This is a genomic window from Microbacterium shaanxiense (assembly GCF_054779995.1).
Map to the genome: position 1 here is coordinate 794,868 of NZ_BAAGXE010000001.1, position 55,772 is coordinate 850,639.

The 55,772-nt window shown below is 68.0% G+C and carries 54 protein-coding genes and 2 tRNA genes (2 of these 56 cut by a window edge); 35 read left to right on the forward strand and 21 right to left on the reverse strand.

All coding sequences use genetic code 11. The annotated features are described in order from the left end of the window. The 10 genes from ACYVG2_RS03700 to ACYVG2_RS03745 form a co-directional block, all read left to right on the forward strand. Window positions 1-373: the 3' end of a fumarylacetoacetate hydrolase family protein gene (locus ACYVG2_RS03700; protein WP_460779725.1), read on the forward strand. 404 nt of this gene lie to the left of the window's left edge; only the last 373 of its 777 coding nucleotides appear in the window; its start codon lies beyond the left edge, outside the window; the stop codon is at window positions 371-373. Next, window positions 370-1,626, forward strand: coding sequence for an MFS transporter (locus tag ACYVG2_RS03705; RefSeq protein WP_460779726.1), 1,257 nt, complete (start codon window positions 370-372; stop codon window positions 1,624-1,626). The genes ACYVG2_RS03700 and ACYVG2_RS03705 overlap by 4 nt, the downstream gene beginning before the upstream one ends. Then, on the forward strand, window positions 1,623-2,393 hold the full coding sequence (locus tag ACYVG2_RS03710; RefSeq protein WP_460779727.1) for a class I SAM-dependent methyltransferase: 771 nt from the start codon (window positions 1,623-1,625) through the stop codon (window positions 2,391-2,393). The genes ACYVG2_RS03705 and ACYVG2_RS03710 overlap by 4 nt, the downstream gene beginning before the upstream one ends. 32 nt (window positions 2,394-2,425) lie before the next feature. Further along, window positions 2,426-3,931: a glutamate--tRNA ligase gene (gltX, locus tag ACYVG2_RS03715; protein ID WP_460779728.1), complete on the forward strand. Its 1,506-nt coding sequence runs from the start codon at window positions 2,426-2,428 to the stop codon at window positions 3,929-3,931. A 127-nt stretch (window positions 3,932-4,058) separates the two neighbouring features. After that, window positions 4,059-4,133, forward strand: a tRNA-Gln gene (locus ACYVG2_RS03720). A gap of 74 nt (window positions 4,134-4,207) precedes the next feature. Beyond that, window positions 4,208-5,188 carry a DNA topoisomerase IB gene (locus tag ACYVG2_RS03725; protein ID WP_460779729.1) on the forward strand — a complete coding sequence of 327 codons (981 nt, stop codon included), beginning with the start codon at window positions 4,208-4,210 and terminating at the stop codon, window positions 5,186-5,188. An 80-nt stretch (window positions 5,189-5,268) separates the two neighbouring features. After that, the gene (locus ACYVG2_RS03730) at window positions 5,269-7,620 is read left to right on the forward strand and encodes an FtsX-like permease family protein (RefSeq protein ID WP_460779730.1); all 2,352 of its coding nucleotides are present in this window, start codon (window positions 5,269-5,271) and stop codon (window positions 7,618-7,620) included. Next, complete coding sequence (locus tag ACYVG2_RS03735) at window positions 7,617-10,295, forward strand: ABC transporter permease (RefSeq protein WP_460779731.1); 2,679 nt, start codon at window positions 7,617-7,619, stop codon at window positions 10,293-10,295. Before ACYVG2_RS03730 ends, ACYVG2_RS03735 begins: the two co-directional genes overlap by 4 nt. Before the next feature lie 17 nt (window positions 10,296-10,312). After that, entirely contained in the window at window positions 10,313-11,290 is a 978-nt protein-coding gene (locus ACYVG2_RS03740) for an ABC transporter ATP-binding protein (RefSeq protein ID WP_460779732.1), read from the forward strand. Then, complete coding sequence (locus ACYVG2_RS03745) at window positions 11,287-11,967, forward strand: ABC transporter ATP-binding protein (protein WP_460779733.1); 681 nt, start codon at window positions 11,287-11,289, stop codon at window positions 11,965-11,967. Before ACYVG2_RS03740 ends, ACYVG2_RS03745 begins: the two co-directional genes overlap by 4 nt. Before the next feature lie 11 nt (window positions 11,968-11,978). On the opposite strand, the gene ACYVG2_RS03750 is transcribed toward ACYVG2_RS03745, so the two are convergent. Together ACYVG2_RS03750 and ACYVG2_RS03755 are read right to left on the reverse strand one after the other, a co-directional pair. After that, entirely contained in the window at window positions 11,979-12,674 is a 696-nt protein-coding gene (locus tag ACYVG2_RS03750; protein WP_460779734.1) for a M23 family metallopeptidase, read from the reverse strand. Window positions 12,675-13,114: 440 nt separating this feature from the next. After that, a complete protein-coding gene (locus tag ACYVG2_RS03755; protein WP_033104556.1) occupies window positions 13,115-13,318 on the reverse strand; it encodes a cold-shock protein in 204 nt (67 codons plus the stop codon). A 291-nt stretch (window positions 13,319-13,609) separates the two neighbouring features. Between ACYVG2_RS03755 and pepN the strand changes: the two genes are divergently transcribed. Further along, window positions 13,610-16,105: an aminopeptidase N gene (pepN, locus tag ACYVG2_RS03760; protein WP_460779735.1), complete on the forward strand. Its 2,496-nt coding sequence runs from the start codon at window positions 13,610-13,612 to the stop codon at window positions 16,103-16,105. Here pepN and ACYVG2_RS03765 read toward each other — a convergent pair. Next, window positions 16,087-16,623: a GNAT family N-acetyltransferase gene (locus ACYVG2_RS03765; RefSeq protein WP_460779736.1), complete on the reverse strand. Its 537-nt coding sequence runs from the start codon at window positions 16,621-16,623 to the stop codon at window positions 16,087-16,089. The two genes, pepN and ACYVG2_RS03765, sit on opposite strands and share 19 nt — an antisense overlap. Then, entirely contained in the window at window positions 16,623-17,261 is a 639-nt protein-coding gene (locus ACYVG2_RS03770; RefSeq protein ID WP_460779737.1) for an MBL fold metallo-hydrolase, read from the reverse strand. Before ACYVG2_RS03770 ends, ACYVG2_RS03765 begins: the two co-directional genes overlap by 1 nt. Window positions 17,262-17,414: 153 nt before the next feature. On the opposite strand from ACYVG2_RS03770, the gene ACYVG2_RS03775 reads away from it, so the two are divergent. After that, window positions 17,415-17,487 (forward strand) — tRNA-Glu (locus ACYVG2_RS03775). A 65-nt stretch (window positions 17,488-17,552) separates the two neighbouring features. On the opposite strand, the gene ACYVG2_RS03780 is transcribed toward ACYVG2_RS03775, so the two are convergent. Then, complete coding sequence (locus ACYVG2_RS03780; protein WP_460779738.1) at window positions 17,553-18,572, reverse strand: aldo/keto reductase; 1,020 nt, start codon at window positions 18,570-18,572, stop codon at window positions 17,553-17,555. A gap of 116 nt (window positions 18,573-18,688) precedes the next feature. Between ACYVG2_RS03780 and ACYVG2_RS03785 the strand changes: the two genes are divergently transcribed. Then, window positions 18,689-19,276 carry a TetR/AcrR family transcriptional regulator gene (locus tag ACYVG2_RS03785; protein WP_460779739.1) on the forward strand — a complete coding sequence of 196 codons (588 nt, stop codon included), beginning with the start codon at window positions 18,689-18,691 and terminating at the stop codon, window positions 19,274-19,276. A gap of 8 nt (window positions 19,277-19,284) precedes the next feature. On the opposite strand, the gene ACYVG2_RS03790 is transcribed toward ACYVG2_RS03785, so the two are convergent. From ACYVG2_RS03790 to ACYVG2_RS03810, 5 genes are all read right to left on the reverse strand, one after another. Then, window positions 19,285-20,517 (reverse strand): MFS transporter, encoded by a 1,233-nt coding sequence (locus ACYVG2_RS03790; protein ID WP_460779740.1) that lies wholly within the window; start codon window positions 20,515-20,517, stop codon window positions 19,285-19,287. Further along, complete coding sequence (locus ACYVG2_RS03795; RefSeq protein ID WP_460779741.1) at window positions 20,514-21,068, reverse strand: helix-turn-helix domain-containing protein; 555 nt, start codon at window positions 21,066-21,068, stop codon at window positions 20,514-20,516. Before ACYVG2_RS03795 ends, ACYVG2_RS03790 begins: the two co-directional genes overlap by 4 nt. A gap of 59 nt (window positions 21,069-21,127) precedes the next feature. Next, window positions 21,128-22,192: a DUF4349 domain-containing protein gene (locus tag ACYVG2_RS03800; RefSeq protein WP_460779743.1), complete on the reverse strand. Its 1,065-nt coding sequence runs from the start codon at window positions 22,190-22,192 to the stop codon at window positions 21,128-21,130. Beyond that, the gene (locus ACYVG2_RS03805) at window positions 22,189-22,767 is read right to left on the reverse strand and encodes an RNA polymerase sigma factor (protein ID WP_460779744.1); all 579 of its coding nucleotides are present in this window, start codon (window positions 22,765-22,767) and stop codon (window positions 22,189-22,191) included. The genes ACYVG2_RS03800 and ACYVG2_RS03805 overlap by 4 nt, the downstream gene beginning before the upstream one ends. A gap of 79 nt (window positions 22,768-22,846) precedes the next feature. Further along, entirely contained in the window at window positions 22,847-23,500 is a 654-nt protein-coding gene (locus tag ACYVG2_RS03810) for a TIGR00645 family protein (RefSeq protein WP_460779745.1), read from the reverse strand. Window positions 23,501-23,682: 182 nt separating this feature from the next. On the opposite strand from ACYVG2_RS03810, the gene ACYVG2_RS03815 reads away from it, so the two are divergent. From ACYVG2_RS03815 to ACYVG2_RS03845, 7 genes are all read left to right on the forward strand, one after another. Continuing rightward, window positions 23,683-24,672, forward strand: a complete 990-nt coding sequence (locus ACYVG2_RS03815) for a TerC/Alx family metal homeostasis membrane protein (RefSeq protein WP_460779746.1) — start codon at window positions 23,683-23,685, stop codon at window positions 24,670-24,672. Window positions 24,673-24,846: 174 nt separating this feature from the next. Continuing rightward, the gene (gene leuC / locus ACYVG2_RS03820) at window positions 24,847-26,304 is read left to right on the forward strand and encodes a 3-isopropylmalate dehydratase large subunit (protein WP_460779747.1); all 1,458 of its coding nucleotides are present in this window, start codon (window positions 24,847-24,849) and stop codon (window positions 26,302-26,304) included. 2 nt (window positions 26,305-26,306) lie between these two features. Then, window positions 26,307-26,903, forward strand: a complete 597-nt coding sequence (gene leuD / locus ACYVG2_RS03825) for a 3-isopropylmalate dehydratase small subunit (RefSeq protein ID WP_460779748.1) — start codon at window positions 26,307-26,309, stop codon at window positions 26,901-26,903. Window positions 26,904-26,982: 79 nt separating this feature from the next. Next, window positions 26,983-28,350, forward strand: a complete 1,368-nt coding sequence (gene murA / locus ACYVG2_RS03830) for a UDP-N-acetylglucosamine 1-carboxyvinyltransferase (protein ID WP_460779749.1) — start codon at window positions 26,983-26,985, stop codon at window positions 28,348-28,350. Window positions 28,351-28,355: 5 nt separating this feature from the next. Then, window positions 28,356-29,111, forward strand: coding sequence for a lysophospholipid acyltransferase family protein (locus tag ACYVG2_RS03835; RefSeq protein ID WP_460779751.1), 756 nt, complete (start codon window positions 28,356-28,358; stop codon window positions 29,109-29,111). Continuing rightward, window positions 29,101-30,234 carry an NAD(P)H-dependent glycerol-3-phosphate dehydrogenase gene (locus tag ACYVG2_RS03840; protein WP_460779752.1) on the forward strand — a complete coding sequence of 378 codons (1,134 nt, stop codon included), beginning with the start codon at window positions 29,101-29,103 and terminating at the stop codon, window positions 30,232-30,234. The genes ACYVG2_RS03835 and ACYVG2_RS03840 overlap by 11 nt, the downstream gene beginning before the upstream one ends. Continuing rightward, complete coding sequence (locus ACYVG2_RS03845; RefSeq protein WP_460779753.1) at window positions 30,140-31,228, forward strand: D-alanine--D-alanine ligase family protein; 1,089 nt, start codon at window positions 30,140-30,142, stop codon at window positions 31,226-31,228. Before ACYVG2_RS03840 ends, ACYVG2_RS03845 begins: the two co-directional genes overlap by 95 nt. A gap of 3 nt (window positions 31,229-31,231) precedes the next feature. Here ACYVG2_RS03845 and ACYVG2_RS03850 read toward each other — a convergent pair whose 3' ends face one another. Further along, window positions 31,232-31,750, reverse strand: coding sequence for a DUF3515 family protein (locus ACYVG2_RS03850; RefSeq protein WP_460779755.1), 519 nt, complete (start codon window positions 31,748-31,750; stop codon window positions 31,232-31,234). A 23-nt stretch (window positions 31,751-31,773) separates the two neighbouring features. Here ACYVG2_RS03850 and thiL point away from each other — a divergent pair, with 23 nt between their 5' ends. Beyond that, the gene (gene thiL / locus ACYVG2_RS03855; RefSeq protein ID WP_460779756.1) at window positions 31,774-32,769 is read left to right on the forward strand and encodes a thiamine-phosphate kinase; all 996 of its coding nucleotides are present in this window, start codon (window positions 31,774-31,776) and stop codon (window positions 32,767-32,769) included. Here the strand turns inward: thiL and rsmD are convergent. Continuing rightward, a complete protein-coding gene (gene rsmD / locus ACYVG2_RS03860; protein WP_460779757.1) occupies window positions 32,739-33,317 on the reverse strand; it encodes a 16S rRNA (guanine(966)-N(2))-methyltransferase RsmD in 579 nt (192 codons plus the stop codon). The two genes, thiL and rsmD, sit on opposite strands and share 31 nt — an antisense overlap. A 44-nt stretch (window positions 33,318-33,361) precedes the next feature. On the opposite strand from rsmD, the gene ACYVG2_RS03865 reads away from it, so the two are divergent. The 6 genes from ACYVG2_RS03865 (at window position 33,362) to mutM (ending at window position 38,451) form a co-directional block, all read left to right on the forward strand. Next, complete coding sequence (locus ACYVG2_RS03865) at window positions 33,362-35,542, forward strand: ATP-dependent DNA helicase RecG (protein WP_460779758.1); 2,181 nt, start codon at window positions 33,362-33,364, stop codon at window positions 35,540-35,542. Between the two features lie 27 nt (window positions 35,543-35,569). Then, window positions 35,570-36,067, forward strand: a complete 498-nt coding sequence (gene coaD, locus ACYVG2_RS03870; protein ID WP_448965439.1) for a pantetheine-phosphate adenylyltransferase — start codon at window positions 35,570-35,572, stop codon at window positions 36,065-36,067. Window positions 36,068-36,175: 108 nt separating this feature from the next. After that, complete coding sequence (locus ACYVG2_RS03875; RefSeq protein ID WP_448966142.1) at window positions 36,176-36,673, forward strand: YceD family protein; 498 nt, start codon at window positions 36,176-36,178, stop codon at window positions 36,671-36,673. Window positions 36,674-36,675: 2 nt separating this feature from the next. Further along, window positions 36,676-36,885 carry a 50S ribosomal protein L32 gene (gene rpmF / locus ACYVG2_RS03880; protein WP_033104540.1) on the forward strand — a complete coding sequence of 70 codons (210 nt, stop codon included), beginning with the start codon at window positions 36,676-36,678 and terminating at the stop codon, window positions 36,883-36,885. Between the two features lie 17 nt (window positions 36,886-36,902). Then, on the forward strand, window positions 36,903-37,595 hold the full coding sequence (gene rnc, locus ACYVG2_RS03885; RefSeq protein WP_448965440.1) for a ribonuclease III: 693 nt from the start codon (window positions 36,903-36,905) through the stop codon (window positions 37,593-37,595). After that, on the forward strand, window positions 37,588-38,451 hold the full coding sequence (gene mutM, locus ACYVG2_RS03890) for a bifunctional DNA-formamidopyrimidine glycosylase/DNA-(apurinic or apyrimidinic site) lyase (protein WP_460779759.1): 864 nt from the start codon (window positions 37,588-37,590) through the stop codon (window positions 38,449-38,451). Before rnc ends, mutM begins: the two co-directional genes overlap by 8 nt. Here the strand turns inward: mutM and ACYVG2_RS03895 are convergent. Beyond that, entirely contained in the window at window positions 38,402-39,247 is an 846-nt protein-coding gene (locus ACYVG2_RS03895; RefSeq protein ID WP_460779760.1) for a tyrosine-protein phosphatase, read from the reverse strand. The two genes, mutM and ACYVG2_RS03895, sit on opposite strands and share 50 nt — an antisense overlap. An 80-nt stretch (window positions 39,248-39,327) precedes the next feature. On the opposite strand from ACYVG2_RS03895, the gene ACYVG2_RS03900 reads away from it, so the two are divergent. After that, window positions 39,328-39,942, forward strand: coding sequence for an HAD family hydrolase (locus ACYVG2_RS03900; RefSeq protein WP_460779761.1), 615 nt, complete (start codon window positions 39,328-39,330; stop codon window positions 39,940-39,942). Window positions 39,943-39,954: 12 nt separating this feature from the next. On the opposite strand, the gene ACYVG2_RS03905 is transcribed toward ACYVG2_RS03900, so the two are convergent. The 5 genes from ACYVG2_RS03905 to ACYVG2_RS03925 all read right to left on the reverse strand — a co-directional run bounded on the left by ACYVG2_RS03905 (window position 39,955) and on the right by ACYVG2_RS03925 (window position 44,537). Continuing rightward, a complete protein-coding gene (locus tag ACYVG2_RS03905) occupies window positions 39,955-41,274 on the reverse strand; it encodes a permease (RefSeq protein ID WP_460779762.1) in 1,320 nt (439 codons plus the stop codon). Beyond that, window positions 41,271-41,966, reverse strand: coding sequence for an ABC transporter ATP-binding protein (locus tag ACYVG2_RS03910; RefSeq protein ID WP_460779763.1), 696 nt, complete (start codon window positions 41,964-41,966; stop codon window positions 41,271-41,273). The genes ACYVG2_RS03905 and ACYVG2_RS03910 overlap by 4 nt, the downstream gene beginning before the upstream one ends. Window positions 41,967-42,066: 100 nt before the next feature. Continuing rightward, entirely contained in the window at window positions 42,067-43,143 is a 1,077-nt protein-coding gene (locus tag ACYVG2_RS03915) for a GNAT family N-acetyltransferase (RefSeq protein ID WP_460779764.1), read from the reverse strand. Next, complete coding sequence (locus tag ACYVG2_RS03920; RefSeq protein WP_460779765.1) at window positions 43,140-44,225, reverse strand: GNAT family N-acetyltransferase; 1,086 nt, start codon at window positions 44,223-44,225, stop codon at window positions 43,140-43,142. The genes ACYVG2_RS03915 and ACYVG2_RS03920 overlap by 4 nt, the downstream gene beginning before the upstream one ends. Window positions 44,226-44,252: 27 nt before the next feature. Continuing rightward, entirely contained in the window at window positions 44,253-44,537 is a 285-nt protein-coding gene (locus ACYVG2_RS03925) for a hypothetical protein (RefSeq protein ID WP_460779766.1), read from the reverse strand. A gap of 512 nt (window positions 44,538-45,049) precedes the next feature. Between ACYVG2_RS03925 and smc the strand changes: the two genes are divergently transcribed. Then, the gene (gene smc / locus ACYVG2_RS03930; RefSeq protein ID WP_460779767.1) at window positions 45,050-48,601 is read left to right on the forward strand and encodes a chromosome segregation protein SMC; all 3,552 of its coding nucleotides are present in this window, start codon (window positions 45,050-45,052) and stop codon (window positions 48,599-48,601) included. A gap of 92 nt (window positions 48,602-48,693) precedes the next feature. On the opposite strand, the gene ACYVG2_RS03935 is transcribed toward smc, so the two are convergent. Then, window positions 48,694-49,191 (reverse strand): hypothetical protein, encoded by a 498-nt coding sequence (locus ACYVG2_RS03935; RefSeq protein ID WP_460779768.1) that lies wholly within the window; start codon window positions 49,189-49,191, stop codon window positions 48,694-48,696. 121 nt (window positions 49,192-49,312) lie between these two features. On the opposite strand from ACYVG2_RS03935, the gene ftsY reads away from it, so the two are divergent. Continuing rightward, window positions 49,313-50,188, forward strand: a complete 876-nt coding sequence (gene ftsY / locus ACYVG2_RS03940) for a signal recognition particle-docking protein FtsY (RefSeq protein WP_460779769.1) — start codon at window positions 49,313-49,315, stop codon at window positions 50,186-50,188. 21 nt (window positions 50,189-50,209) lie between these two features. Next, complete coding sequence (locus ACYVG2_RS03945) at window positions 50,210-50,710, forward strand: DUF2004 domain-containing protein (RefSeq protein ID WP_448965452.1); 501 nt, start codon at window positions 50,210-50,212, stop codon at window positions 50,708-50,710. Between the two features lie 26 nt (window positions 50,711-50,736). Here the strand turns inward: ACYVG2_RS03945 and lipA are convergent, their stop codons facing one another. Further along, window positions 50,737-51,729, reverse strand: coding sequence for a lipoyl synthase (gene lipA, locus ACYVG2_RS03950; RefSeq protein ID WP_460779770.1), 993 nt, complete (start codon window positions 51,727-51,729; stop codon window positions 50,737-50,739). Then, window positions 51,726-52,364 carry a lipoyl(octanoyl) transferase LipB gene (gene lipB / locus ACYVG2_RS03955; RefSeq protein ID WP_448965454.1) on the reverse strand — a complete coding sequence of 213 codons (639 nt, stop codon included), beginning with the start codon at window positions 52,362-52,364 and terminating at the stop codon, window positions 51,726-51,728. Before lipB ends, lipA begins: the two co-directional genes overlap by 4 nt. A 95-nt stretch (window positions 52,365-52,459) precedes the next feature. Here lipB and ACYVG2_RS03960 point away from each other — a divergent pair, with 95 nt between their 5' ends. From ACYVG2_RS03960 to ffh, 4 genes are all read left to right on the forward strand, one after another. After that, entirely contained in the window at window positions 52,460-53,047 is a 588-nt protein-coding gene (locus tag ACYVG2_RS03960) for a TetR/AcrR family transcriptional regulator (RefSeq protein ID WP_460779771.1), read from the forward strand. A 65-nt stretch (window positions 53,048-53,112) separates the two neighbouring features. After that, window positions 53,113-53,712 (forward strand): hypothetical protein, encoded by a 600-nt coding sequence (locus tag ACYVG2_RS03965; protein WP_460779773.1) that lies wholly within the window; start codon window positions 53,113-53,115, stop codon window positions 53,710-53,712. Continuing rightward, on the forward strand, window positions 53,709-54,215 hold the full coding sequence (locus ACYVG2_RS03970; RefSeq protein WP_460779774.1) for an RNA polymerase sigma factor: 507 nt from the start codon (window positions 53,709-53,711) through the stop codon (window positions 54,213-54,215). Before ACYVG2_RS03965 ends, ACYVG2_RS03970 begins: the two co-directional genes overlap by 4 nt. Before the next feature lie 13 nt (window positions 54,216-54,228). Beyond that, window positions 54,229-55,772, forward strand: partial view of a signal recognition particle protein gene (gene ffh, locus ACYVG2_RS03975; protein ID WP_460779776.1) — the 5' portion only. Its footprint extends 7 nt past the window's final position; 1,544 of the gene's 1,551 nt are visible here — the first part of the coding sequence; the start codon lies at window positions 54,229-54,231; its stop codon lies beyond the right edge, outside the window.

The window sequence follows — 55,772 nt, forward strand, 5'->3', positions numbered from 1 at the left end:
CACCGTCGCCAACGACGTCACTGCGCGCGACCTGCAGAAGAAGGACGGCCAGTGGACGCGCGGCAAGGGCTTCGACACCTTCTGCCCTCTGGGGCCCGTCATCGAGACGGACTTCGACGAGACGGACGCCACGATCGAGACGCGGGTCAACGGCGAGGTGCGCCAGCACGCACCGCTCAGCGACATGATCCATTCGGTTGCGGCGATCATCGAGTACGCGTCCGCCGTGTTCACCCTGCTGCCCGGTGACGTGATCCTCACGGGCACGCCGGCCGGCGTCGGCCCGTTCGAGGCAGGCGACACGGTCGAGGTCGAGGTCTCCGGTCTCGGCATCCTTCGCAATTCGGTGCGCGACGCCCTACCCGTGGCATGACGACGCTGCCGGCTCTCGACCAGGCGGCGATCCAGCGGCGGACAGTCCTCGTCCTGTCGCTCGGACAGGTGCTCGGAGGCATCGCGTTCGGCGCGACGGTCTCACTCGGAGCGCTGCTCGCGGCCGATCTCTCCGGCGACGATGCGCTGTCGGGCCTGGCGACGGCCTCTGTCACGCTCGGCGCCGCACTGTGCGCCATCCCGTTGGCCCGACTCGCGAGTCGTGTCGGACGCCGGCGGGCGCTGACGCTCGGGAACCTGTTCGCACTGGTCGGCATCGGCGTCGTCATCCTGGCAGCCGCGATGCGGGTCTTCCCGCTGCTGCTCGTCGGCATCCTGATGATCGGCGCCGGCAACGCGGGCAATCTGCAGTCCCGCTTCGCGGCGACCGACCTCGCCTCGCCGAAGCACCGCGGACGCGACCTGTCGGTCGTGGTGTGGGCCACGACGATCGGCGGCGTCTCCGGTCCGCTGCTGCTGGGCCCAGGAGAGATCGTCGGCCAGGCCATCGGCATGCCGCCGCAGACCGGATCCTACCTCTTCTCTCTGGTCGCCCAGACGGCGGCGTTCGTCCTCTATGTCGTCGCTCTGAGGCCCGATCCGCTTCTGACCGCGCAGCGGCTCGCGAAGGATGCCGCGGCATCCCTCTCAGCACCCGTCGTCGTGCCGGATCGACCGACGGTCGCGCGCTATGCGATCTTCGCGATCGCCGGGTCGCATGTCGTGATGGCCTCGGTGATGGCGATGACGCCGATCCATCTGTCCCATATGGCGCACGGTATGCACGCAGGTCATGCGTCGAGCGCGGACATCTCACTGCTGGTCGGCTTCACGATCGCCATGCACGTCGCCGGTATGTACGGACTGTCACCGGTCTTCGGCATCCTCGCCGACAGGTGGGGTCGGCTGCGTGTCGTGCTGCTCGGACAGGCGATGCTCGCCGGAGCGCTCGCGTTCGCCGTCCTCGTGAACGATCAGGCGTGGGGCGTGATGGTCGCGCTCATCCTGCTCGGCCTCGGCTGGAGCGCCGCCACCGTCGCCGGGGCGGCGCTGCTCACCGAGGCGAGTGCGCCGGAACTGCGCACCCGACGTCAGGGGCGCAGCGATTCGCTCATGAGCCTGTCGGCCGCCGCCGGTGCGGTGCTTGCCGGCGTTGTGCTCTCGAACTTCCAGTACTCGGGACTGGGGATCGCGGCATCCGTGCTGGTCCTCGCGATCGTCGTGCTCGCGCCACTGGGGCGGGCCAGGGCGTGAAGTCATGGGCGGGCGTCGGCGAGGCCTACGCCGCCTCCTACGCCGCGCTGTGCGAGGGGACTCACGACGAGATCGTGCGCGGGCTCGGACCGGCGAGAGGCCGTCGGCTGGTGGATGTCGGAGCCGGCACCGGAACACTCGCGGCACGACTGATGGATGCCGGCTGGTCGGTCACGGGCTGCGAACCGGAGTCGTCTATGCGGGCCGTCGCCGCACGCGATCATCCACGCGTGCCGATGGTCGACGGTGCGCTGCCCGGCCTGCCGTTCGATGACGCAGTGCACGATGCCGTGACGGCGAACTTCGTGCTCAACCACGTGCCGGATCCGCGTGCTGCGGCGCGCGAGCTCCGGCGGATCGCGGCGCCGGATGCCGTGCTGGTCGCCACGATCTGGATCGTCTCGCCGTCGTGGTTCTGGCAGAGCGTCAGCGACCGCGCCGGTTTCGTGGCACCCGCCGGCGGACGACTCTCGCCTGACAAGGACTTCGAGCGGACCTCGGAAGGACTCGGACGGATGCTCGCGGACGGCGGGTGGCGTGGGGTCGAGGTGAGCGAGCACAGCTGGACCTGGCACGCGGAGACCGAAGCGCTCTGGCGCTCGGCGGTGGGCGGTGTCGCCTCCGCCGGCGCGTTGTACCTCTCGCTCGATGCGGCCGAACGAACGCGGTTCGCGCGGGCGTTCGACCAGCTGTGCGCGGAGCATTCGAACGGCTCGCGGGTCGCGCTCGAGCACACTGCGGCCGTCGCTGTCGGCGGCGTGGGGTGAGCCGGCATCCGCACGCGTAGGATTGAGAGGCTATGGCTACCCCGCATCCTCTCACCACGACCGCTTCAGGCGCCGACGTCCGCGTCCGCTTCTGCCCTTCGCCGACCGGCCTTCCGCACGTGGGGATGGTGCGCACCGCTCTGTACAACTGGGCATACGCGCGACACAACGGCGGCAAGCTCGTCTTCCGCATCGAGGACACCGATGCCGCGCGCGACAGCGAGGAGAGCTTCCAGCAACTCGTCGACGCGCTGACCTGGCTGAAGATCGACTGGGATGAGGGCGTGCAGGTCGGCGGACCCCACGAGCCGTACCGTCAGTCGCAGCGTCACGACATCTACCGCGGCGTGATCGACAAGCTGCTCGCCTCCGGCGCACTGTACGAGAGCTTCTCGAACGCCGAGGAGATCGACGCCCGCAACGAGGCGAACGGGCGCGCGAAGCAGCTCGGCTACGACAACTTCGACCGCGACCTCACCGACGAGCAGAAGGCCGCCTTCCGCGAGGAGGGCCGGCTGCCAGCCCTGCGCCTGCGGGTGCCGGAGGAGGACCTGACCTATGTCGATCTGATCCGCGGCGAGGTGACCTTCCCCGCGGGGTCGTTCCCCGATTTCGTGGTCGTGCGGCCGAACGGCGTCCCGCTCTACACGTTCGTGAACCCCGTCGATGATGCGTTGATGGGCATCACGCACGTGCTGCGCGGTGAAGACCTGATGCCGTCGACGGCGCGTCAGCTGGCGCTGTACGCCGCGCTCATCGAGGCGGGCGTCACCACCTTCGTCCCGCGTTTCGCTCACATGCCGCTGGTGCTGGGTGAGACCGGCAACAAGAAGCTCTCCAAGCGCGACCCGCAGGCAGACCTGTTCCTGCATCGCGAGCGCGGCTTCATCCATGAGGGACTGCTCAACTACCTCGCGCTGCTCGGCTGGTCGATCGGGCCCGACCGCGACATCTTCTCGCTGGACGAGTTCATCGCCGCGTTCGACATCGAGAACGTCAACCCGAACCCCGCGCGCTTCGACCAGAAGAAGGCCGAGTCGATCAACGGCGACCACATCCGGATGCTGGAGGTCAAGGACTTCGCCGAACGCACCATCCCGTACCTGGCCGCTGCAGGGCTCTTCGACGAGCCGACGCACGAGCAGCTGGTCCTCGCGTTCCGAGCAGCACCGCTGGTGCACGAGCGCGTGCAGCTTCTCGGAGAAGTGCCCGGCATGCTCGGCTTCCTCTTCACCGAAGAGATCTCGTACGACGCGGACGCGCTCAAGGGCCTCCCCGCCAACGCGGTGGACGTGCTCGAGGCGTGCGTCACGGCGCTGGAGCCGGTGACGGAGTTCACGCCCGAGAAGATCCAGGAGGCTCTCGCGACCGCGCTGGTCGAGAACCTCGAACTCAAGCCCCGGGTGGCCTACGGGCCGCCGCGCGTCGCGATCACCGGACGCCGCATCTCGCCGCCGCTGTTCGAGTCGATGGAGCTGATCGGCAAGGACGTCACGCTGCAGCGCCTCGGTGCATTGATCTCACTTCTCCGCTCCTAGGCGCGACCGGCGTGTCGTGCCCTGAGTCGCACGACGCGCCCGGAGGTTCGCTGAGCCGGGGGCGTTTTGGCGGCGACGTTCGGATCGGGTAGAGTAGTACCTCGGTGCGAGGCTCAGGTTTCGCCCTTGGGGTATGGTGTAATTGGCAACACAGCGGTTTCTGGTACCGCCATTCTTGGTTCGAGTCCAGGTACCCCAGCCACAGAAGAACCCCCGCTCAGGCGGGGGTTTTCTTGGTTAAGGCCAGGCGTCGCAGCATCCGACGGGGAGGATCTCATGTCACGACTGCCCATCACCCGTGAGACCGACGGCGATCGCTTCGTGTACCGCGACGGCGGGCGTCGGATCACGCGCGAGCGCGAGATCGCGAGACTGGATTCCCTGGCGATCCCGCCGGCCTGGACGGATGTGGAGATCTCGCGCTCCTCGTCCTCCAAGGTGCTGGCACGTGGAGTCGATGCGGCAGGTCGCCGTCAAGCCCTCTACAGCCCCGCGTACCGTCGGCGGCAGGAGAAGAAGAAGTACGCGCGCGTGCTGCAGTTCGCCGAACGACTGCCACGTCTGCGGAAGCAGCTGGATCACGACCTGCGCAGGCGCAGACTCAGCGAGGACAAGGTCATCGCCTGCATCGTCAAACTGATCGACCAGGAGTTCTTCCGCGTCGGCAATCCCGAGTACGCCCGGAAGTACGAGCACTACGGGATCACGACGCTCCGGCGCAAGCACACCGACGTCTCCTCGAACTCCGTGACGTTCGACTTCATCGGCAAGAGTGGGAAGCGGCACGTCAAGACGGTCCGCGATCCGCAGCTCGTCAACGTGATCCGCCGGCTCAACGAGATGCCAGGGCACGAGATCTTCCGCTTCCTCGATGAGGACGGAATCATCCACGACATCGACAGCCGGAGGGTGAACGCGTACGTCAAGAGGCACATGGGCCGTGACTTCTCGGCGAAGGACTTCCGCACGTGGGGCGGCACGCTGCTCGCGACCTCCGCCTTGCTCGCGGTCGAGCGTGAACGGGGCGACGCGGGTGAAGACGCCGCGGTGGTGCGTGACGTCGTAGCGCGGGTGGCCGACCGCCTCGGCAACACTCCTGCGGTGACGAAGGACTCGTACATCGACCCGCGCGTCTTCGCTGCATTCGAGGACGGCGTGACGATCCCCGCGGTCCGCCGGGCGATGAGCCGGATGCGGCCCCGCAAGTACCTCACGGTCGAGGAGCAGTGCGTTCTCAAGGTGCTGCGCAAGGGGTAAGCCGCTCTGCGTCGTCGGCATTGCGCCTGTTCGCAGATCGGGCCAGGATGTTCTGCAGTGCGTGCAGTGGATGAGGACCGATGACGTTTGCAGTGAGGCGGGCCGGCGAACACATCGGTCGACTGTCGCTGCTCGCGCTCGTCGCGGCTCTCGTCGTCGGCGGCATCGGTGCGATCGACGCGGTGTCCGAGCGGCTGCTCGCCGCCGGATCGTCCCGGATCCTCGCGGACGCTGAGCCTGCGGCGCGTACTCTTCGTATCGTGGCGCTCCAGGCCGCAGACGGCGCTGCGCAGGATGCCGAGGTCCGCGCAGCGATCCAGGCGACGTTCTTGGACACCGACATCTCCGTCGTCCGTCAGGCCGAGATCGAAGCTGCGGTGACGACGGCGTCCGGAGACGTGCTCGACCTGCGACTGCTCGACGACGCGCGCGTCCCCGAGCTCGGCCGCATCGCGGAAGGGGAGTGGCCCCATGCGCCCGATGAGATCGCGATGCTGAGCGCGGCGGCGGAGCGCTACGACCTCGGCGTGGGCGACACCGTCACCCTGAACAGAGACGGCCGGAGCCTCACGGTCGTGGGTCTGTGGACCGCCGACGACCCCCAGGACCCCGCCTGGCACGGCGAGACGGCCGTGGCATCCGGTGAGACCGACGGTGTGATTGGTCCGGCGATCGTCGCCGACGACGCCCTCGTCCGACTTCCCGGCACGGTGCGGGTCACGTGGGAGATCGAGCCGGATCGGATCGGACTCGATGAGATCCCGAAACTGCAGCGCGCGAGCGCGGCTCTGAGTGGATTGCCCGAAGAGGTGGATCCGCAGCGCGCGCAGAACACGCGCATCCTGGGAAGCCTCGGCGACACGCTGCAGCGGGCATCGACAGCAGTCGTCGCCACGCGCGGTCTGCTCGTCGCGCCGCTGCTCATCATCGCGCTCCTCGGCGTCCTGGTGCTGAGCCTCGCCCTCTCGACCCTCGCACTCGCGCGCGGCGAGGAACTGCGCCTCCTGCGCGCCCGTGGGGCGTCTTCGCGGCGGCTGGCTCTCGGCGCCGCGGCCGAGGCCGCCGCATTCGTGGCCGCGGGGGCGCTCATCGCGCTCGTGTCGCTCGCGGTGACTGTGGGGATCAGCGTGATCGCGCTGCTCACGACTGTCGGAGCGGTGGTGCTCGCGGCTGCCGCCGCGGCGCTGTTCACCGTGCGCAGCGCAGGTGGTGCCGACACCGTGCGGCCGGAATCGGTGCGCGGGGATGCGAACGCGCGCATGCTGCGCACGGCGCTCGTCCCCGTGGGCTCGATCGTGGGCCTGGCCGCGCTGTCCGCCTGGCAGCTGTTCACGAACGGCGCAGTGATCCGTCCCGATGGGGCACCGGATCCGCTCGCCGCGGCCGCTCCGGCACTGTTGATCATCGCCGCGTGCACCGTGGCTCCCGTGACAGCGGGACTGCTCGCCGGACTGGCGGAGCGGCTGCTGCGCCGTACGCGCGGAGCTGTGCCGATCCTGCCGCTCCGTCAGATCGCTCGTCGCATGGGCAGCATCGCGGTGGCGATCCTGTGCCTCGCCCTCGCCGCCGCGTCGTCGGCCCTGGCCGCAGCCGCTCCGACCTCCGCGGGCGCCGCTGAGCACCGCGCGCAGGTCGCGCTCCTCGGCGGAGACGTCCGCATGATCTCGGACGACGGCGTGCACGAGCTCGCCGCCGCTGCTGCGACGTGGGCCGAGGTGACGAAGGCGACAGAACTCGTCCGCATGCCCGTCACCGTCGGGTCCGACACCGCAGTGCTCCTCGCCGGCCCGCCGGCCGCACTGGGGATCGAAGGCGGGCTCGCCTCGGAAGCGCCGGACACGATCGCCGCCGCGGTCACACGAAGCCTGGCAGATCATCTCGGAGCCGAGGAGGGCACCGTGTTCACGGCACGGATCCGCTCGGTCGCCCGTCCTGTCTCGATCGAGATCGGTCGCATCGTCGACGCGGTGCCTGGTGTGGGAAGCGGATTCGGCATTGCGGCCGATCCTGAGGAACTGCACGCCGCGGGCACCGACCTGCGTCCCAACGAACTCTGGCTGCGCAGCAGCACTCCGGTCGACACCGCAGCGCACCTGCTGACGCAGGCGACGCATCCGGCCCGGATCCTCACCGCAGCGCAGGTGAGCGCCGCGCCCGTTGTCTCCATCGCCCCGGCACTGCTGGCGGCGGGTGCGCTCGTCTCCGCCGTCCTGGGGGTGATCGGATTCCTCGCGGCGATGTCGGCCACGGCCCGTGCGCGCCGCGGGGAGTCTCTCGTACTGCGTGCGCTCGGGTTGCGGCCGGCACGTCAGCGCGCTCTGCGGATCGGGGAGACCCTCGGTGTGGCGTTCTACGCCGTGCTCATCGGCACCGTGCTGGGCATCGCCGTGGCGGCAGCTGTTCTGCCCGTCGTTCTGGGAGCCGGGACATGAGCGGCCGCGTCCCCGTGCTGATGCGGGGAGCCTTGACCACGCCGGCTCTGTCGTCGTTCCTCGTGATCGTGATCGCCGCGCTGTCGTACATCGGCGTCGCAGCTCCCGCTTTCCTCGCGGACGGGCGCACCGCGACCATCCAGCGCAGTGTCATGTCGCTGCCGGACCTGAGCCGATGGCTCTCTGCGACCACGCCGGGACTGCCGGCGATCGATCCCGTTTCGGGCGGGGGATCCGGCGTGTGGGGGAGCGCGCTCGAGGTGCTCGCGCAGAAGCGCCAGGATCAGCCCGAGCCATTGCGCGCGCTGCTGGGCGCGCCCCGGATGACCGTGACGGCCGACGCGCAGCCCACGCGCGATGACGACCCCGACCGTGACTCCCCGGTGCCGAACAACAGAGTCGGGCTCGTCTCCGATCCTGGGCTCACGGCGCGCGCCGACCTCGTCGAGGGACGCCTCCCTGAGCTCACGGATCCCGCGGACGGCATCGAGATCGTGCTCACCGAGACGGTCGCCGACCAGCTGGGTTGGCTCCCTGGGACCGAACGCCGTTGGGAGGATACGACGTTGATGCTCACGGGCATCGTCGCACCCGGTGAGCGGGATCAGGGCGACTGGGCGTTCATCAGCGGGTCAGCGCGCCCGCTCGTCGAGGTCGAAGGGGGTGGGGATCGCGTCCTCGTCGCCGCCGGGTTCATGCACGTGGATCAGGCCGCTGCGATGGTGGACCGCGTCCGCGACATGAAGGTCACGGCATGGATGCCGTTCGATACCGACGCGATCGAAGCCGGCGACGCCGAGACCACTGCCGCACAGCTGCGTCAACTGGCGGCGGACCCTGCTGAGATCCCGATGTACGACGAGACCTTCTACAACAACGGGCTCGCGTTCAGCTCGTCGCTTCCGCAGGCGATCGGCGCAGGGGTGGCCCGTGGCGACGCGATGGCCGCAGTCGTGACGGTCTCGGCCGTGGGCCCGATCGCGGTCGCGCTGGTGGTGCTCGCCTTCGTGAGCCGCTTGATCGCCGTCCGTCGCGTCGTCGCCTCCCGGATGCTGCGCGCGCGAGGTGCGTCCACGTCTCGCCTGATCGCGCTGCTGGGCGGCGAGGGAGCCGCGCTGGGTGTGATCGGGGCCGCGATCGGCGCGGGCGCCGCCGGCGCGTGGCCGGGATGGGCGGCGACGTGGGTGCTCCTCGTGCCGTGCACCCTTGCACTCGTGCCCGCGGCCGTGGTGCCGTGGGGCACGCTGACCGATGCCGAGCATCGCGGGCGTCAGGACTTCGGCGAGACGAGTCGCGACAGAGTCGGCAGGGAGGTGCTGCACATCGCGATCGTCGTGGTGACGGCCGTGCTCGCGTCCCTGCTTGCGGTCCGGGCGGCTGGAGGCGTCGATCCGCTCCTTCTCGCGCTCCCGGTGCTTCTCGGCGCATCGGGGAGCATTCTCACGCTGCGCCTTCTGCCGTCGCTGCTGCGGACGGCCGAGCGGCGCGGCAGACGCAGCACCGCGCTCGTGGGCCTTCTGGGGCCTGCGCGTGCGCGTCGCGATCCGATCATGCGCACGGCGCCGGTGCTCGCGGTCGTGATCGGTCTGGGAGTGGCCACGTTCTCCGTCGCATTCGGCGTCACGGTCTCGGACGGCATCGCACGCTCGTCGGCGATCAGCGTAGGGGCCGATGTGCGCATCGACGCCGCGTACATCACTCAGGACGGAGCGGATCGAGTCTCAACTCTCGACGGCGTCGCATCGTCGGCAGCGCTTCGCGGCAGCACGACGGAGGACGCGTCCTCCGGCACGCAGAAGGTGCGGGCGCAGGTCTACACGGTCGACCGTGACGAACTTCTCTCCGTCCAGCACGATCCGACGACGGCGATCGTCCTGCCCGCCGCTCTCGCCGAGCCGGCGGAGGGGGCTGTACCGGTGGTGGTGTCTGAGGGCCTGCGGGAACGTCTGGAATTGGGCGACGGCGAAGAGCAGGTGCTCGAGGTCGGAGGGAAGCAGGTGCGCGTCGTCGGGATCGCTCCGTCGCAGGTGCCTTTCGGCGCCGCAGAGCTGTGGGTGATCGTCGACTCGGCCAACGCCGCGGCCATCGGCGCGCACAGCACCGGCTTCTCGCAGCTCTTCCTCGCCCTCGACCCCGGCGCCGATCCGGAGGACGTGGGAGCGGCGGCCGTGGCGACGCTCGGCGGAGACGCCGCGTTCGAGACACCCCGGCGCATCTCGACCGTCCGCGAGGAGGACCCGGCCCTCGGCCTCGTCCGCATCGCACTGTGGTCGGCGAGCGCCATCGTCGCCGTGCTCCTCGCCGTCGGCGTCACCGCAGCGCTCGTGCTCGGAGCTCCGTCTCGCGCACACATGCTGGCGATCCTCCGGGCGCTCGGTCAGTCGCGCGGCGCCGCTGGGCGCCTGGTCGTATGGGAGGTCGCACCGGCGCTGCTGCTCGCGGTGCCGTTCGGTGTGGGAACGGGTATGGCCATGGCATGGCTCGTGATTCCGCGACTGGACCTCCGCGAGTTCATCGGCGGTGTCGTTCAGCCGCCGGTCGCGCTGGGCGGTGCATGGCAGTTCGTGGTGGTCGGCGGCTTCGTCATCGTCACGGCCGTAGCGGTCGCCGCCGCGACGAAGCTGGGATCACGGTTGGCGGCGGCCACTGCAGCAGGCGACGACAGGACGTTGTGATGGAAAGGGGAGTGGCGATGAGCGATGACGCGCTCGACGGTGTGATCGTCTGCGAGGGGCTCGTGCGGATCTTCACCGCGCAGGGTGTTGAGGTGCAGGCACTGCAAGGCCTGGATCTGCGCATGTCGACGGGGGAGATGGTCGCTCTGGTCGGCGCATCCGGCTCGGGCAAGAGCACTCTGCTCGGCATCCTCGCCGGTCTCGATCGACCGACCGCGGGGTCGGCGCGCGTAGCCGGGCACGACCTCACGACGATGAAGGGTGCTGAGCGTCTGGAGTACCGTCGCCGCAGCGTCGGGTTCGTGTGGCAGCAGTCCGCGCGCAACCTGCTCTCATACCTGACAGCACGGGAGAACATCGCGATGGTGCACGAGGTCGCCGGTCTGGTCCGGCGAGCCGAGCGCGCCTCGACGGGCGACGAGCTGCTGGAGCTGCTGGGAGCGGCCGAAGTCGCTGACAGGCGACCGGCCGACATGTCCGGCGGTCAGAGGCAGCGTGTCGCGATCGCCGTCGCGCTCGCGAACAGGCCCCGGGTGCTCCTCGCCGATGAGCCGACGGGTGAGCTCGACGAATCGACCAGTGCCGAGGTGCTGGCGGCCATGGAGACGGTGAATCGCGAGCGCGGTGTCACGACCCTCATCGTCACGCACGACGCGGGCGTGACGGAGCATGTCGAGCGCACGGTGCGCATCCGCGACGGTCGCACCTCGACCGAGACCCTGCGTCGTACCGGGATGGACGACGCAGGACGGTCGGTGAGGACCGCGCACGAGTACGCTGTGCTCGATCGCGCGGGGCGCATGCAGCTGCCGGCCGACTTCGTCTCGGCGCTCGATCTGCGCGACCGCGTCCGGCTCACGCTCGAGCCCGATCACGTGCGAGTCGCATCCGGGCAGGAGCGCATTGCCCGTTCCGACGGTGAGGTCGGAGACCTGGACGCCGATGCGAGCGATCGCGACGACAGCGAAGAGGATGCAGGAGAGGAGCGATCATGACCGTCGTACTGCGAGCCGAATCGCTCTCCCGCGTGTTCACCAGTCCTGCCGGCGAGGTCAGAGCCGTGCAGGACGCGGATCTGACGGTCGAGGCGGGAGAGCTGGTGGTCGTCGCGGGTCGCTCAGGCGCGGGCAAGACGACGCTGCTCACGATGCTTGGCGGACTGGACCGCCCATCGGCGGGGCGAGTGCTCGTCGACGGCATGGATCTGGCCGATCCGGCGGTCGACTCCTCGGCGCTGCTCGGCTCCCGCATCGCCTCGATCTTCCAGACCGCAGGTCTCATCCCCGTGCTCTCCGCGGCCGAGAACGTCGAGGTCCCGTTGCGCATCCGTCGGGTCGATCCCGTTCAGCGCGACCGAAGGGTCGCTGAGGCGCTGCGCAGCGTCGGTCTCGAGGAGCACGCCGCGCAACGACCGGGGGAGCTCTCCGGCGGTCAGCAGCAGCGGGTCGGCATCGCGCGTGCGCTGGTCATGGCGCCGGGGATCCTGCTGGCCGATGAACCGACCGCTCAACTCGACAGCGAGACGGGCGTGCAGATCATGGAGCTCATCGCGCGCCTCGTGCACGACAGCGGGACCGCCGCCGTCGTCGCCACGCATGACTCAGCGATGCTCCGACGAGCGGATCGCGTGCTCGAACTGCATGACGGCATCCTCAGGGAGCGAGTGCCCTGAGCCGGGGCGCGTCAGCCGACGCGTGCGGTGAGCCAGGGCATCGGATCCACCGGCACGTTCGAGATGTGCACTTCGAAGTGCAAGCAGGAGCCGAACACGTAGCCCGTCGATCCCACGTCGCCGATGTACTGGCCGGCAGTGACGCAGTCGCCGACCTGCACCGCGCGCGTGCCGTAGTTCATGTGCGAGTAGACGGTGCTGACGGCCTCGCCGTCGATGACGCTCTCGATCTGGATCGTCACGCCGTAGCCCTCGAAGCTTTCGGTGGAACGCGAGACGCAACCATCCATCGCGGCATTGATGGGTGCCCCGACGGGCGCAGCGAAGTCCTGTCCCATGTGCGATCGTCCAGGGCGTGATGCGCCGAATCCGTCGGTGAAGGAATAGCTTCCCGCGGCCATCGGCATCACCACATGATCTGCCACGGGGAGCTCGACGGCGCTGCCCAACGGCATCCCGGCGGCCAGCGCAGCGGCGACGGCGCGCGAGCGGGTCTCATCGATCTCGGTCGGCGTCGTCGCGGAGAAGTTGCCTCGTGGTGCGATCTCCGCGCGGATCTCATCCGTGGAGCTGTACGTCTGCGCGTCGCCCGCGATCGCCGCTGCGGTGCCCGCTGCAGTGGTGGCGGCGACAGGCTCGGCGTTCGGGCTGAGGGAGGGCAGGGCGATTCCCGTGATCAATGCGCCGACGGCAAGCACCGACCCCATCGCCTTCGTCTTCGCCCAAGGGCGACGTGCGGGCCGGGGCGCTGGCGTACGCGGCGCAGAGGGCGGGGGCGTGGTCGCGCGCTGGGTGGTCGCGCGCAGCGGTGTGATGGGCTCCCGCGGGGCTTCCTGCTCAGGTGCTGCGGCAGCGGGGGTCGCTCGCTGACGCAGGTCGCGCCGCAGTCGCGGGCGAGAAGCGTGGGGGGTGTCTGGTTCTTCCGAGGCGGAGTCGTGTGCGCGCTCGGGTCGCACTGAAGTCGTGAGGGATCCTTCCGACGCAGATCGGGTTGCTCTGCAGGGGTGGTCCCTTCGGGCGAGACCGTTACCGAGCTGTAATCTACGTGTCGAGCCCCCGGGTCGTCAAATCGACGGCCGGGTCACCGGTGACAGCAGAAGGCCCGACCCCCGCGTGATGCGGGGATCGGGCCTTGGAGCGCTCTGGTTCAGAGAGCGGTGATGTTCGTCGCCTGGGGACCCTTGGGGCCCTGCTCCGTGTCGAACTCGACCTTCTGTGCTTCCTCGAGGTTGCGGTGTCCGCTGCCCTGGATCGCGCTGAAGTGCGCGAAGACATCGGCGGATCCGTCATCGGGAGCAATGAAGCCGTAGCCCTTGTCGGAGTTGAACCATTTGACAGTGCCAGTGGCCATGCTGTGTTTCCTTTGTGTTCGTGGGCCGAGCTTCGACCCGTAATGCCTCGACGATGTTCGGCTCGGCAGCTTGAGGGCTCTCAGTGCGACGGCGAGGTATCGCTGCGTCGCTCGTCTGGGAGCGTGAGGTAGGTGAAGGACGATGATCGAGTGGCCACCGTGCGGGTTGCAGTCGGGCCGAAGAACAGCCGGAGATTCCGGAAGTCAACGTGAAGGTGTCGCTTCAGCCTAGCCCATTCGTGAGACATCGTGTTGACCGGTGTGGAGTTCGCGCATGAAACGATGGACGGCATGACTTCAGCGAACCTCACCAGGCAGGAGACCGCGTCGAGATCGGCGATGGTCACGGTGCACGATCTCCGGGTCGAACTCGATGTGCGAGAAGCTCCGGTTGCGGAGCAGGTCGGGTTCCGGACGATCACCACTGCGCGCTTCGACGCGTCCGCGTCCTCCACCTGGATCGACTTCATCGGTGAGTCAGTGGCTCACGTGACACTCAACGGCGTCGAGATCCCGATCGAGTACGACGGCGCGCGCATCACTCTGAGCGGTCTCGCCCCGACCAACACCGTCGTGATCGAGGCGGTCGGGCTCTACAGTCGATCCGGCGAGGGGCTGCACCGGTTCGTCGACCCCGTCGACGGCCAGACGTACCTCTACACGCAGTACGAGCCGGCCGATTCGCGCCGCGTGATGGCGTGCTTCGAGCAGCCGGACATGAAGGCGTCGTACACGTTCGTCGTGCACGCGCCGACCGGATGGCGCGTGCTGTCCAACCAGAGCGTCGTGAGTGCGCGAGACGCGGACGGGGCGCAGACGGTCGAGTTCGCGCCGACCTTGCCGATCTCCAGCTACATCACGGCGATCGCTGCTGGCCCGTACCACCGTGTCGACGGCGTGTGGACCCGTGGCGAGCAGCGGGTCGAGCTCGGTGTGCTCTGCCGCGCCTCGCTGGCGGCGCATCTGGAGGCGGACGAGATCATCGAGGTCACCCGTCAGGGGCTGGACTTCTTCACCGACGCGTTCGCGTTCGCATATCCGTGGGGCAAGTACGACCAGATCTTCGTTCCCGAGTACAACCTCGGTGCGATGGAGAACCCTGGTCTGGTCACCTTCACCGAGGCGTACATCCCCCGCGGTGCCGCGACCGACGCGCAGCGCGGCGCGCGCGCCAACACGATCCTGCATGAGATGGCGCACATGTGGTTCGGCGACCTCGTCACGATGCGCTGGTGGGACGACCTGTGGCTCAAGGAGTCGTTCGCCGACTACATGGGCTCGCACGCGTCTGCGGCGGCGACCCGATTCACCGACGCGTGGGAGCGGTTCGCGGCCAACCGCAAGGCGTGGGCGTACCAGCAGGATCAGCTTCCGACCACGCACCCGATCGTCGCCGACATCCCGGACCTCGAAGCGGCGAAGCTCAATTTCGACGGCATCACGTACGCGAAGGGCGCCGCCGTGCTCAAGCAGCTCGTGGCATTCGTGGGCGAGGAGGAGTTCTTCGAAGGGGCGCAGCGCTACTTCGCCGCGCACGCGTACGGGAACACGACGCTGGAGGATCTCCTCGTGCAGCTCGAGGACGTGTCCGGGCGAGACGTGCGTGCCTGGTCGAAGGCATGGCTGGAGACGAGCGGGGTCTCCACGCTCTGGCTGGAGAACGAGAGCGTGGGGGAGAGGATGCTGGTGCAGAGCGATCCGCGGCCGCATCGGCTGCGCGTCGGGCTGTACGACCTGACGGAGGACAGGCTCGAGCTGCGTGAGCAGGTGGAACTCGACATCTCGGCCGAGCGCACCCCCGTCTCGTTCGCGGATGCCGACCTCGTCCTCCTGAACGACGCCGACCTGAGCTACGTCAAGGCCCGCCTCGACGACTCGTCGACGGCCGCGGTCAGGACAGCCCTGTCCACTCTGGCGCCGCTGCCGCGCGCGCTGGTCTGGTCATCACTGTGGAATGCGACGCGCGATGGCGAGATGGCGGCTGCGGAGTACCTGGAGATCGTGCGTCGGCATGCGCCGGCAGAGGAGAACACGGGGCTCCTGTCGGGTGTGCTCGCCAATGCCGCCTACACGATCGGTCACTTCGTGCCCGCGTCGGCGCGCGATGCCGAGCGCGACGCATGGCTCGCGGCTGCGCGGACGGCTTTGGATGAGGCAGAGCAGGGCAGCGATGCCCAGCTTGCGTGGGCACGCGCATTCGCGGCGGCTGCGGCATTCACCGCGACCGGTGCCGACCGCGTCCGCATGATCCTCGACGGCGACGGACCCGCGGGGCTGCCGGTCGATCCTGAGCTGCGTTGGTCGCTGATCGCGGCGCTGGCGACGACGGGGAACGCCTCAGAGCAGACGATCGCGCGAGAACTCGCGAACGACGACACCGCTGACGGGCGCACGGCCGCGATGCGAGCACTGGCCTCGAGGCCGACGCCGGACGTCCGCGCCGCGGCATGGGATCGGGCATGGAGCGATCAGAGCCTGAGCAACGACCACCTCGATGCGATCATCGCCGGCGTGCGGGCCGGTGCCCGCCGTGATCTCATCGCACGATTCGACGACGAGTACTTCGCGTGGATAGCCGGCGTCTGGGAGTCGCGCAGCATCGAGATCGCCAGGAGGCTGGTGATCGGGTTGTTCCCCGGGACCGAGACGACGGATGCCGTCGACGCCTGGCTCGCGGCGAACGGCAGTGCGCCTTCGGCGCTGCGCCGGCTCGTGATCGAGCAGCGCGATCATCTCGCCAGGGCGATCAGGGTGCGGGCGCTGCAGCCTCAGAGCGCAGGAGGCTGATCCGGCGCGCTCACGTCCACTCCCATCACCGTTCGCACGATCCAGGGATGCGCGTGGTCATCGGCGACGTGGGTCATACCGAGATGCTCGGCGACTCGGCGCGATGCGATGTTCTCGGGATGGATGATCGCCGTGAGCAGCGTCGGTGCGAATTCGCGCCGCACGAGCTCCAGACACGCGAGCGCGGCCTCTGTCGCGTAGCCGGATCCCTGGTGATCTCGCCGAACGTGATACCCCACCTCCCGTACCGGAGTGCCGTTGTAGGACTGCCAGGTGATTCCGCAGTCGCCGATGAAGTCGCCCGAGTGCGTCTCGATCACCCACAGGCCATGACCGTCCGCGGCGTAGCGCGCGCCCATCCGGTCTATCCATTCGGCGCTCTCAGCGCGCGTCTTGGGCGCCGGATAGAAACGCATCGTCTCCGGATCGCCGAGCATCTGCGCCATGTCGTCCAGGTCTGCGTCGTTCATCTCCCGAAAGCGCAGGCGCGTGGTGGGCGCGGGCAGCAGGCGGCGCATCACAGGTCGAGCGCGTCGCTCGGGTCGAGTTCGAAGAACTCGCCGCCGTGCTGCTCTGTCGCCCACTTGAGGCGCGAGCGGTGCATGTCGCGCCCGATGACGGACAGCGTCATGTCATGCACACCGAACGCACGGCGCGGTCGCACTGCGAGCACGAAGTCCATCGCCTCACCGATCTTCAGCCAGGGGGCGCCGAGGGGCGCTGCCAGCGTGCCGACCTCCACGCCTTCGGGAACCGCGTAGGAGTCGCCCGGATAGTAGAGCTCCTCGTTGATGAGGACACCGACGTTCTGAACGCGCGGCAATGACGCGTGGATGACCTCGTGATCGCCGCCGAAGAAGCGCAGTGCGAAATGACCGGCGCTCACGGCGTCACCTGGTTCGACCACGGTGATCTCGTGATCCGTCGACGCCGCGGCGACCCCAGCCGGGGCGAAGATCGGCGTGCCCGGCGCGTCTCTGAGGATGCGATCGAGGTGGTCGGGGGTCCAGTGGTCCGGATGCTCGTGGGTGATCACGACGGCGACGAGCCCGGAAAGATCCGCGAGCGGGCTCGTGAACGACCCCGGATCCACGATCAGGGTGTCGCCGCTCAGATCGACGCGGAGGGTGGCATGTTCGAACTTCGTGACGCGCATGAGAAGAGTCAACTCCTTCCGCGACCCTGCGGCAAACGGCGATCGCACGATGACGCGCCCGGGATCTGCGCACGGGCGGGCTCGATTTTGCGGAGGGTCAAATCCCATGGCATACTTGAACGGTTGTCGCGGGGCGGAAACGCCCGGCAAGACGGCCCCATCGTATAGCGGCCTAGTACGCTGCCCTCTCACGGCGGTAACGCGGGTTCGAATCCCGCTGGGGTCACACAACACCAGAAAACCCCCGGATCTCCGGGGGTTTTCTTCGTCTACCGCACGAATCCGCCGATGCTACGAAGCGGAGCGGTCCTGCTCGATCCTGCGACGCAGGGCGGCGGAGACGATCGCCGGGGTGTCGTACTCCTGATCCATCCGGCCCACCCCGGTACCGGGGGCGACGATCTCGTCGATCCGATCGAGCACCTCATCCGAGAGTCGCACCTCGGCAGCGGCGAGGAGATCGTCGAGCTGCGCCATCGTGCGCGGGCCGATGAGTGCCGACGTCACACCGGGGTGCGCGATCACGAAGGCGAGCGCCAGGTGCGTGAGCGAGAGTCCGGCGTCCGCCGCGAGCGGGATGAACTGCTCGACGGCGTCGATTCGGCGTTCGTCGCGAAGCGCCGCGAACAGACGGGTGCGGCGCAGGTCGGAGTCCTGGCCGCGCCGGACGCGTCCGGTCAGCATCCCGCTGGCTAGCGGGCTCCAGATCACCGTGCCCATGCCGTAGCGCTGCGCGACGGGGAGCACCTCCCGTTCGATCGACCGATCCAGGAGCGAGTAGTGCGGCTGCTCGGTGCGGAAGCGTTCCAGCCCCCGTCGTTCGGCGACCCATTGGGCTTCGACCATGTCGGAAGCGGGCATGTCGGACGAACCGATCGCACGCACCTTGCCGCTTCGCACCAGATCCGTGAGGGCGGACAGGGTCTCTTCGATGTCCGTCTCCGGATCGGGGCGATGCATCTGGTAGAGATCGAGATGATCCGTGTTCAGTCGGCGGAGGGAGTTCTCCACGGCTGTGGTGATCCAGCGCCGCGAGCCGCCCTGGTGGTTGGGGTCGTCGCCGATCGGGCGGGCGAACTTCGACGCGAGCACGACATCGTCCCTACGCCCCTTCAGTGCCTTGCCGAGCATCTCCTCGGATTCTCCGTAGGCGTCGGCCGTGTCGATGAAGTTGACGCCGGCGTCGAGGGCACGGGCGACCATCCGGTCGACCTCGGTCTGATCGCCGTTGCCGAATGAACTGAACATCATCGCCCCGAGGGCGAAGGGCGAGACGCGGATGCCGGTGCGGCCGAGTGGGCGGTAGCGCATGATTTCTCCTTGAAACGATCGATGGTGGCGAGCGCCGAGCGGTTACACTCGAATAAGCGGAACGCTCGTCCGCAACTATACGGAACTATGTTCCGTTTGTCACGCGAGAGGCCATCATGATGACTACACCGGCACAGGAGGCCGCTGTCCCGAGGCGCAAGCGGGCGGATGCGGTGCGCAACACGGAGACCGTGCTCGAGGCGGCGAAGGCGATGTTCGCCGAGGTCGGTGTAGACGCACCGATGCGCGACATCGCCGCGCGTGCGGGCGTCGGTGTGGGAACGATCTATCGCAACTACCCCCAGCGCTCCGACCTGATCATCGCCGTGTTCCGACGCGAGGTCGACGCGACTGCTGCTGAGGCAGAACGTCTCCTCGGCGAGTATCCACCGCCGGAGGCGCTTCGGATGTGGACCGCGAGTTTCGCGAGGTTCGTCGCGACCAAGCGCGGTTTCGCGAGCGCGTTGCATTCCGGAGACCCCGCGTATCAGCCCTTGCCCGGCTACTTCGTCGGGACGCTGGCCCCGAAGGTGCAGGACATCCTCGACGCCGGTGCCGAAGCGGGCAGCATACGCCCCGATGTGAGTGCTGACGATCTCATCCATGCGCTGAGCCGACTCGCGCACGATCCCCCCGGGGCCGCGGGAATTCAGAGCACCCGCATGACCGACGTGCTGCTGGACGGTCTGCTCGTGAAGCCCTGAGACGGCTCTCAGGCGCGCAGCGTCGACTCCCGCAACTGCCGATTGCGCAGGGGGAAGGCCATCATCACCATGAGTGCGCCCCCGAAGACGACGAACGGCACCCAGGTCGCCGTCGCGGATGCGAGCCCGCCGAACGCAGCCATCGCCAGCGGCATCAGCACGTCGTCGCCGAGCCTCGTGATGGAGCTCATCCGCCCGAGGTACGCCGTGTCGACCGTCGCCGCGAAGGTGGCGCTGAGCAGCACAGAGGCGAAGCCGGCAGTCAGGCCGATCACGAAGCATCCGGCTGCCGCCGTCCACGGCGGGCCCACACCGATCAGGACGATGCCGCCACCCTGCACCACGAGCGCCCAGAATCCGCCGCGCGCCTCATGAGCGGGCCGCCACCTGACGACCGAGATGGCGCCGAGAGCCGCGCCGAGGCCGATGAGCGCTTCGAACAGACCCACGGCCGGCGCGCCCCATCCCTCGTCGTGCGCGCGCAGGGCTATCCCGATCCCGACCGCCGGGCCCACGGCGAGATTGAGTCCTGACAGGGCGATCACCAGCGTCCGTGTCGTGGGGGCGTTGCTCAGATGCGCGAATCCGCGCCGGATGCCGCGCAGCATGGATTCGGGAGCGACCCGATCCAGCGCGAACCGCGGACGCAGGACGATCGCGATGAAGGCGATCACCAGAGAGAACGTCAAGGCGTTCAGGGACGCGCTCCCGCTGAGTCCCGCATACGCGACGAGGAAGCCGCCGATCGCCGAGCCGCCCATCGTGCCGAGCCTCGTCGCAGTCTGCATGACCGCGCTGTACGACGGCAGGTCTGCGGTGCGCACCAGCTGTCGGCCGATGGTCGCCACGGAGGGCTCGTAGAAGGCGTCGCAGATCCCGAAGGCGACGGCGGCGAGCAGCAGCACGAGCACGGACGGCGGATGGGTGAGCACCCACAGCGCCACGACGACCAGGAGGGCGACCCGTAGAGCGTTGAAGACGATCATGACCGTCCTGGCCTTCGCACGGTCGGCCAATGCGCCGCCGAAGAGCAGGATGAGGGCGCGGGGGATCGTTCCGGCGGCGACGATGACTCCTGCGACCGCCGGAGAGGTGATCTGCACCGCCGTCCATGCGAGAGCGATCGTCCAGATCGCATCACCGGCATCCGAGAGAGCCTTGACGGCGATCCAGCTGTGGACCGCGACGTCGCGGGAGAAGCGCGGTGGCTCTCTGAGCAGCGTCGGCTCTGCGGCGCTCATGGCGTCGTCGGGAACCCGTGCGCGAACACGAAGACCGGGCGACGCGCAGCGCCGTCCTCGGTGTCTATGCCGGCGCGCCAGGATTCGAGCGTCTCGCGCAGCGCCTCGGACAGCACGGCGAGCTCGTCCGGCGTCGCCCAGGCGATCGTGTCCGTGCTGAACGCGGCGCGGGACCACTCGGGATCGGGTCTCTGCGACTTGGTGCTGTGCCACTGCTTCAGCCGTCGCAGCTGCGTGGAGATGTTCGTCCGCTCGGCTTCTCGTGCGAGCAGTGCGGCGGAGGGCGAGTCCTCGAAGTCATCGGCCGACCAGGTGAAGCTCCGGCGCGCCTGCTTCCACCAGCTCGTGCGTCTGTCCGCGTCAGGAGCATCGGCGCGCTCGACGACGCCGGCGCGTTCGAGCATGCGCAGGTGATGACTGATGCTGCCCACCTGCTGGTCCAGCGCTCGGGCCAGAGCGGTGACCTGGCTCGCGCCGTAGAGCCCGAGGTGGTCGACGATTCTTCTCCGCACGGGATGGTGTATCGCGGTGATGGCCTGGATCTCTTCCACGCCACCAAGGCTATGAGGGCGCGCTCATCTCGACAAGAGTTCTTGTATACCCCGGAAAATCAAGGATTCTGACGTTCGATGCGAGTGCGGCGGCGGCGGCGGATCAACCAGATCACCGTGACGACGACGCCGGCGATCACCAGCCAGGGGAGCAGGAACCCCGCAGTGATCACGAGCGCGTTCAGCGAGACGATGAGCCCGTTCCATCCCGCGAGGAGTCCAGCGCCGAACCCGTCCGGCTCCGGTGCGGTTGCGGAGTCCTCGGGTGTGAGCTGCACCTGAAGCGACGACATGGCGACCTGGTCCTCGAGAGCGGCCAGTTGCTGCTCGTACGACTCGAGCTGCGCCTGTCGATCGGTCAACGCGACCTCCGCCTCGATGAGCTCGGAGACACTGCCGGACTGCGCCATCAGCTCCGTGAGCCGCGAGACGGATGCGCGGGTGGCTTCGACCCGTGCCCGCAGGTCGACGGCCGTCGAGGTGACGTCCTGCTTGGACAGCGAGGAGGAGACGACTTCACCGGTCTCACCGAGTTCGTCGATGACCGACGTGAGATCTTCCGAGGGCACGCGGATGCTGATCCACCCGTATCCGCCATCGGGCTGTTCCGGCAGACGCACGTCCTCCGAGGTCATCGGTTCGGCGGACACGTCCGTGCTCTCGACGTACCCGCCTCGTGCCTCTGCGAGGGAGGAGATCTCGTCGACCGCTGCGGGGATGTCTTCAACGCGCACCGTCGCCTGCGCTGTCGCGATGATCTCCCGCTCGGCGCTGTCGGCCTCGGCGCCGCCCACGGTCGACGTGACTGCGTCGACGCTCTCCGTGACGGCCATGTCGCCACCCGAGCGATCGGCCAGACCGACGACGCTTCCGCCACCGTCTGCCGTCGACACCCCGACGGTGTTCAGAAGCGGGGGAGTGATGAGCACTCCGGCGATGAAGGCGGCCGCGACGCCGACGGCTGTCAGCCATCCTCGACGTCTGCTCTTCGTGCCGCGCTGCGCTCGTTTCGGGGAACGTTCGTGCGCGATCTCGGCGAAGACCGCCTTCTCGATGCGGTCCACGCTCTCCTGCGAGAGGTCCGGCAGCTCCATCGCGGAGGCCGTGGGTGTCTGATCGTTCATGCGTCTCTCACTTCTTCCTCGACAGCGCTCCGCAGTTGCGTGCGCACCCGTGAGAGACGGTTCCGAACGACTCCGTGGCTGACGCCGAGCTCCTCTGCCGCAGCCTGGTAGGCGTAGCCTTCGCTCGCGCACAACCGGAAGATCTCCTGATCGAGTGGGCTCAGCGTGCCGATCTCGGTCGTGATCCGCTCCGCCAGCGCTGCGGAGATGATCTGCTCCTCGACGCTGACGGTGTCGGCGAGCTCGTCATCCACCGCATCCGTCGTGTGCGCGTGATCACGCCGGCGCTGACGAAGGCGATTGGCCGCCTGGAAGCGGCATATCGTCGCCAGCCACGGCAGGGCGGATTCCCCGACGAGCTGCAGGCCGGGAAGCTTGCGCCACGCGACCACGAAGGTCTCCTGCGTCACGTCCTCGGCGTCGTCCACTGAGCCGAGGATGCCGTGGGCGATCCAGTAGACAGGGCGGACGTGTGTGCGATACAGAGCCCGGAAGGCGCCCTCGTCGCCCGTCGCGGCGCGCGCCACCCTGATCTGATCCTCGGACCGCTGTTCGTCTTCGACTGGCTCGGACATCGTGCTCCGTTCGGTGTCTCTCACCAGAGAAGTGTCAAGAGATGCCCAATCGTCTCAGATCCGTGACGGATCTCGTCGGTCAGGGCTTGTCCGCGTGCGCCGCGGCCAGTGTCTGCTGCGACATGCGGTCGATCCATGCAAGAGCCAGCGCGGAGACGATGAACACCATGTGGATCACGACCTGCCAGAGCACGCCGGTCGGCGTGTAGTTGCCCAGGCCGTCGACTTCGTCCGACCTGATGCCGTCGGCATCCATGTTCCCGACGGCGATGAACGTCTTGAGCAGATGGATGGACGAGATCCCGATGATCGCCATCGCGAGCTTCACCTTCAGGACGTTCGCGTTGACGTGGGAGAGCCATTCGGGCTGGTCAGGGTGCCCGTCGGTGTTGATGCGCGACACGAACGTCTCGTACCCGCCGATGATCACCATGATGAGCAGGTTGGCGATCATCACGACGTCGATGAGCCCGAGCACGCTGAGCATGATCGTCGCCTCGTTGATGTGGGTGATGCCGCCGATCACGTCATCCACGATGAGGTGATAGAGCTCGACCATGAACACGACCACGTAGACGAGCTGCGCGATGATGAGGCCGATGTAGAGGGGTGCCTGCAGCCAGCGGCTGACGAAGATCAAGGAGCCGATCGAACGCGCCCAGGGATTCCTGGGGGCGGTCTCGAGCGGGGCGGTGCCGGGCGCGGTCAGTTCTGACGGGGATGGCGGATTCACGTCGACTATTTCACCACGCCTCGAAAGCTCCGGTAGCATCTATTCAGCGAGAGGGAGTATCCCGAATTTCACGCGATCGTCATCACGAGCACCGACATTGCTGCTCCGGGCGCGTGGCGCACTGAGTGCGGGGGAGAGACTTTCGATCTTTTCCCGACCCTCCCGAAAGGTGCTGAGCACCCTTGAACATCCCTGTCTGGTTCGAGATCACCTCCCTGGTGGTCCTGACCGTCATCCTCATCGCCGATCTGCTTCTCATCCTGAAGCGTCCGCACATCCCCTCGACGAGGGAATCCAGCCTCTGGGTCGCCTTCTACGTGACCCTCGCGCTGATCTTCGCCGCAGTGCTGTTCTTCATCGGCGACGCGAAGACATCTCTGGACTTCCTCACCGGATGGGCGATGGAGTACAGCCTCTCGATCGACAACCTGTTCGTGTTCGTGCTGATCATGACGCAGTTCTCCGTTCCGCGCCGCTATCAGCAGGAGGCGCTGATGGTGGGGATCATCATCGCCCTCGTGCTGCGTGCGGTCTTCATCCTGATCGTCGGCGCCGCCGTCGAGCACCTCAGCCCGATCTTCTACTTGTTCGGTGCCTTCCTCGTCTTCACCGCCATCCGCCAGGCGATGCCGGACAAGCACGAGGAGGACGAGCAGACCGAGAACTTCATCATCCGGATGCTGCGTCGCGGAATCGACATCAGCGACGACTACGACGGATCGAAGATCCGCACCGTCGTGAACGGCAAGAAGATCTGGACGCCGATGCTGATCGTGTTCGTGTCGCTCGGTGTGACCGACCTCATGTTCGCGGTCGACTCGATCCCCGCGATCTTCGGCGTCACCCAGGACCCGTTCATCGTCTTCACGGCGAACCTGTTCGCCCTGATGGGACTGCGCCAGCTCTACTTCCTGCTCGGCGACCTTCTCGAGAAGCTCAAATACCTGCACTACGGCGTCGCGTTCATCCTCGGCTTCATCGGCATCAAGCTCATCCTTCACGCGATGCACGAGAACGAGCTACCGTTCATCAACGGCGGTCATCCGATCGAGTGGGCACCCGACATCAACAACTGGGTGTCGCTCGGTGTCATCTTCGCCTCGATGGCGGTCGCGACCATCGCGAGCCTGATCTCGTCGTCGCGTGAGAAGCGTGCGGCCCTGAGCGAGTGAGCAGCGCCGGCGTCATCGCATGACGCCGGCGCGCGGAGCACCCGTCGCCGCGGTGTAAACTGACCGGCATGCGGCGGGTGTTCCTTCTCCTTAGTGGCCGCGACGAGACCTCGATCTAGGCCTTCTCGTCGCGGAGTCCAGTGTGGCCGACCACCGACTTCTGGAGATTACGACATGACCTCAGCTGCTCCCATCGCGGCGTCGCGTCCGCGCACGCTCGCCGAGAAGGTCTGGGACGACCATCTCGTCGTGAAGGGCGAGAACGGCGAACCGGATCTGATCTACATCGACCTGCACCTGGTGCACGAGGTGACGAGCCCGCAGGCCTTCGACGGACTGCGCACGGAGGGCCGTCCGCTGCGGAGGGTCGATCTGACGATCGCCACCGAGGATCACAACACTCCGACCCTCGAGATCGACAAGCCGATCGCCGATCTCACCAGCCGCACGCAGATCGAAACGCTGCGCCGCAACGCCGAGGAGTTCGGCGTGCGCATCCACTCGCTCGGCGACGCGGAGCAGGGCATCGTGCACGTGGTCGGGCCGCAGCTCGGACTCACCATGCCCGGCGTCACCGTGGTGTGCGGCGACTCGCACACCTCGACGCACGGCGCGTTCGGTGCGATGGCCTTCGGCATCGGCACCAGCGAGGTCGAGCACGTCATGGCGACGCAGACGCTGCCGCTCAAGCCGTTCAAGACCATGGCGATCACGGTCGAGGGAGACCTCAAGCCCGGCGTGAGCGCGAAGGACATCATCCTCGCGGTGATCGCGAAGATCGGCACCGGCGGCGGGCAGGGCTACGTGCTCGAGTTCCGCGGAAGCGCCATCCGCGCCCTCTCCATGGAGGGGCGCATGACAATCTGCAACATGTCGATCGAGGCCGGCGCGCGCGCGGGCATGGTCGCCCCCGATGAGACGACCTTCGCCTACGTCAAGGACAAGCCGCATGCTCCGCAGGGGCAGGACTGGGACGACGCCGTCGCGTACTGGCGCACGCTGCCCACCGACGAGGGCGCTTCCTTCGACGCGGAGGTCCTGATCGATGCGAACGAACTCGAGCCGTTCGTGACCTGGGGCACCAATCCTGGGCAGGGCAGTTCGCTCTCCTCCTCCGTGCCGGACCCCGCCGACATCGCTGACCCCAACGAACGCGTGGCAGCCGAACGCGCCCTGCAGTACATGGACCTGATTCCCGGGACTCCGCTCAAAGACGTGCCGGTCGATGCCGTCTTCATGGGATCGTGCACGAACAGCCGCATCGAGGATCTGCGGGCGTTCGCATCCGTGATCAAGGGGCGCAAGAAGGCCGACGGCGTGCGCGTCATGGTCGTCCCCGGATCCGCACGGGTGCGGCTCGAGGCCGAGGCGGAGGGCATCGACCAGATCGTGAAGGACTTCGGTGCGGAGTGGCGTTTCGCCGGCTGCTCGATGTGCCTGGGCATGAACCCTGATCAGCTGGCCCCGGGCGAGCGCTGCGCATCCACGTCGAACCGCAACTTCGAGGGCCGCCAGGGCAAGGGGGGCCGCACGCACCTGGTCTCACCGCTGGTCGCCGCGGCGACCGCCGTGCGCGGCACGCTGTCGAGCCCGAGCGACCTGGAAACCGCCCACGAGCTGGTTGGAGCCTGACCATGGAGAAGTTCATCACCCATACCGGGATCGCCGCTCCTCTGAAGCGCTCGAACGTCGACACCGACCAGATCATCCCCGCGGTGTTCCTCAAGCGCGTGACGAAGACCGGGTTCGAGGACGCGCTCTTCCACGCCTGGCGCCAGGACCCGGAATTCGTCTTGAACCAGCCGGCGTTCCAGGGCGCCTCCGTGCTCGTGGCCGGACCGGACTTCGGCACGGGATCCAGTCGTGAGCACGCGGTCTGGGCGCTGCGCGACTTCGGCTTCAAGGTCGTGCTGAGCACGCGATTCGGCGACATCTTCCGCGGGAACTCGGGCAAGCAGGGCCTGCTCGCTGCGACCATCTCCGAAGCGGATCTCGACGCCGTCTGGACGGAGATCGACGCGAACCCCGGGGCCGAGATCACAGTCGACCTCGAGGCGCGCACCGCCGCTATCGGCGATCTCCGAGCCGCTATCGAGATCGACGATTACACTAGATGGCGGCTCCTTGAAGGGCTCGATGACATCGGGCTCACGCTGCGCAACGAAGACAAGATCGCGCAGTTCGAGGCCCGCCGCGAGTCGTGGCGGCCACGTACGCTCCCTGTCCGTTGACACCGAGCACATCGTGAGCCTGGAGCATCCGCTCCAGCGGCAGACGCCGCGATCATGACCATGAAGTGAGGCTCCTCGAATGACGACAACCGTGCGCGCTGACCTTCCAGAGGGAGTTCCTGCTTTGACCGGAGACGTGCTGGCTATCCGAGGCGGAAGGCCGCTGCGCGGCCGGGTCGATGTGAAGGGGGCGAAGAACCTCGCCACGAAGGCGATGGTCGCGTCCCTGCTCGGCGAGGACACCAGCATCCTGCGCGATGTGCCGGGGATCAGCGATGTCGCCGTGGTGCGCTCGCTGCTCGAAGTGCACGGCGTACGCGTGAGCGAAGGCGACGAGGTCGGCTCGCTGGTCCTCGACCCGAGCGACGTGGAATCCGCTCACATGGAGGAGATCGACGCGCACGCCGGTGCATCTCGCATCCCGATCCTGTTCTGCGGTCCGCTCCTGCATCGTCTCGGTCAGGCGTTCATCCCCGACCTCGGCGGCTGCCGCATCGGCGACCGCCCGATCGACTTCCACCTCGACGCGCTCCGCAAGTTCGGCGCCGTCGTGGAGAAGCTCCCCAGCGGCATCCGGCTGTCGACCCAGGGCGGCCGCCTGCACGGCGCGAACATCCACCTCCCTTACCCGAGCGTGGGCGCGACCGAGCAGGTGCTGTTGACCGCCGTGCGCGCGGAGGGGACCACCGAGCTGCGCAACGCCGCCATCGAGCCGGAGATCATGGATCTCATCGCGGTGCTGCAGAAGATGGGCGCGATCATCTCGTACGAGCCGAACCGTGTGATCCTCATCGAGGGCGTGGAGAAGCTGCGAGGCTACGACCACCGCTCGATCTTCGATCGCAACGAGGCGGCGTCCTGGGCTTCGGCCGCGCTCGCGACCGACGGCGAGATCTTCGTCGGCGGAGCGAAGCAGCAGGAGATGCTGACCTTCCTCAACGTGTTCCGCAAGGCGGGGGGCTGGTTCGACGTGAAGGAGGACGGCATCCTCTTCCGCCGCGCGGGCGAGCTGCAGCCGGTCGTCGTGGAGACCGACGTGCACCCCGGGTTCATGACCGACTGGCAGCAGCCGCTGGTCGTCGCCCTCACCCAGGCGAAGGGCCGCTCCGTCGTGCACGAGACCGTGTACGAGAACCGGATGGGCTTCACCGACGCACTGGTCAAGATGGGCGCCGACATCGTCGTGCACCCGCACGGCCTTCAGGACGGTCCTCGCCGTGTCCCGCGACGCGAGCTCGAGCAGGCCGCGGTCATCACCGGATCGACGCCGCTGCACGCGGCGGACATCGTCGTGCCGGACCTGCGCGGTGGCTACAGCCACGTGATCGCTGCGCTCACGGCGGAGGGCGAGTCGCAGGTGTCCGGAGTCGACATCCTCAGCCGCGGCTACGAGAAGTTCCTCGCGAAGCTCGACGCCCTCGGCGCCGACTTCGACGTCGTCCGGTGACAGCCATGGGCTCCCGGTCACCCGAGAAGTCCCGCCCGAGTCTGTTCTGGCCGCTCGCGGCGATCGTCGTCCCGGCGGTCGGCTATCTGGCGCGGATCGAGATCCGCGGCAGGGAGAAGCTTCCGGCCACCGGCGCGTTCGTGCTGGCCCCGAACCACTACTCGGAGTTCGATCCGCTCATCGTGGCCGTCGCCGTCTGGCGCCTCGGTCGCGCTCCGCGGTTCATGGCGAAGGAGAGCCTGTTCCGGGTTCCGGTGCTGGGGTGGCTGTTGAGCAAGACCGGGATGGTGCCGGTCGCGAGGGCGACCTCGGCGGCGGCGGCGAAGCAGACGATCGCGCAGTCGCGCGCGCTCGTGGAGAACGAACGAGGCGTCATCGTCTATCCGGAAGGCACGCTCACACGTGACCCGGAACTGTGGCCGATGCGCGGCAAGTCCGGCGCCGTGAGACTCGCCCTCGCCGGTGGCATCCCCCTGATCCCCATGGCGCAGTGGGGAACACAGAACATCATGGGCCGCTATCAGAAGGGTGTGAGCCTCTGGCCGCCGCGAAAGCGCGTACGCGTGCTCATCGGCGACCCCGTCGACATCTCCGATCTGACCGGTCGTGCGGGCGAGCAGGCGGCGCTGAATGAGGCGACCGACCGACTGATGAACGCGATCACCGCTCTGCTCGCCGAACTGCGCGAGGATAACCCGCCTGCGAAGCGCTGGAACCCGTCCGACCACGGGCAGAAGGAGACCGGACGCCTTGACTCGTAAGATTCCCGCTCCGACGGGGCCGCGTGTCACCGTCATCGGTTCCGGCAGCTGGGGCACCACGTTCGGCAAGATCCTCGCCGACGGCGGCGCCCAGGTGACGATGTGGGCCCGCAGGCCGGAGCAGGCCCTCGAGATCGCCGAGGGCAAGCGCAACTCGAAGTACCTCCCCGGCATCAATCTGCCCCGCTCGATCACGGCGACTCACGAACTGTCGACCGCACTCGACGGCGCGGACCAGGTGTACCTCTCAGTCCCGAGTCAGTCGCTGCGTGAGAACCTCAAGGCACTGCGGCCGCTGCTCTCGGATCGCGAGCTGCCCATCATCTCACTGATGAAGGGCGTCGAGCGGTCCAGCGGTCTGCGTATGAGCCAGGTGATCGAGCAGGAACTGCGCTGCGATCCTCTGCACATCGCAGTGGCGTCCGGCCCCAACCTCGCCCTGGAGATCGCGCGGGAGCAGCCGACGGCCGCAGTGATCGCCTCCCGCAGCCAGGAGACGGCGGAGATCGTGGCGCGCGCTGCCAGGAACTCGTACTTCAGGACCTTCGTGAACACGGACGTGATCGGCACGGAGTTCGGTGGAGTACTGAAGAACCTCATCGCCGTCGCGATCGGCATCGTCGACGGTGTCGGCTACGGCGAGAACACGAAGGCCTCGATCATCACCCGCGGCCTGGTCGAGATGACCGATTTCGCGGTCGCGAACGGCGCCCAGTCCGAGACCCTGCAGGGACTCGCCGGGCTCGGCGATCTGATCGCCACCTGCCAGTCGCCGCTCAGCCGCAACAACACGGCCGGGCGGCTGCTGGGCCAGGGGTACAGCTATCAGGACGTCGTGAAACAGATGAACCAGACCGCGGAGGGGCTCGCCTCGGTGGCGCCGATCCTGCAGCTGGCTCGCGAATCCGATGTGCACATGCCCATCGTCGAGCAGGTGAAGATGGTGCTGGACGGGACGATGAACCCCCGTGACATCGCGCCGCACCTGACGACGGACGACGACACTCCCCAGGAGGAGAGAAGCAATCATGGACAAGCAGACGGTGGTGGTGCTCTTCGGCGGGCGTTCCAGCGAGCATTCCATCAGTTCCGCGACGGCGGGCGGAGTGCTGCGCGCGATTGATCGCGAGCGCTACGACGTGATCCCGGTCGGGATCACACGTGACGGCGCGTTCGTTCTCGAAGAGGATCGTCCGGACAAGTTCGCGCTGGATGCCGCGCACCTTCCCGAGGTCGCCGACAACGGGACGCGCGTGCTCTGGCCCGAGCCCGGCGGCGACCGCACGCTCCGTGTCACCGGTCCCGGCGGCGACGTCGTGAGCCACGGTGAGATCGACGTCGTGCTGCCTCTGCTGCACGGGCTGCACGGAGAGGACGGTGCGATCCAGGGGTTCTTCGACGTGCTCGACGTGCCATACGCCGGATGCGGGATCCTCGACTCCGCGATCTGCCTCGACAAGCACTTCACGAAGCTCGCTCTGTCGTCCGCCGGCATCGCCGTGTCGCCGGGCCTCACGGTGCGCCGATCGCAGTGGGAGGCCGATCCTGCCCGGCTGCGCCGTGAGATCGACGCTCTGGGACCCGTCGTCTTCGTCAAGCCGGCGAGCGCCGGTTCGAGCGTCGGCGTGTCGCGGGTGGACGAGGGCGAAGGGCTCGATGAGGCGATGCGCATCGCCTTCGCCGAGGACGAGAAAGTGCTCGTCGAATCGAAGATCGACGGCCGTGAGATCGAGGTCGGGGTGCTCGCCGGTCGTGACGGCGGCCCCGCCCGTGCGTCGCTTCCCGGTGAAGTCGTGCTCACCTCCCGCAGCTTCTACGACTTCGAGGGCAAGTACCTCGGTGGCGAAGGCGTCGACATCGTGTGCCCGGCCGATGTCGACGACGACCTGATCGAGCGGCTGCGCGAGGCCGCGCTTCGTGCGTTCGAGGCGGTCGACGGCAGAGGTCTGGCGCGCGTCGACTTCTTCGTGACCCCCGACGGCTCACTCGTCGTCAACGAGCTCAACACGATGCCGGGCTTCACCCCGATCTCGATGTTCCCGAAGTGCTGGGTGGCATCGGGTCTGAGCTACAGCGACCTCATCACCGAGCTCGTCGAGATCGGCCTGCAGCGCTGAGCCTCAGCCCAGATCCAGCAGCTCCTGGGCGTCTTCGTCGAGCTCATCCGGTGCGGTGCATCTGCCGTCGGCAGGGATCGTCGTGATCGCACCGACCAGGGTGCGGGTGCTGATCACGTCGTTCGAGCTCACCGACCCCGTGTCGATGTACAGCTGCACGGCAGGGTCGCGACCGTAGGTCGTCAACCGCAGGTAGGGAGTCTCCGAGGCGTCCACCAGCCAGTCGACGCCTTCGAGGGTCACGCACTGCAGTTCGCTCGTCGGGGCGGGGACCTCGACGCCGCAGCGGAGGATGATCGCAGAGGGCTCGCCGGCGACGCCCCACGCGCCGGTCGACTGGGCGTCCGTCCACCGGCGGTCCATGTCGGCGATGCTCGCGACATTCTGCAATCCGACGGTGACCTCGGCGCAAACGGGGTTGTTCGCGTCGTCGGCGGGTTCGAGGTGCACGGTCGTCGAGCATCCGCCGAGCAGTGCCGTTCCGAGCAGGACGGCAGCGGTGAGGGCAAGACGATGCGACATGATTCCAGGCTACCTTTGACACCATGCCCCACCGTTCAGCCGACGATGACCCGCGCCTGGCAGACGTGTCGGAAGGCACTGTCCTGCAGGCCATCCTCGCCCGCACCGCTCCCGCGTCGCACACCATCCTCGGGCCCGGTGACGATGCCGCCGTGATCGCCGCGCCGTCGGGGTCGGTCGTGGCCACCACCGACACGCTCGTGCACGGCCCTGACTTCCGCCTCGCATGGTCGAGCGGCTACGACCTCGGGTGGAAGGCCGCGGCGGTGAACCTCGCCGACATCGCGGCCATGGGCGCTCGACCCACCGCCCTGCTCGTCGCACTGGCCGTGCCGCGTGATCTTCGGCTGTCGTTCGTCGAGCGGCTCGCCGACGGGTTCCGCGACGCCTGTGAGGCGCTGGCTCCCGGCTGCGCCGTCGTGGGCGGAGATCTGACGGTGTCCGACGTGCTGATGATCGCGGTCACGGCACTCGGCGATCTGGAAGGACGCGACGCCGTCACCAGGGCGGGGGCGCGCCCAGGCGATGTCGTCGCCGTCGCAGGCGAGCTCGGCCACGCCGCGCACGGACTCGCTGTGCTGTTCGGCCGGTTCCGCGACGGTGACACACCCGTCGCGATCGACTCCGCGCGTCTGCAGAGCGGAGAACGCGCCGCCGTGGCGGCGCAGCTGCGCCCCGCTCCGCCGATCGGGCTCGGCGTCATGGCGTCCGTCGCGGGTGCGACGGCAATGATGGACATCTCCGACGGACTCGCGCTGGATGCGGGGCGACTCGCGAAGGCCTCAGAGGTCACGCTGGACCTGTCGCGCGCGGCACTGGGCGAGAACCCGGAATGCGCACTCGCCGGCGGCGAGGATCATGCCTTGCTCGCCACGTTCCCCGCTGACGTCCTCCCGCCGGGGTTCCGGATCATCGGCACGGTGCTCGAGCGGGGCGCGGACGGCGTGCTGTGCGACGGCGCACCTGTGCCGTCGGGCGGTTGGGACCCCTACCGCGACTGGGATTCGGCTGCCGGCTGAGCCCACCAGACGGCGGTGTCGCCGTAGGACTTCTCACGGAACACCTCGAGCCCGGCCGCGCCGACATCGGGTGGTGTCGCCCTGCGTGCGCGTTCGATCACGACGACGGCGTCGGCGGAGAGCAGCGGCGCCAGCGCGATCAGATCGGCGTCCATCGACTGGTCGTCCAGGTCGTACGGAGGGTCGGTGAAGACGAGGTCGTACGGGCCGGTCGCGCGTCTCAGGAAGGCGAGCACCGCGCTCTCGTGCACACGAGCGGTGGTGTCGCCGAGCGCGCGGGCGATCGTGGCGACGTTGCGACGCACCACGGCGGCGGCCGGACGCGATCGCTCCACGAGATCGAGGTCGGCGGCCCCACGGCTGAGTGCCTCGAGTCCGAGTGCGCCTGAACCGGCGTACAGATCCAGGACTCGGGCGTCGTCGATCACGCCCATCGACTCGAGCGCCCCGAAGAGCGACTCGCGCACGCGATCGCTCGTCGGACGCGTTCCGCTGCCCGGGACGTCCAGGCGCAGCCCGCGCGCCAGTCCGGCGATGATCCTCGTCACCCGAACAGCCTATGGCTGTCAGCGGCGTTCTCTAGACTTCAGACATGGTCTTCTCCCTCGACACGAGTCTCGCCGAGGCGATCGGCCCGGCTTCGGCGAAGAAGGTCGAGCGGGCGTTCGGTATGACGACGGTCGGGGAGATGCTGGGGCATTACCCGCGCCGCTATGCGGATCCGGCCGAGCTCACCCCCATCCGTGATCTGCCGGTCGGGGAGACGGTCACGATCGTCGCCGAAGTGCTCTCCTCATCCGCGCGTGCGATGCGCAATCGCAACGGCGCGATGACCGATGTGATCATCGGCGACGAGCACGGCCGGGTGTCGCTGACGTTCTTCGCGAAGAACATCCAGCAGGCGCAGTGGCGCGCGAACGAGATGCGCCCTGGTCGACGCGGCGTGTTCTCGGGCAAGGTCGGCATGTACAACGAGACGACGCAGTTCGCCCATCCGCAGGTCGAGCTCTTCGACGACGAGGAGAGCGCTCAGGCCCGCGCCGACGACCGCGCGCACCGCCCGATCCCGATCTACCCGGCGACATCCGCCGTCTCCAGTCAGCAGTTCCGAGAGCTCGTCGAGCGGGTGATCCCCGACGTCGGGGACGTACCGGATCCGCTTCCCGAGGAGATCCGCATCAGGGAGGGGCTGCTCGACGCGCGTACCGCTCTGATGCAGCTTCATCGTCCACAGGCGAAGAACGACGTCGATCCCGCCGTTCGCACTCTTCGCATGCACGAGGCGCTCGTGCTGCAGACCGCTCTGCTGCAGCAGCGTGCCGCGGTGCGCGCCCTGAACGCCACACCGCGTGCGGCGAAGCCGGGCGGACTGCTCGAGCGTTTCGACGCGATGCTGCCGTACACGCTCACCGCCGATCAGCAGACGGTCGGTGCGCAGATCGCGACCGATCTCACCGGCGCCTGGCCGATGAACCGACTCGTGCAGGGCGAGGTCGGCTCCGGAAAGACCCTCGTCGCCCTTCGCGCCATGCTCCAGGTCGCGGAATCCGGTGGACAGGCCGCCCTCATCGCACCGACCGAGGTGCTCGCGTCCCAGCATCTGCGATCGATCACGAAGATGCTCGGGCCCGACCTGGCGTCTCTGCTCATGCCCACCCTGCTCACCGGGCAGATGTCGACACCAGCGCGGCGCAAGGCCGCGCTGAGGGTCGCCGCAGGTCAGGCGCTCATCGTGGTCGGCACGCACGCCCTGCTGGGGGACAAGACCACCTTCGCCGATCTCGGCCTCGTCGTCGTCGATGAGCAGCACCGCTTCGGCGTCGAGCAACGAGAGGCGCTCCGCGCCAAGGGGTCCAGTCCGCACGCGCTCGTGCTCACGGCGACCCCGATTCCCCGCACCGTCGCGATGACGGTGTTCGGCGACCTCGACACATCCGTCATCCGCACCATGCCGGCGGGGCGGGCCGGGATCGAGTCGTTCGTCGCTCCGCTGGCGGAGCATCCGGACTGGTTCCGCCGCGTATGGGACAGGGCGGCCGAGGAGATCGCGCTGAAGCGCCAGGTGTTCGCGGTGTGCGCGGCGATCGACACGACGAAGAAGGCCGCAGGCGAGGAAGATCAGGCGGCGCTCGTCCCTACGGAGGAGGGCTCCACCGGGCCGCGGTGGGGCGTGGTGCAGCTGGATGCCGCGCTGGAGACGCATCCGACCGTCGGGAGACTCAGACGCGCCGTGCTGCACGGGAAGATGCCGTCGGAGACCAAGGACGCCGTGATGCAGTCGTTCGCCCGCGGCGAGATCGACCTGCTGATCGCGACGACCGTGATCGAGGTGGGCGTCGATGTGCCCAATGCCTCCACGATGATCGTGCTCGACGCCGACCGGTTCGGGGTCTCGCAGCTGCACCAGCTGCGCGGGCGCGTCGGACGAGGCGATGTGCCGGGGCTGTGCCTGCTCGTCACGGAGGCGGAGGAGGGGTCGTTGGCTCGCGAACGCGTCGAGGCAGTGGCCGCGACCCTCGACGGCTTCGCCCTCGCTGAGGTCGACCTGGAGCTGCGGGGCGAGGGCGATGTGCTGGGTTCGACGCAATCCGGTGTGCGGTCCTCCCTGAAGCTGCTGCGCGTCGTGAAGGATTCGAAGCTGATCGCGCGTGCGCGCGAGCTCGCCGAGGGGATCCTCGATGCCGACCCGCAGCTCGCTGCGCACGCGGGTCTTCGCGAGGTCATCGCGCGTCGCGTCACAGAAGACGACAGAGCCGCTCTCGCGAAGAACTGAGATCGTTCCGTGTCATAGGCTGGAGGCATGAGCAGCCGGATCGCCGTCGTACCTGGTTCCTTCGATCCGCCCACCCTCGGGCACCTGGATGTGATCCGTCGGGCCGCGAAGCTGTACGACGAGCTGCATGTGCTGGTGGTGCACAATCCCGGTAAAGAGGCGATGCTGCCGATCGCGCAGCGGCTCTCGCTGCTGGAGCAGTCGATCTCGGAAGACGGCATGGGCGGCGAGATCGTCATCGGATCCTGGAGCATGGGTCTCCTCGTCGACTACGCCCGTGACGTCGGAGCGGGAGTGCTCGTGAAGGGCATCCGCTCCCAGATCGACGTCGCCTACGAGTCGCCGATGGCGATCGTGAACCGGCACCTCGCCGACATCGAGACGGTGTTCCTGCTGCCGGACCCCTCGCACGCGATGGTCTCGAGTTCGCTCGTGCGTCAGGTCGCCGGTCTGGGCGGCGACATCACGCCGTTCGTGCCCCGCGCGGTAGCCGCGTTCCTCGACACCGGCGCGCGCGGGCTCTGACGCCCGGCCCCATTCTCAGCATCCGCGGGTAGCATTGAGGACGTGAAGACCCGACTCAACGGCCCATTCGTGGTGCCCGTACGCGACATCGTCCGTCACCCCGGCGAGATGCGGGAGCACCAGTTCTCGGTCGCCCTCAAGGAGCAGTGGGGCGAGGGCATCGTCTCGTACGAAGCCGGCTCCGAGGTCGACATCGAGGTGCGTCTCGAGTCGGTCCACGAGGGCATTCTCGCCTCGGGAACGGTGGATGCCGAGTACAAGGGCGTCTGCGGAAGATGCCTGAAAGACATCTCCGAGCCTGTCGAAGTCGAGTTCCAGGAGCTTTTCGCGTATCCTGGTGATGAAGAAACTGACTTCGAGGTTCAAGACGACCACGTGGATCTTGAAACTCTTGTCAGGGAAGCGGCCGTATTGTCGCTTCCATTTCAGCCGGTGTGTCAGCCGGATTGCCCGGGGCTCGACCCGATAACGGGAGAGCGGCTGACCGAAAGCGCCGGGGTGGAGACAGACGCTCCCATCGATCCTCGGTGGAGTGCGCTCCGACAGATCACAGACCAGGGGAGTGCGGCAGACAGCCGCGGTCCCGAGAACACAGAAGAGAGTTAGCCATGGCCGGTAACCCCCCGAAGCGCAAGGTATCCCGTTCGAACACCCGCTCGCGTCGCGCGCAGTGGAAGGCAGCGCCCATCGCGCTCGTCAAGACCGTCGAGAACGGCAAGACCGTCTACAGCCGTCCGCACCAGGCGAAGGTCGTCACCGACTCGCAGGGCACCGAGCTGTTCATGGAGTACAAGGGCCGCAAGGTCGCCGACGTCTGAACCACGGTCTCGCGATCGTGACAGAGGTCCCAGGGGGGACGGCACCTCTCGCCGAGAAGCTCAGGGTCGATATCGACCCTGAGCTGCTTGCGTTGGCGCTGACCCATCGCTCCTACGCCTACGAACACGGGGCCATCCCGCACAACGAGCGCCTCGAGTTCCTCGGCGACTCGGTGCTCGGACAGGCCGTGACGGTGATGCTCTTCACGACCCATCCGAACCTGGATGAGGGACAGCTCGCCAAGCGGCGAGCGAGTGTGGTCTCCACTGTCGCCCTCGCAGAGGTGGCGCGTGGCATCGGCCTGGGGGAGCACCTCCTCCTCGGCCGCGGTGAAGAGCAGACCGGTGGACGCGACAAGGATTCGATCCTCGCCGACACCATGGAAGCGGTCTTCGGCGCCACGTACCTCTCCGCCGGCCCGGAAGCCGCGACAGAGCTCGTGCTGCGGCTGACGAGGCCGTTGCTCGCCGACCCCGAGCGGTACGGTGCGGCGATGGACCCCAAGACGAGCCTGCAGGAGCTCGCCGCACGCCTCGGTGCGACGCCGCCGAGCTATTCCGTGACCTCCAGCGGACCGGATCACGATCGTCGATTCACGGCGACAGTGCAGGTGGGCGAGGTGAGCATGACCGGCGACGGCACCAGCAAGAAGACCGCCGAGATGGCGGCCGCGCTCAGCGCCTGGCGCTTCCTCAGCGAGAGTGCCTGAGCTCCCAGAAGTCGAGGTCGTTCGTGCCGGCCTCGCACCGGCCGTGATCGGCGCGACGATCGTCAACGCCGCCGTGCTCGATGAGCGCGCCCTCACCCGGCATCCGGCGGGGGCAGCCGATTTCGTCGCCCGGCTCGAGGGCGCGACCGTCGAAAGTGCGTCGCGCAGAGGGAAGTTCCTCTGGTTGCCGCTCATCGGCGGTACCGCAGCCTTGACCGCGCACCTCGGAATGAGCGGGCAGCTGCTGCTGCGTGCTCCGGATGCGCTGCCCGAGCGCCACGAGCGGATCCGGCTCGGTATCCAGCACCCCCGCCACGGCGAGCTCGCCGTCGTGTTCGCCGATCAGCGCACCTTCGGATCGCTCGCGGTCGACGCGCTCGTCGCCGACGGTGACACGATGATCCCGTCGCAGGTGCGCCACATCGCCAGAGACCCGCTCGACCCGCACTTCGACGACGACGCCTTCATCACGGCAGTGCGTCGGCGCTCCAGCGCGATCAAACGCATCCTGCTCGATCAGACGCTCATCAGCGGTGTGGGCAACATCTATGCGGACGAGGCTCTGTGGGCCGCCCGCATCCATCCGGAAGCCCTCGGACGCGTGCTTTCGGCGCAGGCCGTGCGCAGGCTCCTCTCGGAGGTGCGTCTGGTGCTCGAGAAGGCATTGGCCGAGGGCGGGACGAGCTTCGACGCCCAGTACGTCAACGTCAACGGTCAGGCCGGATACTTCGCCCACTCGCTCAACGCCTATGGGCGAGGCGGGCAGCCATGTCCTCGCTGCGGCGGCGAGATCGTGCGCGAGGCGTTCATGAATCGTTCGAGCCACTACTGCCCGCGCTGCCAGCGTCGGCGCTGACGAGAGCGCCGCGCAGCCGCTCGGCCTCGGCGGCCGTGAGTCCGCCCGACATGAGGTAGTCGATCGCCGTGCCGTGTTCGCGCGCGATCCAGTCCAATGCGGCGGTGATCGCGCTCTCCGGCGATCGCGTGGCGAGCGTCTCGAGTCGCGGAGTGAGCGGGATCCCGATCGCGGTGATGAGCGCGGTCAGCTGCTGCGCGAACGGTCCGGCGAGGTTCGCCTCCGTCTGCACGTAGTCCGCGACGATCTCCGACCTCGGCACCCCGGCCACCGCGAGCAGCAGCGCCGCGGCGAGCCCCGTGCGGTCCTTGCCGGCCGTGCAGTGGAAGAGAACCGCCGGACGATCCGATCCTGTCGCGTCGATCACCGCTCTGGCGAGGACTGCGAACTGCGCGGGGCTGCTGGCCAAGATGGCGAGGTAGAGGTCGTCGAGCGTCGGCACCTGGTCCACGATCTCGGTGATCTGCGCGTCGGTGAGCGCCGCAGCGCCGGCGTCGGATGGCAGGAGCTTCTGCACCATCTCGTCCATCGCTCCGCCCTGGATGGAGAGCGCCAGAAGCCGAACGCTCCCATCCGCCGGCAAGATGTCCGCGGCACGCTGACGCTCACCGTCGGTGCGCAGGTCGACGACCGTCCCGATCCCGAGCTCGGCGAGCTGAAGCAGGCCCTGCTCGGTGAGCGCCGAGAGCGAATCGGAGCGGTAGAGGACCGGGGCTGTGACCGCGCCGTCCTCTGTCGGAAGACCCCCGAGTCCACGTGCGTTGAAAGTGATCGGAATGCGTACGGCGGAGGTCATGGGGTCCTTTCCCGGAATCGACATCATCCTAACGATGACGGGTGTCCTGACCCGGTCCTGGATCCGGGTAGCGTGAACGGATGAAGTGGATCCTCTACGACATCGGCGGCGTCATCGAGCAGGTCGACGACCATGCCTGGCCCGCGGAACTGCGCCTGAGATGGGCCGCAAGGGCGGGGCTGCTGCCGGAGGAGTACGACGAGAGGCTCGATGCAGCCGATCTGCCGGACACCACGGTGAGCACAGGTGTCGCGGCGCAGTACTGGCGCGGCGTCGCAGAGGCTCTGAACCTCGGCGACGACGCGATCGAGGCGATGCGCGCGGAGTTGTGGGACGCGTACTGCGGTGAGGAGAACTCTGAGCTGCTCGATCATGCCCGGTCTCTGCGCGGCCGCTGCGGTCTGGCGATCCTCTCCAACTCGGGAGACGGTGCCCGCGAGGAGGAGGAGCGCCGTTTCGGTCTCTCTGAGATCTTCGACCCCATCTGCTACAGCCACGAGCAGGGTGTGCTCAAGCCGCATGCCGGTGCGTTCGAGCTCGCGCTCGAGCGGATGGGCACGACGGCCGACCGAGTGCTGTTCATAGACGACAACGCTGCGAACATCGACGCCGCGCTGGCTCTCGGCGTCGATGCCCTCCTGCACGAGACCAACACGACGACGATCGAGGCGATCGAGCGGTTCCTCCCGGAATGAACCCCTGCGTCATCAGGCCGGCTGGAACGCCGTGCCGAGCAGCGGCCGTGTCACGCGCACACCGAACCAGACCAGTGCGATGCCCAAGGCGACCACCGCGGCGATCGTCAGCAGCGACAGCGGTGCGGTGATCACCGTGATGCCGACGAGCGGGAACACCAGGACGGCGGCGCACAGCGCGGAACCGAGGGCCGTGAAGAGGAGCGGGGACATGACAGCTCGCGTCCGCGCCGCGTCGACCGTCGTCATCTGAACTCCCAGGAAGTGCAGACTGCGATGCAGCTCACGCTGGTCGAGGATGCTGGACGCCTGGTTCACGCCGATCGAGACGGCGACGATCAGGAACGACCCGACGAGGGTGATGATGAGTCCGGTGCGGATGTCTGCGGCGAGCGCGAGATTCTCCGCGGATTCCGTCGCACTCATCGTGCTCATGAACGCGACTCCCGTGCCGGCGAACACTGCCATGAAGCTCGTCATCGCGATACCGCTCACCTGACGCCACGCAGCCTTCGGCGACTCCAGCACCAGCCGTGCCGACAGCAGCCGCTCCGGCTTCTCGGCGCGGCGCAGACCCTGCTTCGCGTGGACCTTCAGCGCCCACGGACCGATGAGGTTCAGCACCGCGAGCGCCACGGCGAACATCCCGGCGAGCACGGTGATCGTGATGACGATCCCCGCAGTGCCAGGGAAGACCTGCACGAACACGAACGCGAACCCGATGACCAGCACCGCCAGCAGGGCGCGGACCCAGTGCACGCGCGGCACCGAGGTGCGCATGCGCACCCCCAAGGGCGAGATGACGACCTGGCGCAGACCGACGACGGCGCTGACACCCGCCAGGAGGACCACGACCGCGATGACCGCCACGACGCCGAGCGGCGCGAGCAGGATGGATTCCGCGCCGAGCGGCTCGCCCCGGAACGGGATGAGCCCGATCAGGGGAACCACTGCGAGGTGTCCGAGAACACCGATGAGCGAGCCCGCGGTGGCGACAGCCGTCGACTCGAGCACGGTCGCGCCGGTGACTCCCGCAGGAGACACACCCAGCAGACGGAGCGTCGACAGTCTCTCGTCGCGTCTGCGAGCCGACAGCCGAGCGGCGGCGCCGCCCAACGTGGCGAGGGGCACGACGAGCAGGACGAGCGCGATCGCTGCGAGCGCCTGATAGAGCCCGGCATCCGGATCGGTCCAGCTCCAGAACTTCTGCGCGCCGCCCACCACGGTCAGCACGAGCGCCGTCACCATCGCGAACGCGGTCGCGGGCAGCGCGAGCACGGCGCCCTGTCCCGGTGCCGGCCGCAGCAGGAGCGCGAGTACCTGGGCGTTCATGCGGACACCGCCGCGTCGACGATGTGGCCGTCGCGCACGCGCACGGTCCGTGAGCACCTGGCGGCGACCTCGCTGTCGTGGGTGACCACCAGCAGCGTCCGCCCCTGACCGGTCGTCGACCATAGCAGCGCGTTCATCACGTCCGTCGATGTCTGGGAGTCCAGCGCGCCGGTCGGCTCATCCGCGAACACCAGTTCCGCGCCGGTGACCTGCGCGCGGGCGATGGCCACTCGCTGCGCCTGCCCGCCGGAGAGCTCCCCGATGCGGCGCTCCTCCATCCCGCCGAGCCCGAGCGACGCCATCCATCCCGCTGCGTGCTCCATCGCGGCATGGCGGGGCGTGCCGTTGATCATGAGCGCGAGGGAGATGTTCTCGATGGCCGTGAGTTCAGGGATCAGCAGCCCCTGCTGGAACACGAAGCCGAACGACTCCCGACGCAGCCGGGAGCGTTCACGCTCACTGCCTCCCGTGACATCGACGACAGCGCCGGAGGCGGGGGCGTAGGTCACACGGCCGGCATCGGGCGCGGTGATACCGGCGAGCACGTGCAGGAGGGTCGTCTTGCCGGAGCCGGACGCACCCATGATCGCCACGGATTCACCGCGGGCGACCGTGAGATCGACGCCCGCGAGGGCGGTGGTGGTGCCGAAGGTCTTGGTCAGCGACTGCGCATGGAGGACGGGAGTGTTCATACGTCCAGCCTCGTCGTCGGCATTCGGCATATCGTCGGTCTGCAGGCGGAAACGGGCGGGGAGAAGATACACCCGAAGGATGATCTTCTCCCGCCGTCGCTCAGCCGAGCTTCTTCTGCCAGGCGGCCGCGTACGAGGCCGGGACGAATCCGATGGCCTCGTTGATGTCGAGCATCGGGCGGTTCTCCTCGGCGTTGAAGGTCGAGATCTTCGGCGAATCAGGGGCGATCTCGTGCCAGCGCAGCAGATTCGCGCATTTCACGATCGTTCCGAGACGCTTTCCACGGTGCTCCTTGACGACGAGCGTGCCGAACTGATGAGTGACACCGGTGCGGTCGGCGCCGATCACCAGCTCGTTGAACGCCACCAGCCGTCCGCTGGGCACGTGCTCGACAGCGGCCACGGAGAGCAGCCGCCCTCCCTCGGCGAACTTCCGGTCGCGGCGCACCACGCGATCGGCGTCCCAGATCTCCTCGTCGATGTCGAGGTCGCCGCTGGGCACGTCGGTCGCCATTCTCGAGATCACGTCGGCGTACCCCGCTCGCAGATGCTCCGGCGTCGGCAGCGTCCAGGAGACGATCCGGTAGTCCGGGCCGGCGAACGCGGATGCTTCGCGCAGGGTCTCCTCGACCCGATCGGACGGCGCGCCCAGGGGGAGGACGCTGTTGCGCTCGACCTGCTCCAGCACGTATCCGTTCGCGGCGAGCAGATCACTGAGAGCGGTCGCGGAGACACGTCCCCAGCCTGTGGCGGGTGTCAGCATCCGCTCGCTCGTGGCGGCTGGATGAAGCGTCCAGGACTGCACGTTCGTGCGTCCGCCTTCACGCGCCGCGCGCTCCACGCGCTCCAGCAGTGCCTGTTCCACTCCGGATCCCCAATGCGGTGGGATCACCATCACACCGATCTCCGCGGAGTTCGCGTTCTCGTCGTTGGCGGTGGAGAAGTACGCGGCACCGACGATCTCGTCGTCCCTCCGGGCGATGTACCCGTGCTGATGCCGATCGGTCTGATCCCGCCACAATGGAAGGAGTTCCTCGGCCGTCTCCGCGAGGTCGTCGATCCCGGCATCCAGTTCCGCCTGCCGATTCCCGATCTCCACCATCGCGCGGAAGTCGGCGGCCTCCGGTGCGTCGAGACGCTCGGGCACGACGAGATCGGTGATGACGAGTCCGCTCATGTCAGTTCCTTCTTCCAAGCGCCCTCGTAGGCGATCGGAATGAACCCGATCGCCTCGTTGATGTCGAGCATGGGCCGGTTCTCCTCCGCGTTGTAGGTGATCGCGTACGACGATTCGGGATGCTGCTCGTGCCAGGTGAGAAGTCCTGCCGTCTTGACGAGCATTCCGAGCCGATGTCCGCGGTGCGACCCCAGCACGAGGGTGTCCTCCTGATTGGTGACTCCAGCGGGATCGTTCCCGATCGAGAGCTCGTTGTAGGCGCACAGCTCCCCGGTGGCGACGTGCTGCGCTGCGGTCACGAGCACGGTCGTGCCGCGCTGGATGTATCGGTCGTCATGGCGCGCGATGCGGTCGGCGTCCCATTTCTCCGCAGGCATGCCGAGCTCCGCATCCGGCACGTCCGTCGACATGTGCTCTTTCATCCACGCGTAACCGGCGACATGCTCACGGGGCGTCGGAAGCGTCCATTGGACGATTCGATAGCCGGTCGCCGTCTGCTCCGCGCTCGCTCGCAGGTTGCGGATGCGCCGGACGAGGGCATCCGACCATGTCAGCGTGCTCACCCGTGCGACCTGCTCCAACGAATACCCGTGGCGGAGCAGGAATCGCGCGGCGTGATCCTTCGGTATCTCGCCGAAGCCGGTGGGAGACCGAAGGAGCGGCTCGTCCGAGGTCGGGTGCTCCACCCATGTCAGCAACCGGCGGACGCCGGCAGCACTGGCCGCCGCTTCCAGATGCGGCAGCGCGGCGGTGGCGAGCCCGCGCCCCCAGAACGAGCGGAGCAGGCTGACGACCAGGATCGCCGTCTTCCCGCCGTCGTCGTTCAGGATGGTCAACGGTGCGACGCCGACCATCTCGTCGTCGACGGTGATGAACCACTGCTGCTTGGTCGTGTCCGCGCTGGTGCGCAGTACGGGGAGCAGCTCGTGGAGGGTCATGTCATCGTCGTCGCGACCGGTGACATCTCGGATCGAGCGATTGCGCACCTGCGCGTACTCGATGAAGCGCGACGTGGCGGCATCCGCCCGTGCGGGAAGCACGAGCGGATGCAGCGTCGCGGAGTCTGTCAGTCGGATGTTCATGCTCGTCGTCCTCGTCTGTTGCGTCGATCAGAACAGGTGGCGCTGCACCTGGTAGGCGAGGACTGCCAGCGACTCACGTTCGGTGGCGCTCTTCGTCTCGAACATCCGCATGACCTCCTCAGGCGTCAGCGTGCGCGCGGGTGCTCTGCGCGGACGCTGTGTCCTCAGCAGCAGCCAGAGGCCGATGCGGAGGGAGAGCCGGTCGGTGACCGCCAGCTCGGACCTGTCGGAGGGCACGGTGATCTCGAGGATCTCCTGCGCCTGGGGACATGGGGGGTGGGAAGTGCTGCGAAGCAGCGTGTCGTTACTCACGAGAGTTCTCGTTTCCTGTCGTATTCCTGCGGGGGTCCTCCGACGCCGAAGCGTCGGTGGCGCGTGGGCGAGGGCCTCGGAACGGAGACGTCGCCAGGGAGGGCAACGGATCGAGGGGATCGATCGTTGCGTGACGGCGGTCGGGAAGACCGGCGTTTCAGCGGTGGGAACCAGCGGAGAAGGCCCGTGGAGGGCCGGATTTCTCAGACTGCGGTTCTACGACAGCGCGTGTCGGAGGGCGTCGAACGAAGAGGACGCGTGATCCGCGATACGTGTCGCGCCGAGCGTGCAGCCGGCTGCGTTATCAAACGTGGTGATCATGAGCGTCCTCCTTTCGTGAGCGATCCGGTTTGTCAAGTTACTGGGTGAAAGGTGTGAACGTCAAGCATCGATGTCGTCATCGGCGTGTCGCGTCGTGCGCCGACTGCTGCGCATGCCGCGCGGGATGCCGGATTCCCGCCGTCATTTCGGTAGCGTTGAGGTGTGATTCTCCCCGGACGAGCGGTGCACGTATGCATTTGAAAAGCCTGACCCTCAAGGGCTTCAAGTCGTTCGCGCAACCCACGAGCTTCGTCTTCGAACCCGGAGTGACATGCATCGTCGGGCCGAACGGCTCCGGCAAGTCGAACGTCGTGGACGGCCTCGCCTGGGTGATGGGCGAGCAGGGCGCCAAGACGCTGCGCGGCGGGAAGATGGAGGACGTCATCTTCGCCGGGACCTCGACACGTGGGCCGCTGGGCCGTGCCGAGGTGCAGCTGACGATCGACAACAGCGACGGAGCCCTGCCGATCGAGTTCGCCGAGGTCACGATCAGCCGCACGCTGTTCCGCAACGGATCCAGCGAGTACGCGATCAACGGCTCCAGCTGTCGCCTGCTCGACGTTCAGGAGCTGCTCAGCGATTCCGGCCTCGGCCGTGAGATGCATGTCATCGTCGGGCAGGGACGCCTCGACACCGTGCTCCAGGCGTCCCCCGAGGACCGGCGCGGCTTCATCGAAGAGGCTGCCGGCATCCTCAAGCACCGTCGTCGCAAGGAGAAGACCCTCCGCAAGCTCGATGCGATGGAGACCAACCTCACACGGCTCAGCGATCTCGCCGGTGAGATCCGTCGTCAGCTCAAGCCTCTGGGGAGGCAGGCCGAGATCGCGCGTGAGGCGCAGACCATCGCGGCCGTCGTGCGCGACGCCAAGGCGCGCATCTTCGCCGATGACGTGGTGGCACTGCGCACCGCCCTGGCAGATCACACGCGCACCGAACAGGAGCGTCATACCGAACGGCTGGTGCTGACCGATCAGGCCGACATCGTGCGCGCCGGCATCGCGAAGCTCGAGGCGGATCAGAACTCCGCCGGCGTCGATGAGGCGCGTCGGGTGACCTTCGGGCTGGAGCAGGCGCAGGAGCGCATGCGCTCGCTCTACACGCTGGCGAACCAGCGCCTCGCCCTGCTCGGCTCGGAGGAGGACGACGCGGCGGTGACCTCGGTGACGGTCACCCAGGCGACGATCGACGAGGCCAAGGAGGAGATCACCCAGATCTCGGCCGGGCTCGGGGACGCTCAGGATGCCGCGGTCGCGGCGAGCCGCGAGGTCGTGGATGCACGCGCCGAGCTCGACACCCTCGACGTCGACATCGCCGAGCAGAGCGCACTCGTGTCGCAGCACGACATGCGACTGACGGCGCTGCGGGGAACCGCGGAGGCCGCGGCATCCGCTCTCGCCGCCGTCCGCGCCGCCGTCCTGCGCCAGGAGACCGCACTCGAGGCCGCGAACGAGCGGAGGCGCGAAGCCGCCGATGCGCTCGAACAGGTCGATGACGCCGAAGCGCCAGAGGGCACGGCGGCGGAGCACGCCGCGGCGTACGAGACGGCGCAGCGAGAGGCCACGGCTGCGGAGGGCGAGCTCGAGGGGCTGCGCGAGCGACTGCACTCGGCGGAGCGCGAGGCGGAGTCGCTGACGGCCAAGGCCGCGGCGCTGAGCAGTGCGCTGTCGCTGTCGGGCGGCGCCGCCGAGGTCGTGAAAACCGGTGGCGCAGGAGTGCGAGGTCTCGTCGGCGACGCGGTGCAGGTCACGGCCGGCTACGAAGCTGCCATCGCCGCTGTATTGGGTCCGCTCGCCGAAGGCGTGCTGGTCGACGACGCGGCCGCCGCTTTCTCCTTGGCCGAGGAATCCGCTCGACAGCAGCGGGGCATCATCGACTTCGTCCTGGCCGATGCGCCCAGACCAGCCCCCGACCTTCCCTCGATCGACGGCGTGACACGTGCATCCGAGGTCGTGACGGCGCCGGATGGCGTGCTCGGCGTGCTCGCGCACGTGCTCATCGCAGACGATCTCACCGCGGCGCGCCATGCGCGAGCCGCCCTGGACGCTCTCGGCGATGCGGCCGTGACCATTGTCACGACCGGCGGAGACGTGGTCACCGCGCAGACGCTGCGCACCGGCTCGGGCGGCGAGCGCTCGCGCCTCGAGCTCACCGCGGAACGCGACGCCGCGCAGGAACGGCTCTCCGAGGTACGCGTGATCGTGGACTCGCTGCGCGAGGCGCGCGAAGAGGCATCGGAGCGCGTGGAGGTCACGCGGCGGCAGGCGAAGGATTCGCTGCGGGCGCTGCGCGAGCACGACGCCGCGCTGGCCACGCACGCCGAGCAGTTGAACCGCGTCACGGTGCGGCATGAATCGGCTGTGGCCGAGTGCGAGCGGCTCGACGCCGGCGTCGCGCAGGCCCAAGCAGCGGTGGCGGATGCTGAAGCAGCATCGACGGCGGCGACGACCGCCCTCGAAGAAGCTCAGGCGACACCTCGGCCCGTGCTGGATGCGTCGGCGCGGGACGGACTCCTCGAGGCACTCGAGAGCGCACGCGAGGGCGAGGTCAGGGCGCGTCTGGAGATCGAGACGCTGAGGGAGAGGGTCCGCGCCGCGCAGGCGAGAGTCGCGAGCCTTGAACGTCAGCGCGAGCAGGAACGCGATGCCGCCGCCGAGGCAGCACGCCGTGCCGTGATCCGTCGTGCGCAGCGCGAAGCGGCGGTCGCGGTCGCAGCGGAGCTTCCGCGCATCCTCGACTCGCTGGATCGCTCGGTGACGGAGGCTCGGGTCGGATTGACCGAAGCGGAGAACGCCAGGTCCGCGCAGAACGAGGAGCTCACGGCCCTCCGCGTGCAGGAGAACTCACTGCGCGAACGCCTTGCAGGGCTCACCGAGAGCGTGCACGGCCTCGAGCTGCAGATCCACGAGAAGAAGCTGCACCTGACGAGCCTGCTGGAGCGAGTGGCATCCGAGCTCGCCCTCGACGAAGATATTCTCGTTGCGGAATATGGTCCCGATCAGCCGGTGCCGCGCGATCCGCTGGCAGAGACTGACCCGGATGCGATCGACGAGATCGACCCGACCGCCATCCCTTACGACCGGCGGATGCAGGAGCGGCGCCTGTCGGAGGCGCAGCGCAAGCTCGGTCAACTGGGCCGCGTGAACCCGCTCGCCCTGGAGGAGTTCGCTGCGCTCGAGCAGCGGCATGCGTTCCTCACCGAGCAGCTCGCCGACCTCACCCAGACCAGGCAGGATCTGCTGACGATCATCGCCGACCTCGACGAACGGATGCAGACGATCTTCGCCAGCGCCTTCGAGGACACCCAGCGCGCGTTCGGCGAGGTCTTCCCCCTGCTCTTCCCCGGCGGATCGGGCAGCATCTCGCTGACCGACCCGGAGAACATGCTCACGACCGGAATCGAGGTCGCGGTGCGGCCGGTGGGGAAGAAGATCGAGCGGCTCTCCCTGCTCTCGGGCGGCGAGCGGTCCCTGGCAGCGGTCGCGCTGCTCGTGGCGATCTTCAAGGCGAGGCCGAGCCCGTTCTACATCCTCGACGAGGTCGAGGCGGCGCTCGACGACGCGAACCTCGGCCGGCTGCTCACGGTGTTCGAGCAGCTCCGCGAGAGTTCGCAGCTGCTGGTCATCACCCACCAGAAGCGCACGATGGAGATCGCGGATGCGCTCTACGGCGTGTCGATGCGACAGGACGGCGTGTCGGCCGTGGTCGGTCAGCGGGTGGGGGACAGGGTCGCCGCGGCGAGCTGATCACGGCCGTGCACCGTTTCGGATCCCCGGCGCGACACGCCGGTGCACTCGGCGATCGCTCGGTGCGCCGCCGCGCTCATCCGAGTTCGTGCTCAGGGTTCGGCGCCGACGGAGCGCAGGAACTCCTCGACGGCGGTGGCGAAGCCGGGTAGATCCTGCGGACGGTGGGCGGCGCCTTCCCGGACGATGTGACGGGCGCCGTGCCGGGTGAGCACACCGGCGATCGTCTCGTACTCGTCGTTCCAACCGCCGGTCACGACGAGGGTCGGGATGCCGGTGATCATGCCGCTTCTGACACCGTGACCCCACGGCACATTGCTCGAGGCCCATCGCTCCGCTGCTGCGCGTTCCGCGTCCCATCGGTCGACGTCGAACGCCTCGCCGAACATGAGCGGACGGAAGATCGCCCAGAATCCGTGCAGTTCGCCCTCGGCGGCTTGCGCTCGTGCCTCGGTGACGATCGCGATGTGCCGTTCGATCGCGTGCTCGCCGCGAGCGATGTCGTACAGCGCCGGCTCGACGAGAACCAGACCCGCCACGTCGAGGCGACCGGATGCCGCGGCGAGTACGGCGGGCACCGCAGTCCCCATCCGCGGCATCCGACGCCGGCCACGCCTCGGCGCCGCGTCGCCCTGCGCCGTGGATGAACACGCGCCGCGACGCTGGGAGCTGCTGCATCCCGCGATGCTACCGGCACCGTAGGCTGGACGCATGGCGGAGAAGTCCTGGTCCCTCGGTCGCGCACTGCGCGGCATGTTCGTCAAGCCCACGATCGACGAGACGACGTGGGAAGACCTCGAGACGGCGCTGATCACGGCGGACTTCGGACCCGACATCTCCGAGCGGATCGTGGACGAGCTGCGCGACAAGGTCGCGCGCTACCGCACCACCGACCCCAAGGATCTGCAGCGCATGCTGCGCGAGACGCTCGAAGAGCACTTCGCGAAGTTCGACACGACGCTCAAGCTCACCGAACGTCCTGCCGTCGTGCTCGTGGTCGGCGTCAACGGTGTCGGCAAGACCACGACGATCGGCAAGTTCACGAAGTTCCTGCGCGGATACCAGCGCAGCGTCGTCGTCGGCGCGGCCGACACCTTCCGCGCGGCCGCCGTCGACCAGCTCGCGACGTGGGCACAACGCGGGGGAGCGGCGATCGTCCGGCCACAGCAGGAGGGCCAGGATCCGGCATCCGTCGCCTACCAGACCATCGAGTACGCCCAGCGCGAGGGCATCGAGATCGCGATCATCGACACCGCCGGCCGTCTGCACACCAAGGGCGGACTCATGGACGAGCTGTCGAAGATCCGCCGCGTGATCGAGAAGCAGGCGCCGATCAGCGAGGTGCTCCTCGTGCTCGACGCGACCACCGGGCAGAACGGTGTCATGCAGGCCGAGGCGTTCCTCGAGCACGCCGGCGTCACGGGTCTCGTGCTCACGAAGCTCGACGGTTCGGCGAAGGGCGGCTTCGTGCTCGCCGTGCAGGAGCGCACCGGCATCCCGGTCAAGCTGCTCGGCCAGGGCGAGGGCATCGACGACCTCACCGGCTTCACACCGCACGTCTTCGTGGCATCCCTTGTCGGTCAGTGATGGGACTGGTTTCATAGCGTTATGGCGATCGAACACGACTACTTCGGGCTCTTGTCCTCAGGGCCGGACGGATCGATCTTCTGGTCCGAGACGGTGGAGCTCGGCGACCAGGCGGTGACGGTCGACCTCACCGCGCCTGATCAGGACGATGTGTCGCCGGACGCGCTCGACATCGCCGCTGCTCTCATCTCCGGGCTGGAGGACGTCGATGGGGCAGCCCGTCGCGGCATGCTCGCCGAAGTCGATGACCGCGCGAGCGAGGTGACAGAGTACATCCTGCAGCAGCAGGAGGCGTACGGCGCCGAACTCGAGGAGGTGCTCGTCGACGTGAGCGCCGATCCGGCGGTCGACATCATCCGCTCGATGCGTCTGATGAGCATGACGATCCTCGCCGACGAGCACGGCGGGTCGGAACCCTTCGCCGTGCTGGAGTACGCACTCGATCCGGACAACACCGACGACGTGCTCCTGGTGAATCTGTCGTCTGACGGCTCGGTGCAGTCGGTCATGAGCGGCGACTAGGTTCAGCCGCCGCTCGATCGCCGCACTCAGACCGCCTGCGCGAATCCGAGGTCGGCGCTGTCGGCGATGTGAGACAGGTGCGCGGGGATCTCGCGCCCCTTGGAGAGCATCGACTGCGCCCACAGCCGACCAGCGCGGTACGACGACCGCACGAGCGGCCCGGCCAGGACGCCGAGGAATCCGATGCGCTCGGCTTCCTCCTTGAACTCCACGAACTCCGACGGCTTCACCCATCGTGCGACCGGCAGATGACGCGGCGTCGGGCGGAGGTACTGCGTGATCGTGATGATGTCGCAACCGGCGTCGTCCAGATCCTGCAGCGCCTCGATGACCTCCGAGGGCTCCTCGCCCATGCCGAGGATCAGGTTCGACTTGGTGATGAGCCCGGCCTCGCGTGCCTGGGTGAGCACACCGAGGGAGCGCTCGTAGCGGAATGCGGGCCGGATCCGCTTGAAGATGCGTGGCACGGTCTCGACGTTGTGCGCGAACACCTCAGGACGGGCGTCGAAGATCTGGCCGAGGTACCGCGGGTCGCCGTTGTGATCGTTCGCGAGGAGCTCCACTCCCGTGTTCGGGTTCTGGGCATGTATCTGACGTACGGTCTCGGCGTTCAGCCATGCACCGGTGTCTGGGAGGTCGTCGCGCGCGACGCTGGTGACCGTCGCGTATCGCAGACCCATGCGTGTGACGCTCTCGGCGACGCGTCGCGGCTCATCCGTGTCGTAGTCGGCCGGCTTGCCGGTGTCGATCTGGCAGAAGTCGCATCGCCTGGTGCACTGCGAGCCGCCGATCAGGAACGTGGCCTCGCGATCCTCCCAGCATTCGAAGATGTTCGGGCATCCGGCCTCCTGGCACACGGTGTGCAGCCCCTCGTCCTTCACCAGGGAATGCAGCGCGGTGTACTCCGGACCCATCTTCGCCTTGGTCTTGATCCACTCCGGTTTGCGCTCGATCGGCGTCTCGGCGTTGCGGACCTCGAGACGGAGCAGCTTGCGTCCTTCCGGCACTGCGGCGCTCATGCAGCGACCGCCGCGTACTCGGCGGTGAACACGTCGCGCACCCGATCGACCACATCGGCGGGGGAGACGACGGCGCCGACCACCTCGCTGACCGTGGTGACACCGGCGTCGGTGATGCCGCACGGGATGATGCCGTTGAACCCGGCGAGGGTGTTGTCGCAGTTGATCGCGAACCCGTGCATGGTCACTCCCTGCTGCACTCGCACACCGATCGCCGCCACCTTGTCCTCGGAGAGGGGGCGGCGCACCCAGACGCCGCTTCGGCCATCGACCTGGTAGCCGTCGACGCCGAGCGGACGGAGGACCTCGATGAGCACACGCTCGAGGCGTCGCACGTGCGCGACGACATCCATGGGCTCCGGCAGCCTGACGATCGGGTACCCGACCAGTTGCCCGGGCCCGTGCCAGGTGATCTTGCCGCCGCGGTCGACATCGATCACCGGCGTGCCGTCCTGCGGACGCTCCTGCGGCTCGGTGCGCTTGCCGGCGGTGTACACCGCCTCGTGCTCGAGCAGGATCAGCGTGTCGGGACGGATCCCGGCGACCACGTCGTGATGGATGCTGCGCTGCAGTTCCCATCCGTCGAGGTAGGGGACGTAAGCCGGTGCGAGACCGGGCGTCAGGATGTCGAGCATGTTCGCCTTTCATCTATTGTTGGATGCCGTCTAACAATACCCCCGAATGTCGAACAGGGAAGGAGGAGCTCGGGGCGGCGCGATACGGTGGGGGCGTGAGAAGTGAGCCGCGCCCAGGACGCCCTCGCGCGTCGTCGCGCGAGGTGCTCGCCGAAGCCGCGTGCGAGTTGTTCCTCGAGCAGGGCTATGACGCGACATCCGTCGCGGACATCACCCAGCGGGCCGGTGTGAGCCGCTCGAGCTTCTTCAACTACTTCTCCTCCAAGAGCGACGTGCTCTGGTCAGGCCTCGACGCCAGGATCGACGAGGCAGTCGGTGCGCTGGGCGCGTTGGGCCCCGATGCCCATGCCGTAGCCGTGCGCGGCATCCTGCTCACCGTCGTCCACGATTTCGCGCCCGATCCGCTGGCGCTCGCTCTACGAAACGCCACGGCTATGGGGCTGGAGCAGGAGCTCATCCGCGACACAGGGCTCCGCCACGCGCGCCTCGCCGCCGCCGTCGCGGACGCTGCGCGTCGCAGTGGGATCGGACCGATCCGCTCCGAGATCGTCGGCGCCGCGCACGCGGCCGCGGTCCTGTCCTCCCTGCGGGTGTGGGCCGAGCGCGGTGCCGGACACGGCTCGCCGGAGGCCCTGTTCCAGGAGGCACTGGCGGGAATCCACGATCTTCCGTGGCGGATCTGACTTCGAACGGACGTTTCCACGCGAGGCGGACATGTCATGAGTGAGCCCACCAGGAGGAGACACTCATGAGTACCGGTCTTGATGAACTGCTCGATGCTTCGGCGCCCGCCGCCCGAACTGTCGCGTCACGCCACGTGCGCATGATGCTCGCGGATGCGCGCAAGGAAGTCCGGGCTCAGCGTCGACCGAGACGCGCCGCGACCGTCGCGGGCGTGCTCGCCCTCGTGATGGCCGGCGGCGCCGGTGTGGCGACGGCCACGGACTACTGGGCGTCCGTGAACAATCCGATCGGCACCTACAGCTATCAGGTTCCGAGCGGCGCGACGTGCGAGGTCGTCTTCGGAGACGTGCAGATCGCCGAACGCAGCGATCGAGCGCGACGGGACCAGATCGAGAACGATCTTCAGGTGTGGTTCGCTGCCACGGATGTCGTCGCGATCGCCGAATCACGGGTGGACGAGTACGTTCAGGAGCGTCACGACATGTTGGCGGACGCCGGTCTGGTCGATGGGGAGCTCTCGAGTCACGACCTCGACATCGCCTATGCCTATGCGATAGACAGATCCATCTCGGATCAGGCGATGGCCGAGATCGAACGCCTCGGTTATACCGCTGAGGGCGTCGGATACGGCGCACAGGGACGCTGCCCGGAGCTGATGAAGTGACGCGCCACACTCGTGACGTCGCCCTGACTGCGGCGTTCGATGCATCCGCGTCCGACCTGCTGAGCTATCTCGCGCGCCGCACTAATGCCGACGACGCCCCTGACCTCCTCGGTGAGACGATGGTCGTCGCCTGGCGTCGCGTGCGCGAGCTGCCCGTGGATCCGGAGGGCGCACGCGTGTGGCTGTTCGGCATCGCCCGCGGCACGCTGCAGAACCATGCCAGAGGCCAACGCCGACGCTGGGCGCTGGCCGACCGCATCCGCTCACAGGCCCGCGACCAGGCCACGGCACCGCCGTCGGACGAGGGCTCCGAGGTGCGCGACGCGATCGCTCGACTCGACGCCGAGCTCGCCGAACTCATCCGCCTGGTGCACTGGGACCGCTTCAGCATCGCGGACGCCGCCGGGCTTCTCGGCATCTCGGCATCCACAGCCCGGGGCCGCTATCAACGTGCGAAGGAGCAGCTCAGGGCGGCGCTGAGCATCGAGGCGCCGCTCGCGTAGAATCGGTTGCACCATGGCTACCTTTGGCACGCTCTCCGATCGGCTCACCGAGACCTTCCGCAACCTTCGGACGAAGGGAAAGCTCAGCGCGGCCGACGTCGACGGCACAGTGCGCGAGATCCGTCGCGCCCTGCTGGACGCCGACGTCGCGCTCGTCGTCGTCAAGGACTTCACCGCGAAGGTGCGCGAGCGCGCCCTCGGCGACGAGGTCAGCAAGGCGCTGAACCCCGCCCAGCAGGTCGTGCAGATCGTCAACGAGGAGCTCGTGCAGATCCTCGGCGGCGAGCAGCGCCGGCTGGAGTTCGCGAAGGTTCCGCCGACGGTCATCATGCTCGCGGGACTGCAGGGCTCCGGTAAGACGACGTTCGCCGGAAAGCTCGCCAAGCAGCTCGAGAAGGACGGGCACACTCCGCTCCTCGTCGCGGCCGACCTCCAGCGTCCGAACGCCGTGAACCAGCTTCAGGTCGTCGCGGAGCAGGCCGGCGCCACGATCTACGCGCCAGAGCCGGGCAACGGCGTCGGCGACCCCGTCAAGGTCTCCCGCGACGGCGTCGAGCACGCACGCCGCCAGCAGCACGATGTCGTCATCATCGACACCGCGGGACGCCTCGGCGTCGACGCCGAGCTCATGAAGCAGGCATCCGACATCCGCAAGGCCACGAACCCCGACGAGGTCCTGTTCGTCATCGACGCGATGATCGGTCAGGATGCCGTCAACACGGCCAAGGCATTCCAGGAGGGCGTCGACTTCACCGGTGTCGTCCTCTCCAAGCTCGACGGTGATGCGCGAGGCGGCGCCGCGCTGTCCGTGGCGTCGGTCACGGGACGTCCGATCATCTTCGCCTCGACGGGCGAGGGCCTCGACGACCTCGAGCAGTTCTACCCCGACCGCATGGCGAGCCGCATCCTCGACCTCGGCGACATCCTCACCCTCATCGAGCAGGCTCAGCAGGCGTTCGACGAGGAAGAGGCGCAGAAGGTCGCCGAGAAGCTCGCGAACGAGGCCTTCACGCTCGAGGACTTCCTCGACCAGCTTCAGCAGATGAAGAAGATGGGCTCGATGAAGAAGATGCTGGGCATGCTGCCCGGCATGGGTCAGATGAAGCAGCAGCTCGAGGACTTCGATGAGAAGGAGATCGACCGCACCGAAGCGATCATCCGTTCGATGACGCCGGGCGAGCGCCACAACCCCAAGGTGCTCAACGGGTCACGCCGCCTGCGCATCGCCAAGGGCTCCGGCATGACCGTCACCGATGTCAACCAGCTCGTGCAGCGCTTCGAGCAGGCGGCGAAGATGATGAAGACCGTCGCCCGCGGCGGCACCCCGAACATTCCGGGCATGGGTGCCATGCCGGGAATGGGACGACCCGGCGCGTCATCGAAGCGCGGCAAGAAGGGCAAGGCCAAGGGCCCATCGCGTTCCGGTAACCCCGCCAAGCGCGCAGCGGAGAACGCCGGCCTGCCGGCGGGCCCTGCGACGGGATCCGGGTTCGGACTGGGCGGTCAGAAGACGCCCACCGAGGCCGACCTCGCCGAGATCCAGAAGCTTTTCGGCAA

What these genes read in the sequence shown, in the direction of transcription:
- ftsY (WP_460779769.1), top strand. Translation starts at nt 49,313, where the DNA reads ATGGCGGAGAAGTCCTGGTCCCTCGGTCGCGCACTGCGCGGCATGTTC.
- ACYVG2_RS03800 (WP_460779743.1), bottom strand. Translation starts at nt 22,192, where the DNA reads ATGAACGATCAGACACCCACGGCCTCCGCGATGGAGCTGCCGGACCTC.
- ACYVG2_RS03740 (WP_460779732.1), top strand. Translation starts at nt 10,313, where the DNA reads ATGAGCGATGACGCGCTCGACGGTGTGATCGTCTGCGAGGGGCTCGTG.
- ACYVG2_RS03765 (WP_460779736.1), bottom strand. Translation starts at nt 16,623, where the DNA reads ATGCGCCGCCTGCTGCCCGCGCCCACCACGCGCCTGCGCTTTCGGGAG.
- ACYVG2_RS03965 (WP_460779773.1), top strand. Translation starts at nt 53,113, where the DNA reads ATGAGTACCGGTCTTGATGAACTGCTCGATGCTTCGGCGCCCGCCGCC.
- coaD (WP_448965439.1), top strand. Translation starts at nt 35,570, where the DNA reads ATGAGCAGCCGGATCGCCGTCGTACCTGGTTCCTTCGATCCGCCCACC.
- ACYVG2_RS03905 (WP_460779762.1), bottom strand. Translation starts at nt 41,274, where the DNA reads ATGAACGCCCAGGTACTCGCGCTCCTGCTGCGGCCGGCACCGGGACAG.
- ACYVG2_RS03835 (WP_460779751.1), top strand. Translation starts at nt 28,356, where the DNA reads ATGGGCTCCCGGTCACCCGAGAAGTCCCGCCCGAGTCTGTTCTGGCCG.
- ACYVG2_RS03755 (WP_033104556.1), bottom strand. Translation starts at nt 13,318, where the DNA reads ATGGCCACTGGCACTGTCAAATGGTTCAACTCCGACAAGGGCTACGGC.
- ACYVG2_RS03935 (WP_460779768.1), bottom strand. Translation starts at nt 49,191, where the DNA reads ATGGGGACTGCGGTGCCCGCCGTACTCGCCGCGGCATCCGGTCGCCTC.
- ACYVG2_RS03900 (WP_460779761.1), top strand. Translation starts at nt 39,328, where the DNA reads ATGAAGTGGATCCTCTACGACATCGGCGGCGTCATCGAGCAGGTCGAC.
- ACYVG2_RS03705 (WP_460779726.1), top strand. Translation starts at nt 370, where the DNA reads ATGACGACGCTGCCGGCTCTCGACCAGGCGGCGATCCAGCGGCGGACA.
- ACYVG2_RS03785 (WP_460779739.1), top strand. Translation starts at nt 18,689, where the DNA reads ATGATGACTACACCGGCACAGGAGGCCGCTGTCCCGAGGCGCAAGCGG.
- leuD (WP_460779748.1), top strand. Translation starts at nt 26,307, where the DNA reads ATGGAGAAGTTCATCACCCATACCGGGATCGCCGCTCCTCTGAAGCGC.
- lipB (WP_448965454.1), bottom strand. Translation starts at nt 52,364, where the DNA reads ATGCTCGACATCCTGACGCCCGGTCTCGCACCGGCTTACGTCCCCTAC.
- gltX (WP_460779728.1), top strand. Translation starts at nt 2,426, where the DNA reads ATGGCTACCCCGCATCCTCTCACCACGACCGCTTCAGGCGCCGACGTC.
- ACYVG2_RS03945 (WP_448965452.1), top strand. Translation starts at nt 50,210, where the DNA reads ATGGCGATCGAACACGACTACTTCGGGCTCTTGTCCTCAGGGCCGGAC.
- ACYVG2_RS03735 (WP_460779731.1), top strand. Translation starts at nt 7,617, where the DNA reads ATGAGCGGCCGCGTCCCCGTGCTGATGCGGGGAGCCTTGACCACGCCG.
- ACYVG2_RS03875 (WP_448966142.1), top strand. Translation starts at nt 36,176, where the DNA reads ATGCGGGAGCACCAGTTCTCGGTCGCCCTCAAGGAGCAGTGGGGCGAG.
- pepN (WP_460779735.1), top strand. Translation starts at nt 13,610, where the DNA reads ATGACTTCAGCGAACCTCACCAGGCAGGAGACCGCGTCGAGATCGGCG.
- ACYVG2_RS03805 (WP_460779744.1), bottom strand. Translation starts at nt 22,767, where the DNA reads ATGTCCGAGCCAGTCGAAGACGAACAGCGGTCCGAGGATCAGATCAGG.
- thiL (WP_460779756.1), top strand. Translation starts at nt 31,774, where the DNA reads ATGCCCCACCGTTCAGCCGACGATGACCCGCGCCTGGCAGACGTGTCG.
- ACYVG2_RS03910 (WP_460779763.1), bottom strand. Translation starts at nt 41,966, where the DNA reads ATGAACACTCCCGTCCTCCATGCGCAGTCGCTGACCAAGACCTTCGGC.
- ACYVG2_RS03730 (WP_460779730.1), top strand. Translation starts at nt 5,269, where the DNA reads ATGACGTTTGCAGTGAGGCGGGCCGGCGAACACATCGGTCGACTGTCG.
- ACYVG2_RS03920 (WP_460779765.1), bottom strand. Translation starts at nt 44,225, where the DNA reads ATGAACATCCGACTGACAGACTCCGCGACGCTGCATCCGCTCGTGCTT.
- ACYVG2_RS03865 (WP_460779758.1), top strand. Translation starts at nt 33,362, where the DNA reads ATGGTCTTCTCCCTCGACACGAGTCTCGCCGAGGCGATCGGCCCGGCT.
- ACYVG2_RS03915 (WP_460779764.1), bottom strand. Translation starts at nt 43,143, where the DNA reads ATGAGCGGACTCGTCATCACCGATCTCGTCGTGCCCGAGCGTCTCGAC.
- smc (WP_460779767.1), top strand. Translation starts at nt 45,050, where the DNA reads ATGCATTTGAAAAGCCTGACCCTCAAGGGCTTCAAGTCGTTCGCGCAA.
- ACYVG2_RS03895 (WP_460779760.1), bottom strand. Translation starts at nt 39,247, where the DNA reads ATGACCTCCGCCGTACGCATTCCGATCACTTTCAACGCACGTGGACTC.
- murA (WP_460779749.1), top strand. Translation starts at nt 26,983, where the DNA reads ATGACGACAACCGTGCGCGCTGACCTTCCAGAGGGAGTTCCTGCTTTG.
- ACYVG2_RS03845 (WP_460779753.1), top strand. Translation starts at nt 30,140, where the DNA reads ATGGACAAGCAGACGGTGGTGGTGCTCTTCGGCGGGCGTTCCAGCGAG.
- ACYVG2_RS03725 (WP_460779729.1), top strand. Translation starts at nt 4,208, where the DNA reads ATGTCACGACTGCCCATCACCCGTGAGACCGACGGCGATCGCTTCGTG.
- ACYVG2_RS03770 (WP_460779737.1), bottom strand. Translation starts at nt 17,261, where the DNA reads ATGCGCGTCACGAAGTTCGAACATGCCACCCTCCGCGTCGATCTGAGC.
- ACYVG2_RS03750 (WP_460779734.1), bottom strand. Translation starts at nt 12,674, where the DNA reads ATGGGGTCGGTGCTTGCCGTCGGCGCATTGATCACGGGAATCGCCCTG.
- ACYVG2_RS03780 (WP_460779738.1), bottom strand. Translation starts at nt 18,572, where the DNA reads ATGCGCTACCGCCCACTCGGCCGCACCGGCATCCGCGTCTCGCCCTTC.
- lipA (WP_460779770.1), bottom strand. Translation starts at nt 51,729, where the DNA reads ATGAGCGCCGCAGTGCCGGAAGGACGCAAGCTGCTCCGTCTCGAGGTC.
- ACYVG2_RS03850 (WP_460779755.1), bottom strand. Translation starts at nt 31,750, where the DNA reads ATGTCGCATCGTCTTGCCCTCACCGCTGCCGTCCTGCTCGGAACGGCA.
- ACYVG2_RS03790 (WP_460779740.1), bottom strand. Translation starts at nt 20,517, where the DNA reads ATGAGCGCCGCAGAGCCGACGCTGCTCAGAGAGCCACCGCGCTTCTCC.
- leuC (WP_460779747.1), top strand. Translation starts at nt 24,847, where the DNA reads ATGACCTCAGCTGCTCCCATCGCGGCGTCGCGTCCGCGCACGCTCGCC.
- ACYVG2_RS03745 (WP_460779733.1), top strand. Translation starts at nt 11,287, where the DNA reads ATGACCGTCGTACTGCGAGCCGAATCGCTCTCCCGCGTGTTCACCAGT.
- rpmF (WP_033104540.1), top strand. Translation starts at nt 36,676, where the DNA reads ATGGCCGGTAACCCCCCGAAGCGCAAGGTATCCCGTTCGAACACCCGC.